This is a genomic window from Streptomyces sp. NPDC006458 (genome assembly GCF_040612135.1).
GTDB lineage: Bacteria > Actinomycetota > Actinomycetes > Streptomycetales > Streptomycetaceae > Streptomyces.
The window spans coordinates 1-57,671 of record NZ_JBEXPR010000013.1; the positions used below are offsets into that span (position 1 = coordinate 1).

45 protein-coding genes, 1 tRNA gene, 1 rRNA gene and 1 pseudogene (1 of these 48 running past the window's edge) are annotated in these 57,671 nt (G+C 71.5%); 31 read left to right on the forward strand and 17 right to left on the reverse strand.

The annotated features are described in order from the left end of the window. The 3 genes from rrf to ABZZ79_RS18945 all read left to right on the forward strand — a co-directional run. Window positions 1–92 (forward strand): 5S ribosomal RNA (rrf, locus tag ABZZ79_RS18935); the annotation flags it as partial. A 113-nt stretch (window positions 93–205) separates the two neighbouring features. Next, window positions 206–868, forward strand: coding sequence for a DegT/DnrJ/EryC1/StrS family aminotransferase (locus ABZZ79_RS18940; RefSeq protein ID WP_356690433.1), 663 nt, complete (start codon window positions 206–208; stop codon window positions 866–868). A gap of 75 nt (window positions 869–943) precedes the next feature. Further along, a tRNA-Thr gene (locus ABZZ79_RS18945) sits at window positions 944–1,016 on the forward strand. Between the two features lie 90 nt (window positions 1,017–1,106). Here ABZZ79_RS18945 and ABZZ79_RS18950 read toward each other — a convergent pair. Further along, window positions 1,107–3,857, reverse strand: a complete 2,751-nt coding sequence (locus ABZZ79_RS18950) for a SpoIIE family protein phosphatase (protein ID WP_356690095.1) — start codon at window positions 3,855–3,857, stop codon at window positions 1,107–1,109. A 467-nt stretch (window positions 3,858–4,324) separates the two neighbouring features. Here ABZZ79_RS18950 and ABZZ79_RS18955 point away from each other — a divergent pair, with 467 nt between their 5' ends. The 9 genes from ABZZ79_RS18955 (at window position 4,325) to ABZZ79_RS18995 (ending at window position 18,683) form a co-directional block, all read left to right on the forward strand. Further along, entirely contained in the window at window positions 4,325–9,694 is a 5,370-nt protein-coding gene (locus tag ABZZ79_RS18955) for a HAMP domain-containing protein (RefSeq protein WP_356690435.1), read from the forward strand. Window positions 9,695–9,995: 301 nt separating this feature from the next. Then, window positions 9,996–10,679: a response regulator gene (locus ABZZ79_RS18960; protein WP_356690097.1), complete on the forward strand. Its 684-nt coding sequence runs from the start codon at window positions 9,996–9,998 to the stop codon at window positions 10,677–10,679. A gap of 117 nt (window positions 10,680–10,796) precedes the next feature. Beyond that, the gene (locus ABZZ79_RS18965; RefSeq protein WP_356690099.1) at window positions 10,797–13,538 is read left to right on the forward strand and encodes a DNA translocase FtsK; all 2,742 of its coding nucleotides are present in this window, start codon (window positions 10,797–10,799) and stop codon (window positions 13,536–13,538) included. Between the two features lie 255 nt (window positions 13,539–13,793). Continuing rightward, window positions 13,794–14,633 carry a helix-turn-helix domain-containing protein gene (locus tag ABZZ79_RS18970; protein WP_356690101.1) on the forward strand — a complete coding sequence of 280 codons (840 nt, stop codon included), beginning with the start codon at window positions 13,794–13,796 and terminating at the stop codon, window positions 14,631–14,633. Between the two features lie 104 nt (window positions 14,634–14,737). Then, window positions 14,738–16,210 (forward strand): 30S ribosomal protein S12 methylthiotransferase RimO, encoded by a 1,473-nt coding sequence (gene rimO / locus ABZZ79_RS18975; protein ID WP_356690103.1) that lies wholly within the window; start codon window positions 14,738–14,740, stop codon window positions 16,208–16,210. Next, window positions 16,207–17,022, forward strand: a complete 816-nt coding sequence (gene pgsA, locus ABZZ79_RS18980) for a CDP-diacylglycerol--glycerol-3-phosphate 3-phosphatidyltransferase (protein ID WP_356690105.1) — start codon at window positions 16,207–16,209, stop codon at window positions 17,020–17,022. The genes rimO and pgsA overlap by 4 nt, the downstream gene beginning before the upstream one ends. After that, the gene (locus tag ABZZ79_RS18985; RefSeq protein ID WP_356690107.1) at window positions 17,019–17,564 is read left to right on the forward strand and encodes a CinA family protein; all 546 of its coding nucleotides are present in this window, start codon (window positions 17,019–17,021) and stop codon (window positions 17,562–17,564) included. Before pgsA ends, ABZZ79_RS18985 begins: the two co-directional genes overlap by 4 nt. A 109-nt stretch (window positions 17,565–17,673) precedes the next feature. Then, a complete protein-coding gene (locus ABZZ79_RS18990) occupies window positions 17,674–18,054 on the forward strand; it encodes a helix-turn-helix transcriptional regulator (RefSeq protein ID WP_356690109.1) in 381 nt (126 codons plus the stop codon). A 353-nt stretch (window positions 18,055–18,407) separates the two neighbouring features. Next, window positions 18,408–18,683, forward strand: a complete 276-nt coding sequence (locus ABZZ79_RS18995; RefSeq protein ID WP_356690111.1) for a hypothetical protein — start codon at window positions 18,408–18,410, stop codon at window positions 18,681–18,683. 234 nt (window positions 18,684–18,917) lie between these two features. Here the strand turns inward: ABZZ79_RS18995 and ABZZ79_RS19000 are convergent, their stop codons facing one another. The 3 genes from ABZZ79_RS19000 to ABZZ79_RS19010 all read right to left on the reverse strand — a co-directional run bounded on the left by ABZZ79_RS19000 (window position 18,918) and on the right by ABZZ79_RS19010 (window position 25,739). Continuing rightward, window positions 18,918–19,682, reverse strand: a complete 765-nt coding sequence (locus tag ABZZ79_RS19000; protein ID WP_356690113.1) for an SDR family NAD(P)-dependent oxidoreductase — start codon at window positions 19,680–19,682, stop codon at window positions 18,918–18,920. Between the two features lie 32 nt (window positions 19,683–19,714). After that, window positions 19,715–20,554 (reverse strand): DNA-formamidopyrimidine glycosylase family protein, encoded by an 840-nt coding sequence (locus tag ABZZ79_RS19005; protein ID WP_356690115.1) that lies wholly within the window; start codon window positions 20,552–20,554, stop codon window positions 19,715–19,717. A gap of 151 nt (window positions 20,555–20,705) precedes the next feature. After that, window positions 20,706–25,739: an ATP-dependent helicase gene (locus ABZZ79_RS19010; RefSeq protein WP_356690117.1), complete on the reverse strand. Its 5,034-nt coding sequence runs from the start codon at window positions 25,737–25,739 to the stop codon at window positions 20,706–20,708. Window positions 25,740–26,163: 424 nt separating this feature from the next. Here ABZZ79_RS19010 and ABZZ79_RS19015 point away from each other — a divergent pair. The 3 genes and pseudogenes from ABZZ79_RS19015 to ABZZ79_RS19025 all read left to right on the forward strand — a co-directional run. Continuing rightward, window positions 26,164–26,913: pseudogene (locus ABZZ79_RS19015) on the forward strand (AraC family transcriptional regulator); the annotation flags it as partial. Window positions 26,914–27,026: 113 nt separating this feature from the next. Further along, on the forward strand, window positions 27,027–27,857 hold the full coding sequence (locus tag ABZZ79_RS19020) for an AzlC family ABC transporter permease (RefSeq protein ID WP_356690119.1): 831 nt from the start codon (window positions 27,027–27,029) through the stop codon (window positions 27,855–27,857). Next, window positions 27,854–28,162, forward strand: a complete 309-nt coding sequence (locus ABZZ79_RS19025) for an AzlD domain-containing protein (protein ID WP_356690121.1) — start codon at window positions 27,854–27,856, stop codon at window positions 28,160–28,162. The genes ABZZ79_RS19020 and ABZZ79_RS19025 overlap by 4 nt, the downstream gene beginning before the upstream one ends. 111 nt (window positions 28,163–28,273) lie before the next feature. Here ABZZ79_RS19025 and ABZZ79_RS19030 read toward each other — a convergent pair whose 3' ends face one another. Next, window positions 28,274–29,218 carry a hypothetical protein gene (locus tag ABZZ79_RS19030; RefSeq protein WP_356690123.1) on the reverse strand — a complete coding sequence of 315 codons (945 nt, stop codon included), beginning with the start codon at window positions 29,216–29,218 and terminating at the stop codon, window positions 28,274–28,276. A 79-nt stretch (window positions 29,219–29,297) separates the two neighbouring features. Here ABZZ79_RS19030 and ABZZ79_RS19035 point away from each other — a divergent pair, with 79 nt between their 5' ends. The 5 genes from ABZZ79_RS19035 to recX all read left to right on the forward strand — a co-directional run bounded on the left by ABZZ79_RS19035 (window position 29,298) and on the right by recX (window position 33,721). Continuing rightward, window positions 29,298–29,492: a DUF3046 domain-containing protein gene (locus ABZZ79_RS19035; protein WP_356690125.1), complete on the forward strand. Its 195-nt coding sequence runs from the start codon at window positions 29,298–29,300 to the stop codon at window positions 29,490–29,492. A 60-nt stretch (window positions 29,493–29,552) separates the two neighbouring features. Next, complete coding sequence (locus tag ABZZ79_RS19040; protein ID WP_356690127.1) at window positions 29,553–30,890, forward strand: AI-2E family transporter; 1,338 nt, start codon at window positions 29,553–29,555, stop codon at window positions 30,888–30,890. A gap of 267 nt (window positions 30,891–31,157) precedes the next feature. Beyond that, the gene (locus tag ABZZ79_RS19045; RefSeq protein ID WP_356690129.1) at window positions 31,158–31,502 is read left to right on the forward strand and encodes a hypothetical protein; all 345 of its coding nucleotides are present in this window, start codon (window positions 31,158–31,160) and stop codon (window positions 31,500–31,502) included. Window positions 31,503–31,815: 313 nt separating this feature from the next. Continuing rightward, window positions 31,816–32,940 (forward strand): recombinase RecA, encoded by a 1,125-nt coding sequence (gene recA, locus ABZZ79_RS19050; RefSeq protein ID WP_356690131.1) that lies wholly within the window; start codon window positions 31,816–31,818, stop codon window positions 32,938–32,940. A gap of 4 nt (window positions 32,941–32,944) precedes the next feature. Further along, window positions 32,945–33,721: a recombination regulator RecX gene (gene recX, locus ABZZ79_RS19055; RefSeq protein WP_356690133.1), complete on the forward strand. Its 777-nt coding sequence runs from the start codon at window positions 32,945–32,947 to the stop codon at window positions 33,719–33,721. Between the two features lie 11 nt (window positions 33,722–33,732). On the opposite strand, the gene ABZZ79_RS19060 is transcribed toward recX, so the two are convergent. The 8 genes from ABZZ79_RS19060 to ABZZ79_RS19095 all read right to left on the reverse strand — a co-directional run bounded on the left by ABZZ79_RS19060 (window position 33,733) and on the right by ABZZ79_RS19095 (window position 40,577). Further along, window positions 33,733–34,134: a rhodanese-like domain-containing protein gene (locus ABZZ79_RS19060; RefSeq protein WP_356690437.1), complete on the reverse strand. Its 402-nt coding sequence runs from the start codon at window positions 34,132–34,134 to the stop codon at window positions 33,733–33,735. Window positions 34,135–34,391: 257 nt separating this feature from the next. Further along, window positions 34,392–34,925 carry a cysteine dioxygenase gene (locus ABZZ79_RS19065; RefSeq protein ID WP_356690135.1) on the reverse strand — a complete coding sequence of 178 codons (534 nt, stop codon included), beginning with the start codon at window positions 34,923–34,925 and terminating at the stop codon, window positions 34,392–34,394. Window positions 34,926–35,006: 81 nt separating this feature from the next. After that, entirely contained in the window at window positions 35,007–35,174 is a 168-nt protein-coding gene (locus ABZZ79_RS19070) for a putative leader peptide (RefSeq protein WP_356690137.1), read from the reverse strand. A gap of 134 nt (window positions 35,175–35,308) precedes the next feature. Then, a complete protein-coding gene (locus ABZZ79_RS19075; protein WP_356690139.1) occupies window positions 35,309–37,018 on the reverse strand; it encodes an FAD-dependent monooxygenase in 1,710 nt (569 codons plus the stop codon). Window positions 37,019–37,198: 180 nt separating this feature from the next. Continuing rightward, complete coding sequence (locus ABZZ79_RS19080) at window positions 37,199–38,134, reverse strand: amino acid ABC transporter permease (protein ID WP_356690141.1); 936 nt, start codon at window positions 38,132–38,134, stop codon at window positions 37,199–37,201. Then, the gene (locus ABZZ79_RS19085; protein WP_356690143.1) at window positions 38,131–38,808 is read right to left on the reverse strand and encodes an amino acid ABC transporter permease; all 678 of its coding nucleotides are present in this window, start codon (window positions 38,806–38,808) and stop codon (window positions 38,131–38,133) included. The genes ABZZ79_RS19080 and ABZZ79_RS19085 overlap by 4 nt, the downstream gene beginning before the upstream one ends. A 75-nt stretch (window positions 38,809–38,883) precedes the next feature. Further along, window positions 38,884–39,726: a glutamate ABC transporter substrate-binding protein gene (locus ABZZ79_RS19090; protein WP_356690145.1), complete on the reverse strand. Its 843-nt coding sequence runs from the start codon at window positions 39,724–39,726 to the stop codon at window positions 38,884–38,886. A gap of 74 nt (window positions 39,727–39,800) precedes the next feature. Then, window positions 39,801–40,577 (reverse strand): amino acid ABC transporter ATP-binding protein, encoded by a 777-nt coding sequence (locus tag ABZZ79_RS19095; RefSeq protein WP_356690147.1) that lies wholly within the window; start codon window positions 40,575–40,577, stop codon window positions 39,801–39,803. A 287-nt stretch (window positions 40,578–40,864) separates the two neighbouring features. On the opposite strand from ABZZ79_RS19095, the gene ABZZ79_RS19100 reads away from it, so the two are divergent. Beyond that, window positions 40,865–41,551, forward strand: coding sequence for a response regulator transcription factor (locus ABZZ79_RS19100; protein ID WP_356690149.1), 687 nt, complete (start codon window positions 40,865–40,867; stop codon window positions 41,549–41,551). A 9-nt stretch (window positions 41,552–41,560) separates the two neighbouring features. Then, on the forward strand, window positions 41,561–42,961 hold the full coding sequence (locus tag ABZZ79_RS19105; RefSeq protein WP_356690151.1) for a HAMP domain-containing sensor histidine kinase: 1,401 nt from the start codon (window positions 41,561–41,563) through the stop codon (window positions 42,959–42,961). Between the two features lie 81 nt (window positions 42,962–43,042). On the opposite strand, the gene ABZZ79_RS19110 is transcribed toward ABZZ79_RS19105, so the two are convergent. After that, window positions 43,043–44,041, reverse strand: a complete 999-nt coding sequence (locus tag ABZZ79_RS19110) for a TAXI family TRAP transporter solute-binding subunit (RefSeq protein ID WP_356690153.1) — start codon at window positions 44,039–44,041, stop codon at window positions 43,043–43,045. A gap of 116 nt (window positions 44,042–44,157) precedes the next feature. Here ABZZ79_RS19110 and ABZZ79_RS19115 point away from each other — a divergent pair, with 116 nt between their 5' ends. The 3 genes from ABZZ79_RS19115 to ABZZ79_RS19125 all read left to right on the forward strand — a co-directional run bounded on the left by ABZZ79_RS19115 (window position 44,158) and on the right by ABZZ79_RS19125 (window position 47,094). Continuing rightward, window positions 44,158–44,565 (forward strand): MazG nucleotide pyrophosphohydrolase domain-containing protein, encoded by a 408-nt coding sequence (locus ABZZ79_RS19115; RefSeq protein WP_356690155.1) that lies wholly within the window; start codon window positions 44,158–44,160, stop codon window positions 44,563–44,565. Between the two features lie 113 nt (window positions 44,566–44,678). After that, window positions 44,679–46,208 (forward strand): tRNA (N6-isopentenyl adenosine(37)-C2)-methylthiotransferase MiaB, encoded by a 1,530-nt coding sequence (gene miaB, locus ABZZ79_RS19120; RefSeq protein WP_356690157.1) that lies wholly within the window; start codon window positions 44,679–44,681, stop codon window positions 46,206–46,208. Window positions 46,209–46,383: 175 nt separating this feature from the next. Continuing rightward, window positions 46,384–47,094: a class III extradiol dioxygenase subunit B-like domain-containing protein gene (locus ABZZ79_RS19125; RefSeq protein WP_356690159.1), complete on the forward strand. Its 711-nt coding sequence runs from the start codon at window positions 46,384–46,386 to the stop codon at window positions 47,092–47,094. Between the two features lie 242 nt (window positions 47,095–47,336). On the opposite strand, the gene ABZZ79_RS19130 is transcribed toward ABZZ79_RS19125, so the two are convergent. Both ABZZ79_RS19130 and ABZZ79_RS19135 read right to left on the reverse strand, forming a co-directional pair. Continuing rightward, a complete protein-coding gene (locus ABZZ79_RS19130; protein WP_356690161.1) occupies window positions 47,337–47,606 on the reverse strand; it encodes an antitoxin in 270 nt (89 codons plus the stop codon). A gap of 23 nt (window positions 47,607–47,629) precedes the next feature. Beyond that, window positions 47,630–47,923: a hypothetical protein gene (locus tag ABZZ79_RS19135; protein ID WP_356690163.1), complete on the reverse strand. Its 294-nt coding sequence runs from the start codon at window positions 47,921–47,923 to the stop codon at window positions 47,630–47,632. 182 nt (window positions 47,924–48,105) lie between these two features. Between ABZZ79_RS19135 and miaA the strand changes: the two genes are divergently transcribed. The 6 genes from miaA (at window position 48,106) to hflX (ending at window position 56,994) form a co-directional block, all read left to right on the forward strand. Continuing rightward, entirely contained in the window at window positions 48,106–49,044 is a 939-nt protein-coding gene (gene miaA, locus ABZZ79_RS19140) for a tRNA (adenosine(37)-N6)-dimethylallyltransferase MiaA (RefSeq protein ID WP_356690165.1), read from the forward strand. Window positions 49,045–49,152: 108 nt separating this feature from the next. Next, on the forward strand, window positions 49,153–49,656 hold the full coding sequence (locus ABZZ79_RS19145; RefSeq protein ID WP_356690439.1) for a hypothetical protein: 504 nt from the start codon (window positions 49,153–49,155) through the stop codon (window positions 49,654–49,656). A gap of 132 nt (window positions 49,657–49,788) precedes the next feature. Next, window positions 49,789–50,658: a diaminopimelate epimerase gene (dapF, locus tag ABZZ79_RS19150; protein WP_356690167.1), complete on the forward strand. Its 870-nt coding sequence runs from the start codon at window positions 49,789–49,791 to the stop codon at window positions 50,656–50,658. A 718-nt stretch (window positions 50,659–51,376) separates the two neighbouring features. After that, window positions 51,377–53,608, forward strand: coding sequence for an HD domain-containing protein (locus tag ABZZ79_RS19155; RefSeq protein ID WP_356690169.1), 2,232 nt, complete (start codon window positions 51,377–51,379; stop codon window positions 53,606–53,608). 93 nt (window positions 53,609–53,701) lie between these two features. Next, complete coding sequence (locus ABZZ79_RS19160) at window positions 53,702–55,231, forward strand: M1 family metallopeptidase (RefSeq protein WP_356690171.1); 1,530 nt, start codon at window positions 53,702–53,704, stop codon at window positions 55,229–55,231. A 269-nt stretch (window positions 55,232–55,500) separates the two neighbouring features. After that, window positions 55,501–56,994: a GTPase HflX gene (gene hflX, locus ABZZ79_RS19165; RefSeq protein WP_356690173.1), complete on the forward strand. Its 1,494-nt coding sequence runs from the start codon at window positions 55,501–55,503 to the stop codon at window positions 56,992–56,994. A gap of 121 nt (window positions 56,995–57,115) precedes the next feature. Here the strand turns inward: hflX and ABZZ79_RS19170 are convergent, their stop codons facing one another. After that, window positions 57,116–57,671, reverse strand: partial view of a hypothetical protein gene (locus tag ABZZ79_RS19170; protein WP_356690175.1) — the end only. 668 nt of this gene lie beyond the right edge of the window; only the last 556 of its 1,224 coding nucleotides appear in the window; the start codon falls outside the window, past its right edge; the stop codon is at window positions 57,116–57,118.

Genomic DNA, 57,671 nt, shown 5'->3' on the forward strand with positions numbered 1-57,671 from the left:
CGCCCGGTTACATTCCGAACCCGGAAGCTAAGCCTTACAGCGCCGATGGTACTGCAGGGGGGACCCTGTGGGAGAGTAGGACGCCGCCGAACAATTATTAAAAGGGTTGGACCTGGAACTTCCGTTCCGGGTCCAACCCTTTTTTGTTGACTGTCACTTGAAGTTCACGTTGCGCGCACAGCATCCAGACATGGGTACTGCTGCAATGCTCAGGGCTGCCGGCGTCGGACTCGGTGACGAGGTCATCGTGCCGGCTTTCGGCAACGTGGAGATCGCCGAGGCCGTGACCCTGGCCGGTGGGCTTCCGGTGTTCGCGGACATAGATCCGGCGACGTACTGTCTCGACCCGATAGCCGTCGAGGGGGCGGTGACCTCGCGTACCGCGGCCGTCGTCGCGGTGCACCGCTTCGGACGGCCCGCCGAGCTCGCGCGGCTGCACGAGACGGGGAAGCGGTACGGGCTGCTGGTCCTTCAGGAGGGCGAGTCCGAGGCGCCGTACGACGAGATCGCCCAGCGTCGGCAGCGGGCCGGCTACCTGGACGGACGGTTGAAGGGCGTGCTCACGCCGGAGAGCAGCGTGGGGCACACCTACCAGCAGTACGTCGTGCGCGTGCCCGGGAACGGGCGGCCCGACCGGGACGCCTTCGCGCGGGCCATACGTGCCAGGGGAGTTGACTGCCGGGTGCCGGTGAAGACGCCTGTGCACCGGCTGCCCGAGTTCCGGCGGTGTGTGTCCCTGCCGGAGACCGAGCGGGCCGCGGACGAGACTCTGGCGCTGCCTGTGGACGCGGCGTTGACGAAGCGGGACATGCAGCGGATCGTCGCTGCCTGCAACGCACTGGGAGGACTGCTTCAAGCGGCCCTCTGAACGAGTTTGGGAATTCGAGTCCGTTCAGGGTACGATCTATTCAGTTGCTGCGAGGGAAACCTCAAAAAGCGACCGGCCCCTATAGCTCAGTCGGCAGAGCGTCTCCATGGTAAGGAGAAGGTCAACGGTTCGATTCCGTTTGGGGGCTCCGATAAGAAGGTCTCCACCCATTCGGGTGGGGGCCTTTTGCTTTGTGTCCGGACGCACCAACTGCCCCGGCGGAACCGGGGCAGTTGACTCAGATGGTGGGCAGGCCCGGGACGCGCATGGCCAGGATCGCCATGTCGTCGGACGGAGCGTCGGAGGCGAAGCGTTCCACGGCGCGCATGATGCGGGCGGCGACCGCGCCGGCCGTGAGGCCCGTACAGGTCGTCAGGACGTCGGCGAGGCCGTCGTCGCCCAACATGCGCGTGCCCTCACGGCGTTCGGTGACGCCGTCCGTGACGCACAGCAGGACGTCGCCCGGGTCGAGGGTGACGGTCTGCTCGTACAGCTCCAGGTCCTCCAGGACGCCCAGCAGCGGCTGGGGTTCGGCCGCCGCCTCCACACTGCCGTCCTGGCGCAGGCGCAGCGGGAGCGGGTGACCGGCGCAGACCACCTTCAACTCGGCACTGCCGTCGGGCTGGGGGCGCATCTCGCCGTACAGGAGGGTGAGGAAGCGGCTGCGGGCTCCCTCGTCCAGGATCGCGGAGTTGAGGCGTTCGAGGACGGCGGGGCCGCTGAGGCCCTCTCGGGCCAACAGGCGCAGGGCGTGGCGGGCGAGGCCGGTGACGGCCGCCGCGTTGGGGCCCGTACCGCAGACGTCTCCGATGGCGAAGCCGTAGGCGCCGTCGGAGATGGGGAAGACGTCGTAGAAGTCGCCGCCGACCTCGTTGCCCTCGCCGGCCGCGCGGTAGATGACCTCGACCTCCACGCCGTCGATCTGGGGGAGTTCGGGCGGCAGGAGGCTGCGCTGAAGGGCCTGGCTGGTGGCCGTGCGCTCGGAGTAGAGACGGGCGTTGTCGAGGGCGAGCGCGGCCCGGCGGCTCAAGTCCTCGGCCAGTTCCAGGATTTCCTGGCGGAAGTGTTCGTCGGTGGGCTTGCCGAGGGTCAGCATGCCGATGACGCGGTTGCGGGCGACCAGCGGCAGGACGACGGTCTCGCCGCCGACCGCGCCGGCCGTGGCGAGGGTGGTGCCGATGCCGGAGCTGACGCTGGCGGGTTCGCCGCGGCCGAGGCTGCGCATGGAGGTGCGCAGGGCGGCCTGGTGGGCGACTTCGGCGGGGGCCGTCCAGACGCGGGCGCCGGGAGTGGGGACCGGGTCGGGCGGGGGCATCTTCGACAGCAGGGACTTGATGCCGTCGATGAGTTCCTCGTCCTCGTGCAGGACGTACGACAGATACGGCTCCGAGGCCTGGTCGGCGATCGTGTAGACGGCGCACCAGGTGGCCAGGGTCGGCACGGTCATCTGGGCCATCAGGGCCAGGGTCTGGTCCCGGTCCAGAGTGCCGGCGAGCAGGTCGGAGGCCTCGACGAGGAAGCTGAGGGAGCCGCGGCGCAGGCGCTCCAGTTCGCCGAGGCGGGCCGATTCCACGGCGAGCGCGATGCGGTCGGCGGCGAACTGCAGACGCAGGGCCTCTTCGTTGGAGTAGCGGCCCGGGGCCTCGGCGGCGACGCCGAGGGAGCCGGTCAGGCGGCCCTCGACCTTGAGAGGCACGGTGACGACCGAGCGCATGCCGGTGCCGCTCAGGAGGGGTACCGCGCCGGGTACCGCGGCGAGGTCGTCGTGGACAGCGGGCATACGGGCGGAGCCGTAGCGGCCGGGGCCGGCCTCCACGGGGACGCGGGCGAACCGCTGGCGGGCGGAGGGCAGTCCGGTGGAGGCGCGCACCTCCAGTTCCGTCTCGTCGTCGGTGGCGAGGAGGAGGAACGCGGAGTCGGCGTCGAGCATGTCGCGTGCGCGTTCGACCGTGCGCTGGAGGAGTCCGTCGAGGTCGTCCGGCGCCGGGGAGCCGATGAAGACCTCGAAGGGGTCGGAGTTCGGCCCGTCGCCCGAGGCGCCGGAGTCGCCGGAGGTGGCGCGCAACGGCGTCTGGAGCACGGCGCGTTCATGGTCGCGGACGAGGAGGCAGACCGTGGAGGGGTCGCCGCCGGTGTCGCGGACCCGGAGGTGGGAGGCGTAGACGGGGACGACTCGGCCGGCCGCGTCGCGGATGCCGTAAGTGCCTTCCCAGCGGGAGAGCTGGAGTGCCTCGGCGACTCCGGTGCCGGTGCCGGGGGTGTGCGGCCAGGCGGCGAGGTCCGTGAGGGGTTTGCCGGTGACCTGGTCGAAGGTGTAGCCGAAGAGGTCCTCGGCGTCCTCGTTCCAGGCGGTGATGGCGCCGGTGCGGTCGATCTGGACGACGGCGACGCGGACGCGGCCGTCGGCGAGGGGCAGCAGATCGGCGGGGAGGGAGGGGCCTGCCGCGCGGGTGCCGACGGGGCGGCCGGGGAGTTCGAGCTGGAACCAGACCTGCTTGTGCGTGGGGGTGTACTCCACGCCCCAGCGGACGGCGAGGGCCGCGCAGAGCTGGAGGCCGCGGCCGCCCTCGCGGTCGGGGCTGCCCATGGTGACGGCGGCGCCCTGGAGGGGGATCTCACGTTCGGGGTAGTGGTCGGCGACCTCGATGCGGACGCCGTCGTCCATGCGCAGGCACAGCAGGTCGGCGGAGGTGCCCGCGTGCACGACGGCGTTGGTCACCAGTTCGCTGGTGAGGACCACGGCGTCGTCGACGATGTCGCCGAAGCCCCAGCCCTGGAGGGTGTCGCGGACGAAGGAGCGGGCGGAGGCGACCGATCGCCCGACGGGCTCGAAGCTGGCAGCCGCGCGCGCGGTGATCACGGAACTCCTCGGCCGGTCGTCGGTGTGCTGGGCTGCCCGGTCCGCGGGGTCGTGGCGCGTCTGTGCGGGCAGAGCGCTGTCGGGCCGGGGTTCCGGGGGCTGTCCCCCCGGGATCAGTCCGGTGGTCATGTGTGCGGCCGCCCCTCCGATGCCCGCTCGTCTTCGTGCCACCGTCCAGGCCGGACGGACCGGCGCGGCTGGACAGCCGCATGCAAGGTTACTTACCTTCCCCGCCCGCGCGGATGCCGGTCGTCGGTGTTTTACGTCAGGAGGGTGTGCGCACGATGTACGAAGCTGCCGAACTGTTATGGCCTGGTTCGGTCGGGGTGAAACACTGGACAGGCTTTGTGTCGGAAGCCCGGGCGGTCAGAGTGACTTCCCCGTTCCGCGGGCAGTGGTCCCTGATGGGCTCCTTCCCTGGCCGGTGACCTTCGGCGACACACGGCATGCGGTACGGAGAGCAACAGCATGTGAGCACAGCAGTGACGGTCGACCCCTGCGGGAGGGACACAGTGGAGTCTGGCGCAGCGACGCGGGAAACACCGCGAGGCACGAAGCCGCGCGATCCGCGCAAGGGGCGCGGTGGAACCACGGTGGTGGACACGGCTGCCCTGAACCGGCTGCTGGCGGCTCTGGTGACGATGCGGGACGGCAACTTCCGCAGGCGGCTCACGGTGTCCGGCGACGGCGTGATGTCGGAGATCGCGGCCGTCTACAACGAGGTCGCCGACCGCAATATGCATCTGACCGGTGAGCTGTCGCGCGTGCGGCGCATGGTGGGGCGGGAGGGCAAGCTCACCGAGCGGCTGGAGGTGGGGGCGAGCGAGGGGTCCTGGGCGGCCGCGATCGACGCCTCCAACGCGCTGGTCGACGATCTCGTATGGCCGGTCTCCGAGGTGGGACGGGTGCTGTCGGCGGTGGCGGAGGGTGATCTGTCGCCGCGGATGGAGCTGCGGACGCAGGCGCCGGACGGGAGCGGGCATCCGCTGCGCGGCGAGTTCCTGAAGGTCGGGCGGACGGTCAACAACCTGGTCGACCAGCTGTCGACGTTCACCGACGAGGTCACGCGGGTGGCCAGCGAGGTGGGCACCGAGGGCAAGCTGGGCGGGCAGGCGCAGGTGCGCGGCATGTCGGGTTCGTGGAAGGACCTGACGGAGTCGGTCAACACGATGGCGGACCGGCTGACCGCGCAGGTTAGGGACATCGCGCTGGTCACGACGGCGGTGGCCAAGGGTGATCTGTCACGCAAGGTGACCGTGCATGTGGCCGGCGAGATGCTGGAGCTGAAGGAGACCGTCAACACGATGGTCGACCGGCTCTCGGCGTTCTCGTCGGAGGTGACCCGGGTGGCCCGTGAGGTCGGCACCGACGGCATTCTTGGCGGTCAGGCCCAGGTGCCCGGCGTGGACGGGGTGTGGAAGGAACTCACCGACTCGGTGAACACCATGGCCGGCAACCTGACGGCCCAGGTGCGGGGGATCGCGGAGGTGACCACGGCGGTCGCCAACGGTGATCTGTCGCGGAAGGTGACCGTCCCGGCGCGTGGCGAGGTCGCACAGCTCGCCGAGACGATCAACCAGATGACCGAGACGCTGCGGATCTTCGCGGACGAGGTCACGCGGGTGGCCAACGAGGTCGGCTCCGAGGGGCGGCTGGGCGGCCAGGCGAACGTGCCGGGTGCCGCAGGCACGTGGAAGGACCTGACGGACTCGGTCAACACCGTGTTCCGAAACCTGACGACGCAGGTGCGGGACATCGCCGCGGTGACGACGGCGGTGGCCAACGGTGATCTGTCGCAGAAGGTCACGGTGGACGTGGCCGGCGAGATGCTGGAGCTGAAGAACACCGTCAACGGCATGGTGGACCAGCTGTCGGCGTTCGGTTCCGAGGTGACGCGGGTCGCGCGCGAGATCGGCTTCGAGGGCGAGCTGGGCGGCCAGGCGCAGGTGCCGGGGGCCGCCGGTACGTGGAAGGACCTCACCGACAGCGTCAACACGGCGTTCCGCAACCTCACCGGACAGGTGAGGAACATCGCCCAGGTGACGACGGCGGTGGCCAACGGTGATCTGTCGCAGAAGGTCACCGTGGACGTCTCCGGCGAGATGCTCCAGCTGAAGAACACCGTGAACACGATGGTGGACCAGCTGTCGTCGTTCGCCGACCAGGTCACGCGGATCGGCCGGGAGGTCGGCACGGAGGGCCGGCTCGGCGGACAGGCGCGGGTGGACGGCGTGTCCGGCACCTGGAAGGAGCTGACCGACTCCGTCAACTCCATCACCGGCAATCTGACCGCTCAGGTGCGGCAGATCGCGCAGGTGACGACCGCGGTGGCGCGGGGTGACCTGTCGCAGAAGATCACCGTCGACGCGCGCGGCGAGATCCTGGAGCTGAAGAACACCATCAACACGATGGTCGACCAGCTCTCGGCCTTCGCCGACCAGGTGACCGGGGTGGCCCGTGAGGTGGGTACCGAGGGCCGGCTGGGCGGTCAGGCGCAGGTGCCGGGTGTGGCCGGTGTGTGGCGTGACCTGACCGACTCGGTGAACGGCATGGCCGGGAACCTGACGGCTCAGGTGCGGCAGATCGCGCAGGTCGCCACGGCGGTGGCGCGGGGTGACCTGTCGCAGAAGATCACCGTCGACGCGCGCGGCGAGATCCTGGAGCTGAAGAACACCCTGAACACCATGGTCGACCAGCTGTCCTCCTTCGCGGAGGAGGTCACCAGGGTCGCCCGTGAGGTGGGTACCGAGGGCAAGCTGGGCGGTCAGGCCGAGGTGCAGGGCGTGTCCGGCACCTGGAAGGACCTGACCCAGTCGGTGAACTTCATGGCGAACAACCTCACCGTGCAGGTGCGCAGCATCGCCGACGTGACCACCGCGGTCGCCAAGGGCGATCTGTCGAAGAAGATCACTGTTGACGCCAAGGGTGAGATTCTTGAGCTGGTCACGACGGTCAACACCATGGTTGATCAGCTGTCCAGTTTCGCCGAGCAGGTCACCAGGGTGGCTCGTGAGGTGGGCACCGAGGGCATCCTGGGCGGTCAGGCGCATGTGCAGGGCGTGACGGGCATCTGGAAGGACCTGAGCGACAACGTCAACCTGATGGCCAAGAACCTGACCATGCAGGTGCGCAACATCTCCCAGGTCGCGGCGGCGGTCGCCAACGGTGACCTGACCCGTACGGTGACGATCGAGGCGGCCGGTGAGGTCGCGCAGCTCGCGGACACGTTCAACACGATGGTGAAGACGCTGAGTTCGTTCGCCGACCAGGTCACCAAGGTGGCTCGCGAGGTGGGCACGGACGGCATCCTGGGCGGTCAGGCGCATGTGCCGGGTGTGGCCGGCACCTGGAAGGACCTCACCGAGTCGGTGAACCAGATGGCGTCCAACCTGACCGGCCAGGTGCGCAACATCGCGATGGTCACGACGGCCATCGCGAAGGGTGACTTGACCAAGAAGATCGACATTGACGCTCGTGGCGAGATTCTCGAGCTCAAGACGACGATCAACACGATGGTTGATCAGCTGTCCAGTTTCGCCGAGGAGGTCACCCGAGTCGCCCGTGAGGTGGGCACCGAGGGACAGCTCGGCGGGCAGGCACGCGTGCGTGACGTGGACGGCACCTGGCGGGACCTGACGGAGTCCGTGAACGAGATGGCCGGGAACCTGACCCGGCAGGTGCGCGCCATCGCGCGCGTGGCGACCGCGGTGACCCGCGGCGACCTGAACCTGAAGATCGACGTGGACGCGTCCGGGGAGATCCAGGAGCTTCAGGACTACATCAACAAGATGATCGCCAACCTGCGCGACACCACGATCGCCAACAAGGAGCAGGACTGGCTCAAGGGCAACCTCGCCCGTATCTCCGCGCTGATGCAGGGCCGCCGCGACCTCGACGACGTCGCCTCGCTGATCATGAGCGAGCTGACCCCCGTGGTCTCCGCGCAGCACGGGGCGTTCTTCCTGGCGATGCCGCTGATGGACGAGCAGGACCTGGCCGCGGACAGCGAGGACCAGTACGAGCTGCGGATGCTCGGCGGCTACGGCTACTCGATGGGCTCGATGCCGACCTCGTTCCGGCCCGGTGAGGCCCTGGTGGGCACGGCGGCCCTGGAGAAGCGCACGATCCTGGTGGATCACGCGCCCAGCGGCTATCTGAAGATCTCCTCCGGGCTCGGGGAGGCCCCGCCCGCGCAGGTGATCGTGCTGCCGGTGCTGTTCGAGGGCAAGATCCTCGGTGTGATCGAGCTGGCGTCGTTCACGCCGTTCACGCACATCCAGAAGGACTTCCTGAACCAGATCGCCGAGATGATCGCGACGAGCGTGAACACCATCTCCGTCAACACCAAGACCGAGGTGCTGCTGAAGCAGTCGCAGGAGCTGACCGAGCAACTCCAGGAGCGGTCGGCCGAGTTGGAGAACCGGCAGAAGGCGCTCCAGGCGTCCAACGCCGAGCTGGAGGAGAAGGCGGAGCTGCTGGCCCGGCAGAACCGCGACATCGAGGTGAAGAACACCGAGATCGAGGAGGCGCGGCAGGTCCTGGAGGAGCGTGCCGAGCAGCTGGCCGTCTCCATGCGCTACAAGAGCGAGTTCCTGGCCAACATGTCGCACGAGTTGCGTACGCCGCTGAACTCGCTGCTGATTCTGGCCAAGCTGCTCGCCGACAACGCCGAGGGCAACCTCACTCCGAAGCAGGTCGAGTTCGCCGAGACGATCCATGGGGCAGGCTCCGACCTGCTCCAGCTGATCAACGACATCCTCGACCTGTCGAAGGTCGAGGCGGGCAAGATGGACGTCTCCCCGACGCGTATCGCGCTCGTCCAGCTCGTCGACTACGTGGAGGCCACCTTCCGGCCGCTGACCGCGGAGAAGGGGCTCGACCTGTCGGTGCGGATCTCACCGGAGCTGCCGGCCACGCTGCACACCGACGAGCAGCGGCTGTTGCAGGTGCTGCGCAACCTGCTGTCGAACGCGGTGAAGTTCACCGACTCCGGTTCCGTCGAGCTGGTCATCCGGCCGGCGAGCGGTGATGTGCCGGTGGCGATCAGGGAGCAGTTGCTGGAGTCGGGGTCGCTGACCGACCCGGACGCGCCGCTCATCGCGTTCTCGGTGACCGACACCGGCATCGGGATCGCGGCGGGCAAGATGCGGGTGATCTTCGAGGCGTTCAAGCAGGCGGACGGCACGACCAGCCGCAAGTACGGCGGCACCGGCCTGGGGCTGTCCATCTCGCGGGAGATCGCGCAGCTGCTCGGCGGTGAGATCCACGCGCAGAGCGAGCCGGGCCGCGGCTCCACGTTCACGTTGTATCTGCCGCTGCACCCCGGCGAGCTGCAGTCGCACGGCTACCAGCAGCCCGCGCTGCCCGCGGGGGAGGCCGCCCTGGGTGAGCCGGAGCTGCTGCTGTCCGAGCCGGCGATCGAGACGCCGGCGGAGGTGAAGTCGTACATCGAGACGCAGAACGGCGCCGCGGCGCTGTTCCGGCGCCGTCGCCGGGCCGCGGCCGCGGAAGGGCACAGCGGTGAGCGGGTGGAGCGGTGGACCGCCGGGGAGCAGGAGCCCGCGCCGCAGCCCCGCGCCGGCATCCGGTTCGCAGGCGAGAAGGTGCTGATCGTCGACGACGACATCCGCAACGTCTTCGCGCTGACGAGCGTCCTGGAGCAGCACGGCCTGTCGGTGCTGTACGCCGAGAACGGCCGGGAGGGCATCGAGGTGCTGGAGCAGCACGACGACGTGGCGGTCGTGCTGATGGACATCATGATGCCGGAGATGGACGGCTACGCGACGACGACGGCGATCCGCAGGATGCCGCAGTTCGCCGGGCTGCCGATCGTGGCGCTGACCGCGAAGGCGATGAAGGGCGACCGGGAGAAGGCGATCGAGTCGGGCGCCTCCGACTACGTGACCAAGCCGGTCGACCCCGACCATCTGCTGTCGGTGATGGAGCAGTGGATGCGAGGGGAGTGAAGAACCCCTGGTGGGGGCGGGTCGTGGGGCCGCGGTGTGTTCACGCGGAGTTGCTGATGGAATGTGCCCGACGCCGTGTAGAAGTAGGGGAATCGGGGAACCTTCTGGTCTCATGCTGCGTTTCCGCTATGTGCACAGTGACATCGCGGTGACAGGGTGTGGCGACGAGCGGGGTGCGGCTACCATGACCGGCACGAGGACGGGCGGCGCAAGGGAGTCGTCCCCTGGGGCGGCATCCGGTGATGTCCCCCCGAGTCCTGAGGACAGGGGAGGCCCCAAGCCGGGGCGAGGAGGGCGGGCCATGGTGCAGAAGGCCAAGATCCTCCTGGTCGATGACCGGCCGGAGAATCTGCTGGCGCTGGAGGCGATCCTCTCGGCGCTCGATCAGACGCTGGTCCGGGCATCGTCCGGGGAGGAAGCGCTCAAAGCGCTGCTCACGGACGACTTCGCGGTCATTCTGCTGGATGTCCAGATGCCGGGCATGGACGGCTTCGAGACGGCCGCGCACATCAAGCGCCGCGAGCGCACCAGGGACATCCCGATCATCTTTCTCACGGCGATCAACCACGGCCCGCACCACACGTTCCGCGGCTATGCCGCGGGTGCGGTCGACTACATCTCCAAGCCGTTCGACCCGTGGGTGCTGCGGGCGAAGGTGTCGGTGTTCGTCGAGCTGTACATGAAGAACTGCCAGCTGCGTGAGCAGGCGGCTCTGCTGCGGCTTCAGTTGGAGGGCGGCAACAAGGGCGGTTCGGTCGGCCCCGGCAAGGAGTCGGCCGGTCTGCTGGCCGAGCTGTCGGCGCGCCTCGCGGCCGTCGAGGAGCAGGCCGAGGCGCTGTCCAAGCAGCTCGACGACGACTCCGCCGACGCCGCCGCGGTGGCCACGGCCGCGCATCTGGAGCGCAAACTCACCGGGCTGCGGCGGGCGCTGGACGCCCTGGAGCCGGGTACCGGCGGACCGCCCACGCTGCCCTCGCAGAACTGACGCCCGCCGAGGCCCTCTTGGCCCGGCGTCAGTTCCGCGTGTCCACAAAGGCGACACGAACGGGTGAAGCAGCGGGCACACGTGTCCGCCGACGTCTCCACAGGTAACCTCACACCTATGGCCTCACGTCCCTCCGCAGCCAAGAAGCAGCCCGCCAAGAAGGCGGCCGCTCCCGCGAAGGCTCCGGCGAAGAAGGCCGCCGCGAAAAAGGCCGCCGCGAAGAAGGCGCCCGCCGGGAAGGCCGCGGCGAAGAAGGCGGCGCCGCCGCCGGCTCCGAGCCCGACCGGAGGCATCTACCGGCTGGTGCGGGCGGTCTGGCTCGGCCTCGCGCATGCGGTCGGCGCCGTGTTCCGCGGCATAGGGCAGGGCGCCAAGAACCTCGACCCGGCCCACCGCAAGGACGGTGTCGCCCTGCTGCTGCTCGGCCTCGCGCTGATCGTGGCCGCGGGCACCTGGTCGAACCTGCGCGGGCCCGTCGGCGACCTGGTCGAGATGCTGGTGACCGGCGCCTTCGGGCGGCTGGACCTGCTGGTGCCGATCCTGCTCGCGGTGATCGCCGTCCGCTTCATCCGGCACCCGGAGCAGCCGGACGCCAACGGGCGGATCGTGATCGGACTGTCCGCGCTGGTGATCGGCGTGCTCGGGCAGGTGCACATCGCCTGCGGCTCGCCCGCCCGCGAGAACGGCATGCAGGCGATAAGGGACGCCGGCGGTCTGATCGGCTGGGCCGCGGCCACCCCGCTGACGTTCACCATGACCGAGGTGCTCGCCGTACCGCTGCTGGTGCTGCTGACCGTCTTCGGGCTGCTGGTGGTCACCGCCACGCCGGTCAACGCCATCCCGCAGCGGCTGCGTCAGCTGGGCGTGCGGCTGGGCGTGCTGCGCGATCCGGAGCGGGACGAGTTCACCGAGGACGAGGAGCGCTACGACGACCAGTGGCGCGACGCGCTGCCCGCACGACCGCGCCGGCGCGGCCCCGCGCCCGAGGGGTACCAGCCGGAGGCCGCGGAGGAGGAGGCGCTCTCCCGGCGCCGTGGCCGCCCCCGGCGCTCCGCCGTGCCGCACCACGCGACGGACCGGCAGATGGACGCCGTGGACTTCGCCGCGGCCGCCGCGGCGGACCTGGACGGGGCCGTCCTGCACGGCATGCCGCCCTCGCCGATCGTCGCCGACCTCACCCAGGGCGTCAGCGTGTCCGACCGTGAGGACACCATGCCGACGCCGGTTCCGGCCCCGGCGGGACGGCCCCGGCAGGACAAGCTCCGACAGGAGAGGTCCCGGCCCAAGGAGCCGCGGCCCGGGGTGGTGCCCGACCTCACCAAGGCGCCTCCGGAGTCGATGCGCGACCTGCCGCCGCGCGCCGAGCAGCTCCAGCTCTCCGGGGACATCACCTACTCGCTGCCCTCGCTGGACCTCCTCACCCGTGGCGGCCCCGGCAAGGCGCGCAGCGCGGCGAACGACGCCGTGGTCGCCTCGCTGACCAACGTCTTCACCGAGTTCAAGGTCGACGCCGCCGTCACCGGCTTCACCCGGGGGCCGACGGTCACCCGCTACGAGGTCGAGCTGGGCCCGGCCGTGAAGGTCGAGCGGATCACCGCGCTGACGAAGAACATCGCCTACGCCGTCGCCAGCCCGGACGTGCGGATCATCAGCCCGATCCCCGGCAAGTCGGCGGTCGGCATCGAGATCCCCAACACCGACCGGGAGATGGTCAACCTCGGCGACGTGCTGCGGCTCGCGGAGTCCGCCGAGGACGACGATCCGATGCTGGTCGCCTTCGGCAAGGACGTCGAGGGCGGCTATGTCATGCACTCGCTGGCGAAGATGCCGCACATGCTGGTGGCCGGCGCCACCGGCTCCGGCAAGTCGTCCTGCATCAACTGTCTGATCACCTCGGTCATGATTCGGGCGACCCCCGAGGACGTCCGCATGATCCTGGTCGATCCCAAGCGGGTCGAGCTGACCGCCTACGAGGGCATCCCGCACCTGATCACGCCGATCATCACCAACCCCAAGCGGGCCGCCGAGGCGCTCCAGTGGGTCGTGCGCGAGATGGACCTCAGGTACGACGACCTGGCCGCGTACGGGTACCGGCACATCGACGACTTCAACAAGGCCGTGCGCGAGGGCACCGTCAAGCCGCCCGAGGGCAGCGAGCGCGAGCTCCAGCCGTATCCGTACCTGCTGGTGATCGTGGACGAGCTGGCCGACCTGATGATGGTGGCGCCGCGGGACGTCGAGGACTCGATCGTGCGCATCACGCAGCTCGCGCGCGCGGCAGGCATCCATCTGGTCCTGGCGACCCAGCGGCCCTCGGTCGATGTCGTCACGGGTCTGATCAAGGCGAACGTGCCCTCGCGGCTGGCGTTCGCCACCTCCTCGCTCGCCGACAGCCGCGTCATCCTCGACCAGCCGGGTGCCGAGAAGCTGATCGGCAAGGGCGACGGCCTGTTCCTGCCGATGGGGGCCAACAAGCCCACCCGTATGCAGGGCGCGTTCGTCACCGAGGCCGAGGTCGCGGCGGTCGTGCAGCACTGCAAGGACCAGATGGCGCCGGTTTTCCGGGACGACGTCACCGTGGGCACCAAGCAGAAGAAGGAGATCGACGAGGACATCGGCGACGACCTCGATCTGCTGTGCCAGGCGGCCGAGCTGGTGGTCTCGACGCAGTTCGGTTCGACGTCCATGCTCCAGCGCAAGCTGCGGGTGGGCTTCGCCAAGGCCGGGCGGCTGATGGACCTCATGGAGTCGCGGAACATCGTCGGCCCGAGCGAGGGGTCCAAGGCACGTGACGTTCTTGTGAAGCCCGACGAGCTCGACGGTGTGATCGCGGTGATTCGTGGGGAGTCGGACGGGTAGCGGAACGGGGCCCGCGTGAGAGGCTCCGCGACGGGCCGGTTGTCCGATCGTGACTCACCCGTAAGGGATCATTGAGCAACCGTTTCCCTTCGGCGTACGTCAAGTTGAGCGAAGCGACAAAGAGGTACCCCACCATCGGCATGACCGGCCATTCCGATGGCGTACAGATTCCCACCGCCCGGTTGCCCCACCCCATTTGCACCCCCCTAGACTGAACCTCCAGCACAGGCGGCTACACGCTCGAAAGGCGCCCCCGTGTCCATCGGCAACTCCCCTGAAGACGAGCGTCCGTTCGAAGACGTTTCCGAGGAAGCCCGCCCCTCCATCGGCCGTGCGCTGCGCGACGCGCGTGTCGCGGCCGGGATGACTGTCGACGACGTCAGTACCGCCACCCGGGTCCGGATCGCCATCGTGCAGGCGATCGAGGCTGACGACTTCGCACCCTGTGGCGGCGACGTGTACGCCCGCGGCCACCTCAAGACGCTGGCCCGAGCCGTCCATCTCGATCCGGCGCCGCTGCTAGCCCAGTACGACGACGAGCACGGCGGCCGCCCGGCCCCCACCCCCGCCGCACCCCTGTTCGAGGCGGAACGCATCCGTCCCGAGCGGCGCGGTCCGAACTGGACCGCGGCGATGGTCGCCGCGATCGTCGCGGTGATCGGCTTCGTCGGGTTCACCGTGGTCAAGGGCGACTCCGACAACGGTGCGAAGAACGAGGTCGCCGGAGGCCCCTCGCCCACCACCAAGAAGACCGCCTCGCCCTCGGCGGGCGGCAAGAAGCCGACCGGCCCCAAGCCGGACCCCACCGAGAGCGCCATCGCGGCCGCGCCCCAGGACAAGGTCACCGTCCAGGTCAGCGCCACGGACGGGCGCAGCTGGGTCGCGGCCAAGGACCACAACGGCCGGCTGCTGTTCGACGGACTGCTCAAGCAGGGCCAGTCCAAGACCTTCCAGGACAGCTCCAAGATCAACCTGGTCCTCGGTGACGCCGGAGCCATCCAGCTCTACGTCAACGGCAAGAAGATCGACGACGACTTCCAGCCCGGCGCGGTGGAGCGTCTGACCTACACCAAGGGCGACCCTCAGGTCGGCTGAGGCCGGGCCTTCGGGCCCACAGCAGGTGCATGCGGACGAGGTTGGCCAAGATCGGCCAACCCCGTCGACGTGGGGTGTCGGTGGGACGAAGTAGTCTTGAGCCCATGCCTGAACGCCGTACCGTCGCACTCGTCACACTTGGCTGCGCCCGTAACGAGGTGGACTCGGAGGAGCTCGCAGGCCGCTTGGAGGCGGACGGCTGGCACCTCGTGGAGGACGCCGAGGACGCCGACGTCGCCGTGGTCAACACCTGCGGTTTCGTCGACGCCGCCAAGAAGGACTCCGTCGACGCCCTGCTGGAGGCCAACGACCTCAAGGGGCACGGCCGCACCCAGGCCGTCGTCGCGGTCGGCTGCATGGCCGAGCGGTACGGCAAGGAACTCGCCGAGGCGCTCCCGGAGGCTGACGGCGTGCTCGGCTTCGACGACTACTCCGACATCTCCGACCGCCTGCAGACCATCCTGTCCGGCGGCATCCACGCCGCCCACACCCCGCGCGACCGGCGCAAGCTGCTGCCGATCAGCCCGGCCGAGCGGCAGGAGTCGGCCGCCGAGGTCGCCCTGCCCGGACACGGCCCCACCGACCTCCCGGACGGTCTCGCGCCCGCCTCCGGCCCCCGCGCGCCCCTGCGCCGCCGACTGGACGGCGCCCCGGTCGCCTCGGTGAAGCTGGCCTCCGGCTGCGACCGGCGCTGCACCTTCTGCGCCATCCCGTCCTTCCGCGGCTCCTTCATCTCCCGCCGCCCCTCGGACGTCCTGAACGAGACGCGCTGGCTGGCCGAGCAGGGCGTCAAGGAGATCATGCTGGTCTCCGAGAACAACACCTCGTACGGCAAGGACCTGGGCGACATCCGCCTGCTGGAGTCGCTGCTGCCCGAGCTCGCCGAGGTCGACGGCATCGAGCGGGTGCGGGTGAGCTACCTCCAGCCCGCCGAGATGCGCCCCGGCCTCATCGACGTGCTCACCGGCACGCCGAAGATCGCGCCGTACTTCGATCTGTCCTTCCAGCACTCCGCGCCCGGCGTGCTGCGCGCGATGCGACGCTTCGGCGACACCGACCGGTTCCTGGAACTGCTCGACACGATCCGCGCCAAGGCGCCCCAGGCGGGCGTGCGCTCCAACTTCATCGTGGGCTTCCCCGGTGAGACCGAGGCCGACCTGGCCGAGCTGGAGCGCTTTCTGACCGGGGCGAGACTCGACGCCATCGGCGTCTTCGGCTACTCCGACGAGGAGGGCACCGAGGCCGCCACCTACGACAACAAGCTCGACGAGGACGTCGTCGCCGAGCGCCTCGCGCACATCTCCCGGCTCGCCGAGGAGCTCGTCTCGCAGCGCGCCGAGGAGCGGATGGGCGAGACCGTGCGCGTGCTCGTGGAGTCCGTGGACGAGGAAGAGGGCGTGTACGGCCGCGCGGCCCACCAGGCGCCCGAGACGGACGGCCAGGTCCTGCTCACGAGCGGCGAGGGTCTGAGTGTCGGCCGTATGGTCGAGGCGAAGGTGGTCGGCACGGAAGGTGTCGACCTGGTGGCCGAGCCGCTGGCGGGCTCGCACGGGTGTAGCGAGGAGGCGGGCAGATGACCGGAGTACCGGCATCCGCCGCGGGCGGCTCCTCCAAGGCGGGTTCCTCCGCGAGCGGTGTGTCCCCGGCCGGCGCGTCGGCCCTGAGCCGGTCCAAGAACCAGGCGTTCAGGTCCGGTGCGTCCGCCGCGGGCGGGGTCGACGACGGCGCCTCCTCGCCGGTCGGAGTCGACGGCGACGCGCGCACTCCTCGTGGCGGCAAGCTGGCCGCCGCGGCCGTCAACCAGGCGAGCGTCTGGAACATCGCCAACCTCCTGACGATGCTCCGGCTGCTCCTGGTGCCCGCCTTCGTCGCGCTGATGCTGGCCGACGGCGGCTATGACCCGGCCTGGCGCTCGTTCGCCTGGGCGGCCTTCGCCATCGCCATGATCACCGATCTGTTCGACGGGCATCTGGCGCGCACGTACAACCTGGTCACCGACTTCGGGAAGATCGCCGACCCCATCGCCGACAAGGCGATCATGGGTGCGGCGCTGATCTGTCTTTCCGGTCTCGGCGATCTGCCGTGGTGGGTGACCGGACTGATTCTCGGCCGGGAACTCGGGATCACGCTCATGCGTTTTCTCGTCATCCGGTACGGCGTCATCCCCGCGAGCCGCGGGGGCAAGCTCAAGACCCTCACCCAGGGCGTGGCCGTCGGGATGTACATCCTGGCGCTGACGGGGTGGCTGGCCACCCTGCGATGGTGGGTGATGGCCGGGGCCGTGGTGCTGACGGTCGCGACCGGGCTGGATTACGTAAGACAGGCCATAGTCCTGCGCCGACAGGGAATGGCCGAACGCGAGCGGGCGTCGGAGGAGACGGAAGCGTGAGTTCCACCGCCGCCGACGTGCTGCGACTACTGATGGTGAGGGGCGAGACGGTCGCCGTCGCCGAGTCGCTGACCGGCGGATTGGTGGCCTCGGCGCTGACCGCGGTCCCCGGGGCGTCCAATGCCTTCCGGGGGTCGGTCACGGCGTACGCCACGCCCCTCAAGCACGAACTGCTCGGCGTCGACGCCGCCCTGCTGGAGGAGCGCGGAGCGGTCGATCCGCAGGTGGCGGCCCAGATGGCGGCCGGCGTACGCGAGGCGCTGGGCGCCGACTGGGGCATCGCGACGACGGGCGTGGCAGGGCCCGACCCCCAGGACGGCCGGCCCGTGGGGACCGTCTTCATCGCTGTGGAGGGCCCCCGGGGGCCGCATTCCGTTTCCGCCGGTGGCGGAAAAGTGGAGTCGCTGCGGTTGAACGGCGACCGTGCGGAAATTCGTATGGAGAGTGTACAGAGCGTGCTCGCCCTGCTCCGGAGGGAGCTTTCGGGCGAACAGGCTGGGAATGAGCGGGCACAGGATACGGAACAGAACGGGGGGTTTTGATGTTTGCAGCCCTGAGTGAACACGACATCGCTCCCCGCACGGCCGCGGCGCGAGGCGGTACGGTGGGGCGTGAAGGATGCGGCTACGCGGTCCGAGGAGGGAGCCACCGATGATTCTGCTCCGTCGCCTGCTGGGTGACGTGCTGCGTCGGCAGCGCCAGCGCCAGGGCCGTACTCTGCGCGAAGTCTCCTCGTCCGCCCGAGTCTCACTCGGCTATCTCTCCGAGGTGGAGCGGGGGCAGAAGGAGGCTTCCTCTGAGCTGCTCTCCGCCATCTGCGACGCGCTGGACGTACGGATGTCCGAGCTCATGCGCGAAGTGAGCGACGAGCTCGCTCTCGCCGAGCTGGCCCAGTCCGCAGCGGCCACCCCCAGCGAACCCGTGCCCTCGCCGGTGCGACCCATGCTGGGTTCCGTCTCGGTGGCTGGTGTGCCACCGGAACGGGTGACGATCAAGGCGCCCGCCGAAGCGGTGGACGTCGTCGCCGCCTGACGGTCGTGCCCATGGGCGCGTGAACCGACGCGAAGGCATTGTGTGAGGCCCTGGCCAGGGCTTCTCCGGGTAACCGGAGGGGTCGGCCGGGGCCTTCGCTTGTGTGCGGGCGGTGTGTAATGCGCCACAGAATGACCGTCTTGCTCCGTTTGCCGGTGCAGGGCGGGGCGGGCATGGTGGATGAGCGTGTTCCGCCGCGACCCACGGAGATCCGCCCGTACGTCGTGCGGGGCGCACTGCATCCGTGTGCCCGGGGTGCGCCCTGGTGATGTGAGTGAGGCGTGCTTAGCGTCGTTCGTCGGGCGACGGCCTGCTGAGGCGGTGGCCGACGGTATCGGGCTGGAGGTGGCGCCATGGTGGGGCGGATAGCGCGCTGGGGGGCCGGCCTGGGATTCGGGGCGTTGTGGTGGTGGGCCGTCGTGCGGCTCGCGCTCACGCCGGACGCGGGGGTGCTGGAGGGTGCTGTGGCGGCCGGGGGATGGGGGCTGAGCCTGCTGCCGGTGCACTGCGTGCCCAAGGGCCGGGCGGTGGGGGCGCTCGGTGCGGGGCGGTGGGGGCGGGCCTGGCGGATGGGTGAGGCGGGGTTGGGGAGCGACCTCGGGGGCCGGGGAAGCGCGTGCCAGGACTGAACTCGCCGCTCGGGCGGGTGAGGGACCGGAGGTTCGCTCGACGACTGGTCGAGACGGGGTCGTGACGGACAGGGGATCGAGGGAGGGCGAGGGCGGGGCGGAGTGGGGGTCGGGGCGGAGTGGGGAGTGTGGCGGGGCGGGGGTCGGGGCTGAGCGGGGTTGGTGGCCGTGCGCGTTCAGTGACAGGGCGGGGGTCGTGGCGGTGCTCACGCGTGGTGCTCTCACGCGTGGTGCTCACCACGGCATGGTGACGCCGCCGTTCGGGCGGAGTATCTGGCCCGTCGTGAAAGCGGAGGCGTCCGAGGCCAGGTGGAGGACGGTGTGGGCCACGTCCTCGGGCTCGCCCACTCGGCCCAGCGGCGATCTGCGGGCCATGAGCGCCTCGGTGTCGGCCTGCGCCCCGGCCTCGTGCCGGTCGGTCATGGGCGTCCGGATCCAGCCCGGGGCCACGGCGTTGACGCGGATGCCGTGCCGGCCGACCTCGTTCGCGAGGGTCTTGGTCAACTGCACGACGGCCGCCTTTGCCGCGCCGTAGCACAGCAGGCCCGGCCCGCCCGTGTCGACGGCGCCGGAGGCCATGGTGACGATGGTGCACCCGGTGTCGCGGGCGAGCATCAGCCGGGCGGCCTCCTGGCAGGCGTACAGCACGCCCTTGAAGTTGACGTTCAGTACCCGGTCGAGGTCCTCGTCGCGCGTCTCCAGGACCGGGCTGCTGTGCATGATCCCGGGTTCGGCCGCCATCACGTGCAGCCGCTCGCAGGAGGCGATGGCCTGCCGCATCCGTGCGCGGTCGGTGACGTCGAGGTGGTGGGTGACGGCCGTGCCGCCTTCGGCCTTGATCAGTGCGGCCGTCTCGTCGAGACCGGATGCGTCGAGGTCGGCGCAGTGCACATGGGCGCCGGCGCGCGCGAGCAGAACCGCGCTGGCCCGGCCGATGCCCCCGGCGGCGCCGGTGACGAAGGCGGTGCGTCCGGTGAGGTCGTACGCGTCGACGGCCATACCGGGACCGTACGAGCGTTTCTGACGGGTCGTCAACTGGCGGGGTGGCGGCTTCTGCGGGCGGCCGGGGAGCCCGGGGCCGGAGCCGGGCCCGGCTGGCAGGTCGGGCACCAGTAGGTGGGGCGTTCGCGGGAGCCGTCGCCCTGGTCGGCGAGGCGGACGGGGGTGCCGCAGCGCAGGCAGGGCCGGGACGCCCGGCCGTACACGAACACGTCCTGTCCGCGGCGGGCCGTCGTGGTGCGCACGGGGCGTTCGCGGTTGGCCTCCAGGAGCCGCTTGGCGAGTACGGGCAGCGCGGCCGTGCGGTCGGCGGGGAGGGCGCCGACGGGGAGCCACGGGGTGACGCCGAGGAGGAAGCAGAGCTCGCTCTTGTACACATTGCCGATCCCGGCGAGGTTGCGCTGGTCGAGCAGGGCTTCGCCGAGGGGGCGGGCGGGGTCCGCGAGGAGGTTGGCCAGGGCGCGCTCCGGGTCCCAGTCGGGGCCCAGCAGGTCGGGGCCGAGGTGGCCGATGACGCGTTCCTCCTCGGTGGTGCGCAGCAGTTCCAGGACGGGGAGGCGGTAGCCGACCGCGGTGTGGGCCGGAGTGCCCAGGACGGCCCGGATCTGATGGGCGGGGCCGCCGCTCCAGCGCTGGTCCGGCGTGAACACCTTCCAGGAGCCGTCCATCCTGAGGTGCGAATGCAGGGTGATGCCGCCCTCGAAGCGGGTGAGCAGGTGCTTGCCGCGCGGGGTGACGTCCAGGACCGAGCGGCCGGTGAGGTCGGCCGTGGCGTACTTCGGCACCCTGAGGTCGCAGCGGGTCAGCACCTGGCCCGCGAGGGCGGTGTGCAGCCTCTTCGCGGTCTGCCAGACGGTATCGCCTTCGGGCATGGGTCAAGGGTGGCACGGGGGCGGGGTGCGGTGCGTCGGGTGGCGCCGGGGCAGGGTGGCGCCTGGTGGCGTGCGGTTTGGGTGGCATGCGCTGGGCGGCATGGAGTGGGGGCGGCGTGTGCCGGGTTCCTCGGGCGCGTGGGCGCGCCTGTCATGCCCTCAGCCGCAGGCCGCGCGGTGTCGCGATGAAGCCGGCTCCTTCCAGGACGGTGCCGATGGGGGAGGTCAGGGCCGGGGCGCCGTTGATGCGCTCCACCGTGACGGTGCCGAGGGAGCCCGCGCGGGCGGCCGCCGCGAGCGCCTCGGCGGCCTCGTGCAGACGCGGGTCGTCGGCGGGTGAGCCGCTCGCGCCGTCCGGGTCGGCGAGCCAGGCCAGCAGGGTCTTGCCGCCGCGCTCCATGTAGAGGGTCAGCTCGCCGTCGACGAGGACCACGAGCGAGCCCGCCTTGCGGCCCGGCTTGTGCCCGGCGCCGGTCGGCGGCTCCGGCCAGGACAGGGCGGCTCCGTAGGCGTTGGCCGGGTCGGCGGCGGCGAGGACGACCGCGCGGGAGGCGGGGGTGGGGCGCCTGCCGAGGCCTGGGGCGTAGGCGGCCGGGCCGCCTCCTCGCCAGGGGGCGTTCTGGCCCTGTCGGCCGTTCGGGGTGTAAGGGTCGTTCGGGTTGTACGGGCCGTTCGGGTTGTGCGACGCGGCGAGGTCGCGCGGGGAGACGTAGTCGCCGGGGGCGGACCGGTTGTCGGGGTTGCGGTACCCGCCCGGCGGGGTCGGGTCGTCCGGGAAAGTGAACTCCCCGGGCGGGACGGGGTCGTTCGGGAAGGAGAAGTCGCCGGGCGATGCCGGGCCGTCAGGGAAGGCGAAGGCCTCGTCCGTGAAGGGCGCGTTCGTGCCGAAGGCGGCCGCCGCGGGGTTCTGTCCCTGGGCGTCGGCGAAACCCGGGACGGGCAGGCCCTCGCGGGCGTTGGACACCGCGCGCAGACGGTCCACCGCCCCGTCCATCGCGAACTGGGCGGCGCCCAGCCCCTCCACGACATAGCCGCGGCGGGCCTGTCCGCTCTCCTCGAAGACGGACAGCACGCGGTACACCGCTGAAAATCCTCCCTCGACGCCTTCGGACGACACCGCCCCCCGGGTCACCACACCGTGCCGGTCGAGGAGGACGCGGGCGAGCGCGTGGGCCCGGACCGTGGGGTCGCCGTCGCGCTCAGGGAGCAGCGACCAGCGGCCGGCGACCGTCGGGGGGCCGGTGCGGGAGGCCGGGCGGGCGGCGGCGGTCAGGGAGCCGTAACGCCCGCGCGGGATCGTGCGCTTGGCGCGGTGGGCCGTGGAGCCCGCGGTACGGCCGGAGCCCAGCAGGGCGCGCATCGGCGCCAGCGTGTCGTTGGTGAGGCGGCCGGACCAGGCCAGGTCCCAGATCGCGTCGGCCAGTTGGGGATCGGTGGCGTCCGGGTGCGTCGTGGCCCGGACCTGGTCGGCGATCTGACGGAAGAACAGGCCGTAGCCACCGGACAGGGTGTCCAGGACGGACTGGTGCAGGGCCGTCAGCTCCAGAGGGTGCGGCGGAGGCAGGAGCAGCGGGGCGGCGTCGGCCATGTACAGCGAGACCCAGCCGTCCTTGCCGGGCAGTGAGCCCGCCCCGGCCCACACCACCTCGCCGGACGCGGTGAGTTCGTCGAGCAGGGCCGGGGTGAAGTCCGAGACCCGGGAGGGCAGGACGAGCTTCTCCACGGCGGACGCGGGCACGGACGCGCCCTGCAACTGCTCGATGGCCCGCACGAGACCGTCGATGCCGCGCAGCCCGTGCCCCCGGCCGATGTGCTGCCACTGCGGGAGGAACTGGGCGAGCGCGGGCGGCGGCACCGGCTCCAGCTCGTGCCGCAGGGCGGCGAGCGAACGGCGGCGCAGGCGGCGCAGGACCGCCGCGTCGCACCACTCCTGGCCGATCCCGGCCGGATGGAACTCGCCCTGTACGACCCGGCCGGCCGCCGCCAGCCGCTGCAGGGCGCCGTCGGTGACCGCGACACCGAGCCCGAAGCGGGCCGCCGCCGTGGCGGAGGTGAACGGGCCGTGGGTGCGGGCGTAGCGCGCGAGGAGGTCGCCCAGAGGGTCCTTCACGGGCTCGGTGAAGGCCTCCGGCACACCGACAGGCAGGGCCGTGCCGAGTGCGTCGCGCAGGCGGCCCGCGTCCTCGACGGCGGCCCAGTGGTCGGTGCCCGCGATGCGGACCCGGATGGCGCGGCGGGCCGCGGCCAGCTCATGGGCCCAATGCGGTTCGGCGCCGCGCCCGGCCAGATCGGCGTCGGTGAGCGGGCCCAGCATCCGGAGCAGGTCGGCGACGCCCTCGACGTCCTTGACCCGCCGGTCCTCGGTGAGCCACTGCAGCTCCCGCTCCAGCTCGGTGAGCACCTCGGCGTCGAGCAGCTCGCGCAGTTCCGCCTGGCCGAGCAGCTCGGCCAGCAGGCGTGAGTCCAGCGACAGCGCGGCCGCCCGGCGTTCGGCGAGCGGTGAGTCGCCCTCGTACAGGAACTGGGCGACGTATCCGAAGAGGAGGGAGCGCGCGAAGGGGGACGGCTCGGGGGTGGTGACCTCGACGAGGCGGACCTTGCGGGACTCCAGGTCGCCCATCAGCTCGACCAGGCCGGGGACGTCGAAGACGTCCTGGAGGCATTCGCGAACCGCCTCCAGGACGATCGGGAACGAGCCGAACTCGCTCGCCACCTGCAGCAGTTGGGCGGCGCGCTGGCGCTGCTGCCAGAGCGGGGTGCGCTTGCCGGGGCTGCGGCGCGGGAGCAGCAGCGCGCGGGCGGCGCACTCCCGGAAGCGGGAGGCGAACAGGGCGGAGCCGCCGACCTGGTCGGTGACGACCTGGTCGACCTCGCCCTTGTCGAAGACGACGTCCGCCGCGCCGACGGGCGCCTGCTCCGTGTCGTACTCCGTGCCGGTCTTCATGGGCTCCTGGTCGAGCAGGTCCAGGCTCATCAGGTCGGCGTCGGGCAGCCGCAGCACGATGCCGTCGTCGGCGTGCATGACCTGGGCGTCCATGCCGTACCGCTCGGCCAGGCGGGCGCCGAGGGCGAGGGCCCAGGGGGCGTGCACCTGGGCGCCGAAGGGGGAGTGGACGACGACGCGCCAGTCGCCCAGCTCGTCACGGAAGCGCTCGACGACGATCGTGCGGTCGTCCGGGACATGACCGCAGGCCTGGCGCTGCTCGTCCAGATAGGACAGCACGTTGTCCGCGGCCCAGGCGTCCAGGCCCGCGGCGAGCAGGCGCAGCCGGGCGTCGTCCTTGCTCAGGGAGCCCACCTCGCGCAGGAACGCGCCCACCGCGCGGCCCAGTTCGAGCGGGCGGCCCAGCTGGTCGCCCTTCCAGAACGGCAGCCGGCCCGGCACGCCCGGCGCCGGGGAGACCAGGACGCGGTCGCGGGTGATGTCCTCGATGCGCCATGAACTGGTGCCCAGTGTGAAGACGTCGCCCACGCGGGACTCGTAGACCATCTCCTCGTCCAGCTCGCCGACCCGGCCGCCGCCCTTCTTCGGGTCGGACCCGGCGAGGAAGACGCCGAACAGGCCGCGGTCGGGGATCGTGCCGCCCGAGGTCACGGCGAGGCGCTGCGCTCCGGGTCGGCCGGTCACCGTGCCGGCCACCCGGTCCCACACCACGCGCGGGCGCAGTTCCGCGAAGGCGTCCGACGGGTAGCGGCCGGCGAGCATGTCGAGGACGGCGGTGAAGGCGGACTCGGGCAGCGAGGCGAAGGGCGCCGCGCGCCGGACCGCGGCGAGCAGGTCGTCGACCTGCCAGGTGTCCATGGACGTCATCGCCACCAGCTGCTGCGCCAGTACGTCCAGGGGGTTGGCCGGGACCTTCAGCGACTCGATGGAGCCGGTGCGCATGCGCTCGGTGACCACGGCCGCCTGCACGAGGTCGCCCCGGTACTTCGGGAACACCACTCCCGTGGAGACCGCGCCCACCTGGTGTCCGGCGCGGCCCACGCGCTGGAGCCCGGAGGCCACGGACGGCGGGGACTCCACCTGGACGACGAGATCGACCGCGCCCATGTCGATGCCCAGTTCGAGGCTGGAGGTGGCGACCACCGCGGGCAGGCGGCCCGCCTTGAGGTCCTCCTCGACCAGCGCGCGCTGCTCCTTGGAGACCGAGCCGTGGTGGGCGCGCGCGATGACGGGCGGGGCGCCCATCGCCGCGCCCGAGCCGCCCATCAGCTGGGCGGGGCTGTGCTGTTCCTCCAGGGGCTCGCCGGTGGCGCGCTCGTAGGCGATCTCGTTCAGCCGGTTGCACAGGCGCTCGGCCAGGCGGCGCGAGTTGGCGAAGACGATCGTGGAGCGGTGCGACTGGACCAGGTCGGCGATGCGCTCCTCGACATGCGGCCAGATCGAGGGGCGCTCGGCACCGGAGTCGCCGTCGACGGCCGGGGCGGCGCCCAGCTCGCCGAGGTCCTCGACCGGGACGACGACCGAGAGGTCGAACTCCTTGCCGGACTCGGGCTGGACGATCTCCACCTTGCCGCGTGGCGAGAGATAGCGGGCCACCTCGTCGACCGGGCGCACGGTCGCCGAAAGGCCGATGCGGCGGGCCGGCTTCGGCAGTAGCTCGTCCAGGCGCTCCAGGGTCAGGGCGAGGTGTGCGCCGCGCTTGGTGCCGGCCACCGCGTGCACCTCGTCGAGGATCACCGTCTCGATGCCGGTCAGCGCGTCGCGCGTGGCCGAGGTCAGCATCAGGAACAGCGACTCCGGGGTGGTGATCAGGATGTCCGGCGGGCGCGTGGACAGCGCGCGGCGCTCCGCGGGCGGGGTGTCGCCGGAGCGGATGCCCACCTTCACCTCCGGCTCGGGCAGGCCGAGCCGTACGGACTCCTGACGGATGCCGGTCAGCGGACTGCGGAGGTTGCGCTCTACGTCCACGGCCAGGGCCTTCAGCGGCGACACGTACAGGACGCGGCAGCGCTTCTTGGGGTCCGCGGGCGGGGGAGTCGCGGTGAGCTGGTCCAGCGCGGCGAGGAAGGCGGCCAGCGTCTTGCCGGACCCGGTCGGGGCGACCACCAGCACGTCCGAGCCCTCCCGGATGGCCTGCCACGCGCCCGCCTGGGCCGCGGTGGGCGCGGAGAAGGCCCCCGTGAACCAGCCGCGGGTCGCGGGGGAGAAGCCGTCGAGGGCCCGGTGGGCGGAGCTGACCATGCGTCCATCCTGCACCCACACACTGACAACGGCGCTGAGCTGCGGGTTTCGGGGCGGGGCGGCTTGCGGGGGTGGCCGCCCCGACCCCCGGGGCAGGGCGGGCGGGCCGGCCTGCGGGCCGCGGCGGCGGCGGTGGGCGGTTCCGGCGGGCGGGTCGGCGGGGGCAGCGGTGGGCGTTTCCGGCGGGCGGGGCGGCGGTGGCGGCGGTGGGCGGTTCCGGCGGGCGGGTCGGCGGGGCGGGGGTGGGCGTTTACGGCCTGGGGTCGGCCGGGGCAGCGTGGGCGGTTCCGGCGGGCGGGTCGCTGCGGCGGGGGCGGGCGTTTCCGGCCCTCGTGGGCAGCGCGGCACGGACGGGTCCCGGCGGGCCCGCCGAGCCGCATCGGGCGGTTTTCGCGCGGAGATCCGACTGGCCGACAATGGGCGCATGGCGGCTTCCGGGGAGCGGGCACGGCACTGGCAGTACGCGGAGCTGCCCGGTGTCGATCTGCTGCGGGCCCGGTACATCCGCAAGACGTTCGTCCGGCACACCCACGAGCACTTCGTGATCGCGGCCATCGCCGACGGGGTCGAGATCTTCCACCACGGCAGCGGCGACCAGTACGCGGGCGCCGGTGCGCTGGCCCTGGTCAACCCGGACACCCCGCACACCGGGCGGGCCGGAGTGCCCGAGGGCTGGCGGTACGGGGCGGTCTACCCGTCCCCGGACGTCGTGTCCGCCATCGCCGCCGAGACGACCACGATCCGCGGCACCCCAGGCTTCGTCCGCCCCGTGCTCGACGACCCCTACACCGTCGCCCTGGTCCACAAGGTGCTGCGCGCCGCCGACGAGGGCAACGCCCTGGCCGCCGACACGCTGCTGCGCGTGGCCGTGACCCGGCTGCTCCGGCTGAACGGCGGGCCTCTGCCGCAGCGGCCGGTCCGGACGGCGGGTGCGGGCGTCGCCGCACGCGCGCGTGCCGTGCTGGAGGACCGGATGACCGCCCCGCCGACCCTGGAGCGGCTCGCCGCGGACCTCGGCACCAGCCCCTTCGCCCTGCTGCGGGCGTTCCGCGACGCCTACGGGATGCCGCCGCACGCCTGGCTCACCGACGCGCGGGTACGGCGGGCACGGGCACTGCTGGACGCGGGCACGGCACCGGCGGAGGCGGCCCTGGCGGTGGGTTTCACCGACCAGCCGCATCTGAACCGGCACTTCAGCCGCATCGTGGGCGTGCCGCCGGGCGCGTACCAGCGGGAGCGCAAGAACGTACAAGACGACCCGCGCGGGCTCCTCGTACCGTCCGAGACGTGGCAGAACAGACAGCGTGCACAGCAGGCACACGGGCCGACGGGCCGGGAAGGCCGGACACCGGCGGTTCGGCAGGACCGGACACCGGCGCTCGGGGAAAGCCGGACGCGGCCGTCGTCCGGGACGCCCTCGGAGTCGGGGTCGCCGTAGGGCTGTCCGGCTTCGCCTTCGGGGTGACGTCGGCGGGCGGCGGGCTGACACTGCTGCAGACCTGTGCGCTGAGCCTGCTGGTCTTCACCGGGGCCTCCCAGTTCGCGCTGGTGGGAGCTCTGGCCGCAGGAGGGAACCCGTTCACGGCGGCCGCCGGCGCCTTCTTCCTGGGCGTGCGCAACGCGTTCTACGGGCTGCGTCTGTCGCAGTTGCTGGCGCTCCCGCGCGCGGTGCGTCCCTTCGCCGCCCAGTGGGTCATCGACGAGACCACGGCCGTGGCGCTGGCGCAGCCCACACGCCGTGCCGCGCGGATCGGCTTCACGGTGACGGGGCTCAGCCTGTACCTGCTGTGGAACCTCACCACGCTGCTCGGCGCGCTGGGCGCCGAGGCCCTCGGCGACACGGACGCGTGGGGCCTGGACGCCGCGGGCCCCGCCGTCTTCCTGGCCCTGCTCGCGCCCATGCTCACCAGCGCCACCGAACGGGCCGTCGCCGGTCTCGCCGTGGTCCTGGGGCTCGTTCTGCTGCCGGTCCTGCCCGCGGGCGTGCCGGTGCTGCTGGCCGCGCTGGCGGCTCCCGCCGTGCTGTGGGTGCAGGGACGCCGCCGGGGCGCCGGGCCGCGGCGGCCGGGGCCGGTCGCGAGTTCCGGGAGTGACGAGAGCGCGGAGGACGGACGATGAACTTCTGGATCGCGATCGCGGTCACCGCGGTCGGCTGCTACGCCGTCAAGCTCGCCGGGCTGCTCGTCCCCACGGGCGCGCTGGAACGGCCCCTGGTCAGACGGCTCGCCGCGTTGCTCCCGGTGGCGCTGCTCGCCGCCCTCACGGCGCAGCAGACCTTCGCCGACGGACAGACGCTGGTGCTGGACGCGCGGGCGGCCGGGCTCGCCGCGGCCGCCGTGGCGCTGGTGCTGCGCGCTCCCTTCCTGGTCGTCGTGGCGGCCGCGGTGGTGGTGACGGCGGGGGTGCGGGCGGTGGGCGGGTGAGCGGTCGGTCGCCGGGGCGGGCGGGCGAGGCAGGACAGAGCAGCGCCTCAGCGCCTCGGTACGTCAGTGCCTGAGTGCCTCCCTGCCTCCCTGCCTCAGCGCCTCAATGCCTCAGCCGATGAAGCGGCCGTGGGCCCGCAGCGTGCGCAGGGCCTCGATCGTCACCATGGGACGTGCCTCCAGGGCGGTGCCGGGCGCCCACTGACGCCAGCGGACGGGCCAGCCGCCGTCCTCCTCCTGCTCGGCCGCGAGGAAGTCCAGGGAGCGCGACATCTCCTCGTCGGTGAACCACGCGCGCGCGAGAGACTGCGGTGTCCTGGCGAAGTCGTGCGGGAAGTGATGCTCGCCCGGCCCGTATCCCGGAGCCACCGGGTAGGCGTCGAGGTCGGCCGGGTCGAGCGCCGCGAGCCGCTGCTCGCGCACGAGGCGGCCCAGCCGGTCGGCGGCCGCCTGGGCGCGTGAGCGGTCGGGCGCCGAGTCCAGGAAGGCCACCGCGGCATGGATCTCGTAGGGGTGCGAACTCTTCAGCGAATCGACCGCCTGCCAGCAGAAGTCGGTGGCCCGGAACAGCCACGCGTGCCACACCTGGTTGCGGTGCAGCACTCCCACCACCGGCCCGGTGGCCAGGAGCTCGCCGGGCGGGTCGTCCACGATCGGCACGAACGGGGCCGCCGGATAGCCGCGTTGGCTGGGATGAACCGCCGGAAGGGCGCCTTCCGGCGTGGAGACGAGGGTCAGATAACGGCATACGCGTTCCACGCGCTGCCCGCCGCAGCGCCCGACGGAGTCCAGTACACGCAGCGCGTGCGCGGTGTGCAACGGCTGGCTGACGGGGCCGCGCAGATCGGGCTCCAGGGCGTGCCCGTACCCGCCGTCCTCGTTGCGGTAGGCGTCCAGCGCGGTCTCCACCGGATCGGCGGCACCGTCGAGGAAGTGGTACGCGAAGCGCCGCTGCTCCAGCACGCGCGCGGTGAGCCACACGAAATGCTCGGCGCGGAAGAGCGGGGAGTGCGCCGGGGGCGTTGCGGAGAGTGGGGATGCTCCTGTTTCGGCCATGGTCAGACCGTAGGGCCGAAAGCGGTTCCGGAGAGCCGCCCCGGCCCCCGCCCACTCTCAGGGGCGGGATACTGATGTCATGCGGTTGACGGTCTTCTGGGAACGGATGGCGGAGCACTTCGGTGCGGGGTACGCCGAAACCTTCGCGCGCGATCACGTGATGTCGGATCTCGGCGGGCGCACGGTGGTCGAGGCGCTGGACTCCGGCTGGGAGGCCAAGGACGTGTGGCGAGTGGTCTGCGCGGTGATGAACGTCCCGCAGGAAAGGCACTGACGGGGCACGAGATCACGGGGCCGCCGTACGAGTGTCGGTGGTGTGGGCGAGACTTTGTCCGTGGCACCCACTGACGAGACGGGGCAGGCGGCCCCGCAGGCATCCGCGATCGGCACGACACCGCCCGCACAGCCCCCCGCCGGCGGCGCCGGGGCTCCGGGCGCCCGCATGCCGCGCTGGCTGCCGCGCGCCATGGTGCTCGCCCTCGCCCTCTTCGCCTGCTTCCAACTCGGCAGCTGGGCCTTCCACCAGCTCACCGGGCTGCTGATCAACATCGTGATCGCGTTCTTCCTGGCGCTCGCCATAGAGCCCGCGGTGAGCTGGATGGCCTCCCGGGGGATGCGCCGGGGCCTGGCCACCGGTCTGGTCTTCCTCCTGGTGATCATCCTGTCCGCGGGCTTCGTGATCGCCCTGGGCTCCTTGCTCGCCGGTCAGATCGTCAAGATCGTCGAGGGTTTCCCGCAGTATCTCGACTCCGTCATCAACTGGATCAACACCCACTTCAACACCGACCTGCAGCGGGTGGACGTCCAGGAGGGCGTGCTCCGCTCCGACTGGCTGCGCAACTACGTCGAGAACAGCGCCACCGGGGTGCTGGCCATCTCCGCACAGGTGCTGGGCGGACTCTTCCGGCTGCTGACAATCGTCCTGTTCGCGTTCTACTTCGCCGCAGACGGGCCGCGGCTGCGCCGCGCGCTGTGCTCCGTGCTGCCGCCCGCCAAGCAGGCCGAGGTGCTGCGCGCGTGGGAGATCGCCGTGGACAAGACCGGCGGCTATCTGTACTCGCGCGGTCTGATGGCGCTGATCTCGGGCATCGCCCACTACGTCCTGCTCCAGGCGCTGGGCGTGCCCTACGCGCCCGTGCTCGCGGTGTGGGTGGGCCTGGTGTCGCAGTTCATCCCGACCATCGGCACATACCTCGCGGGCGCCCTGCCAATGCTGATCGCCTTCACCGTGGATCCCTGGTACGCGCTCTGGGTGCTGGTCTTCGTCGTGATCTACCAGCAGTTCGAGAACTACGTGCTCCAACCCAAGCTGACCTCCAAGACCGTCGACATCCATCCCGCGGTCGCCTTCGGCTCGGTCGTCGCGGGCACCGCGCTGCTCAACGCGGTCGGTGCCCTGATCGCCATCCCGGCGGTCGCCACGCTCCAGGCCTTCCTGGGCGCCTACGTGAAGCGCTACGCCGTCACCGACGACCCACGCGTGCACGGCCACCGGGCCCGCGGGGAGAACCAGGACTCCGGCCCGCTCGCCCGCGGACGCCGCCTGCTGGACCGGCTGCGGCAGGACAGCCCCGGGGACGGCCCGGATGACCGACCCGAGGAAGGCCCGGAGGATCGCCCGGAGAACCGCCCGGACGGGGACGCGCCACCGAAGGGGCCGGAGTCGGACTGACGGTCCGCGACTCCCTCCTACGCGACTCCTCCTGCGCGACTCCCTCATGCGTGGCGCGCGAAACGCGGTCCCGGGGCCGGCCTTGGGCGCCGCGCGGCTCGTGCCTCTCCGCGCGTGCCGCGTGCCCCCGGAAAGGCGGCCTGTCCGGGTCGGTCCCTCTCCTCTGCGACGTTGAGCATCCGCGCAGGCGGCGCTGAGTACGCGTACTCAGGGATCGACGACGGCCGGTGACGAGACTGGGGGCACACCGACCGACTGGAGACGATCATGTCCAAGCCCCGCAGCGCTCACCGGCCCGCCATCGCGATGCGCCCCGGCCGGCTTCCCGCCGTCGCCGCCGTCCTCGTGGGCGCGGCGGCCGTGGCGGGGCTCACCGGTTGCTCGGCCCTGGAGATCCGGGAGGAGATGTGCATGAGCACGCACTACCCGGTCCTGGCGGTGAACAGCGGCGGTTCGGACTGTGTCCCGAAGGGCGAGGAGCCCGGGGAGGGATACGCGCGGTACCCGGAGGGCAAGGTGCCGGAGGTGGTCGGCGACAAGTGGGACGTGTACTGGTACACCCACACCCTCGACGAGGACGGCGACATCATCGAGTTGCCCGCCGGCGAGTGACCGGACGGCACCTGGGCCGAGGCGGGAGCCTGCCGTGCCGCCTGGCGGCAAGGGGCCGGCGTCCCCCTTGCGGCAGGGCGTCGCCCGTTCCCGGAGACATGGCTCCGCCGCCGCGTGGTGTGCTTGACACTAAAATCGAACATCCATTCTTATGGAGGTTCCGGCGGGGTTCTCCGTGGGTGTTTTGGTGTAGTTCACACGGAGAAATGCCCGAGTTATCCACAGGCCGGACCAGCGTCGGGGCGCATTGTCAGTGGCAGGCGTTAGCGTCTTTGACGTGAAGCGATCGACTCAAGCAAACCGGGTGGAACCCATGGCAGGAACCGACCGCGAGAAGGCCCTGGACGCCGCGCTCGCACAGATTGAACGACAATTCGGCAAGGGCGCGGTCATGCGCATGGGCGAGCGGTCCAGGGAGCCCATCGAGGTCATCCCGACCGGGTCGACCGCGCTCGACGTGGCCCTGGGCGTCGGCGGCCTGCCGCGCGGCCGTGTCGTCGAGATCTACGGACCGGAGTCGTCCGGTAAGACCACGCTGACCCTGCACGCGGTGGCGAACGCGCAGAAGGCCGGCGGCCAGGTCGCGTTCGTGGACGCCGAGCACGCCCTCGACCCCGAGTACGCGCGCAAGCTCGGCGTCGACATCGACAACCTGATCCTCTCCCAGCCGGACAACGGCGAGCAGGCCCTGGAGATCGTGGACATGCTGGTCCGCTCCGGCGCCCTCGACCTCATCGTCATCGACTCCGTCGCCGCGCTCGTCCCGCGCGCGGAGATCGAGGGCGAGATGGGCGACAGCCACGTCGGTCTGCAGGCCCGCCTCATGAGCCAGGCCCTGCGGAAGATCACCAGCGCGCTCAACCAGTCCAAGACCACGGCCATCTTCATCAACCAGCTCCGCGAGAAGATCGGCGTGATGTTCGGCTCCCCGGAGACCACTACCGGTGGCCGGGCGTTGAAGTTCTACGCCTCGGTGCGCATCGACATCCGTCGCATCGAGACCCTGAAGGACGGCACGGAGGCGGTCGGTAACCGCACCCGCTGCAAGGTCGTCAAGAACAAGGTCGCGCCGCCCTTCAAGCAGGCCGAGTTCGACATCCTCTACGGCCAGGGCATCAGCCGTGAGGGCGGACTGATCGACATGGGCGTGGAGCACGGCTTCGTCCGCAAGGCCGGTGCCTGGTACACGTACGAGGGCGACCAGCTCGGCCAGGGCAAGGAGAACGCGCGCAACTTCCTCAAGGACAACCCCGACCTGGCCAACGAGATCGAGAAGAAGATCAAGGAGAAGCTCGGCGTCGGCGTGCGCCCTGAGGAGCCCGCCGCCGAACCGGGCACGGACGCCGCGGCCTCCGCGCCCGCGGACGACGCGAAGTCGGTGCCGGCCCCGGCTGCGGCCAAGACCGCCAAGCCCAAGGCCGCGGCTGCCAAGAGCTGACGGCGTGACACGGCGAACCGACTGGGCCGAGTACGCCCACCCCGGCACTCCCCGGGAGCCGGGGCGGCAGGGCGACACGGGCTTCGCCGGGGACGGTGACGACTGGCCGGACGGCCCCACGCGCTCCGATGACGACGGAGGCCGCCGCGGTGGGAGCGGCCGGCCCGGCGAGGGTGGCTCACGCACGGGGCGTGGGCGCCGTCGGCGGGGCGGGGCGGAGCCGTTCGGCGAGGACGGGGGCTCCCCTGCCTCGTCGAGGGCCGAGACAGGGGAGCCCCCAGGGGACCCGGTGGAGCGGGCACGGGCGATCTGCCTGCGCCTGCTCACCGGGACCCCGCGCACCCGCAAGCAGCTCGCGGACGCCCTGCGCAAGCGGGAGATCCCGGACGAGGTCGCCGAGGAGGTGCTCTCCCGGTTCGAGGAGGTCGGCCTGATCGACGACGGCGCCTTCGCGGACGCGTGGGTGGAGTCCCGGCACCACGGCCGGGGCCTGGCCCGCCGCGCGCTCGCCCAGGAGCTGCGCACCAAGGGCGTCGACTCCTCACTGATCGACTCGGCCGTCTCCCAGCTCGATTCCGAGCAGGAGGAGGCGACCGCGCGCGAGCTGATCGCCCGCAAGCTCCGCGCCACCCGCGGCCTGGACCGCGACAAGCGACTGCGCCGGCTCGCGGGCATGCTCGCCCGCAAGGGCTACTCCGAGGGCATGGCCCTGCGCCTCGTCCGGCAGGCGCTGGAGGAGGAGGGCGAGGAGACGGACCAGCTGGGCGACGAGGGGTTCTGAACCCCGGGCTCCTAGGAGTTCTGGACAGCCACCCGAGGCCCGGCCTCCGTCACCGGAAGCCCGGCCGCCTTCCACGCCTGGAAGCCGCCCACCAGGTCCGTGGCCCGGTGGAGGCCCAGGCGGTGCAGGGATTCGGCGGCCAGACTGGAGGCGTAGCCCTCGTTGCAGATCACCACGACACGGAGGTCATGCCCGGTGGCCTCGGGGAGGCGGTGGCTGCCCAGGGGGTCGAGGCGCCACTCAAGTTCGTTGCGCTCGACGACGAGGGCGCCCGGGATCAGTCCGTCGCGCTCACGCAGGGCGGCGTAGCGGATGTCGACCAGCAGCGCCTCTCCGGCGAGCGCGGCGGCGTGGGCCTCGGCGGGGCCGACCCGCTCGTAGCCGGAGCGCACCCGTTCCAGCAACTCGTCGATACCGACCGGCTGCCGGCCCTCGGCACCGGCCGCACGACCTTGATCACTCCGGGCGTGATCACTCCGGGCGTGCGCGGTCCGGCCGTCCTGGTGGACCGAGGCGTGCGCGGCCCGGCCCTCGTGAACCCCGGCCTGCGCCGCACGACCCGGCTGATCCACCGTAGTACTCACCACAGCTCCTTTGTCCCTGTCGTCGACCCCGCGCTCGCGCCCCGTGGATCCCCGAAGCGCGTCACCACCACTTCTCGTAGCGATGCTCACTGCCAGTCCTCCGGACGCTCGACCTGCTCCAGTCGCAACACCTGGCCGGTGCGGCTGAAGCGGCGGATGCGGGGCAGCGGCGGGTAGTAGGCGTGGACGGAGATCGCGTGGTGCTCGGCGGACTCGTTGAGGACCTCGTGCACGTGGTGCTGCCCGAACGCGCGGCCCTCACCGGCCGGCAGCCGGCGTTCGCGGTCCACGCCCTCGGTCAGTTCCAGGGTCTTCCAGCCGTCGGTGGGCAGCCGGGTGGCGAGCGAGTACTCCGTCAGCTCGCCGCGGGCGGTGAGAAAGGCGCCTACCGAGTCGGCGTGATCGTGCCAGCCGGTACCCGTGCCGGGCGGCCAGCCGATCAGCCACGCCTCACTGCCGCCGGGACCCTCCAGCCGGACCCAGGTACGGCCCTCGGGGTCGAGCGGCAGCGAGGCGATCAGCTCGGCGTCGGCGGCCGTGCGCCGTACGAAGTCGAGAAGGTCCGCCTGAGTCGGGACCCGGGCGGGCGCGGACACAGCGGGGGTGGGGGAAGCAGACAACGGACACCGTCCTGAAGAAATCGCGTGAGCGCGCGCGGCGGCGAAAGGCGGCGGTACGCGCGGAAGGAAAGGGATGCGAGTTCAGCAGGACGGACGACACACGCAGCCTGCGTAGCGGACCAGGTCCATATGGACCCTCCGCCACAGGCGCACATCGGTGTCGGTCACGATCCGGAGTACACCACGCCGGTCCGGACGGGTCAACTCACTGTCTCCATGCGGACGCAGGGTGACGTCGGGAACGGGCACGCACGGGGGTCGCCGAGGGCGTCAGGCAGGGACGGAGACGGGTCGCCGAGGGCGTCAGGCAACGACGGGCACGGGTCGCCGAGCGCGTCAGGCACGGACGGAGACGGGGGGCCACCGAGCGGCGGCCCCCACGCTCACTTCCGGGCAGACGCAGACGCCTCCGCGGCCCCGGAGGCGGACGCGGAGCCCGAAGCCGACGCCGCCGCGGGCTCCTCCGCACCCTCCGCACGCTCCGTCTCCCGCTCCGCAGGCCCCCCGATCGCCGCCTCGGCGGCCGCGTACAGGTCGGCCGGACGGACGCCGTTCAGCGCCGTGACGAGATGGCCGTCGGGACGTACGAGGAGAACGGTGTGGGCGGCCGCGCCCGGGTAGCTCTCGGCGACGAGCAGCTCGGCGGGGTGCGGCAGTGCCGTCACCGCGGCCGCCAGGCGGGGCATGAGCCCGGCCGACACCCAGTGCCTGCGCTCCCACACCCCGGTGCCCGGCGCGATCAGCACCACCAGCAGCGCGCCGCGGCCGAGCCGGTCCCGCAGTCGTACGAAGGTGCCGTCCTCGGCGGTGACCCGTACGTCGGTGACCGGCGCGCCCGCAGGTGTGTCGACCGGGACCTCCGCCTCGATGTGCCGCGGTGCGAGCGGGGAGTCGGCGTAGGTGCCCGGAGCGCCCACCGGGCCCTGCCCCAGGTGGCCGTCCGTGAGCAGCACATCATGGCCGCGCCCGGCGCCCGGGACGTAGGCGCGCAGGCCCTTCCCGCCGCGCAGCAGCGGCAGCACCTGGTCGGCGGCGCGCAGCCGGGCGGCGACGGCGGCGCGCCGCTCGGCCTGGTAGCTGTCGAGCAGCGTCCGGTGCGGCCCGTGGTGCCAGGCGAGCGCCAGCTTCCAGGCGAGGTTGTCGGCGTCCCGCAGCCCCTCGTCGAGCCCCTGGGTGCCGAGCGTGCCGAGCAGGTGGGCCGCGTCCCCGGCGAGAAAGACGCGGCCCACCCGCCAGCGGCGGGCCAGCCGGTGGTGCACGGTGTGCACGCCCGTGTCCAGCAGTTCGTACGGCGGTGTGGCGCCGTCGGTCCAGCCCGTCAGGGTCTCCCGGACGCGGGCGAGCAGCAGCTCGGGGGTGACCAGGTCCTTGCCCGGCGGCAGCAGCCAGTCCAGCCGCCAGACGCCGTCCGGCAGCGGGCGTGCGGTCACCTCCCCGGCCGAGGGGCCCGACGTCCGCCACGGCGGTGTCCGATGGAGCAACGCGCGACCGGGCCACGGAAGTTCCGCGCGCAGGGCGGCCACGGCGTGTCGCTCCACCGCCGTACGACCCGGGAAGCGGATGCCCTGGAGTTTGCGCACGGTGGAGCGGGGGCCGTCGCAGCCGACCAGGTAGCTGCCGCGCCACCAGGTCCCCTTGGAGCCGCGGGTGCGCGCGGTGACGCCGGAGGGTTCCTGCTCCAGCGTGTCGAGCCTGCTGTCCACGGCGACGCGGACGAGCCGTTCACCGGCCAGTGCCGCGCGCAGCGCGCCGGTCAGCACGTGCTGGGCGATGTGCAGGGGCGCGGAGACCGGCGTGGCCTCGGGGTCGCTCTCCGGGGCGGCGGGGCCGGCGAAGTCGATCTCGCGCATGACCTGCCTGCGCCGCACCGACCGCCAGCCGGACCACTGGACACCGGCCTTGTCGAGCGGCAGTCCGGTCAGCCGCTCCATGAGCGCGGCGGTGTCCTCGCGAAGTACGACCGTCCGGGCGAGGCGCGGTTCATCCTTGCCGGGTCCCTCGTCCAGCACGACGGACGGCACTTCCTGGCGGGCCAGCGCCAGGGCGAGCGTGAGCCCGACGGGCCCCGCTCCGACGATGATCACCGGGTCCACGGCGCGGCGCTCCCTGCTCGTGGCGGTGTCTCAGGAGAGGTGTGTGAACAGGAGGTTTGAGCAGGGTGCACGATCACAGAACGTATGCAACCCATTGCCGGTGCTTGCGTCAAGTGACGAAGGCAGTGGCGTCCCCGCCACTGCCTTCGCGCCGTTCATGTCGCCTGACTGTGTCTCAGGTCAACTGCGGGGCGGAAAGGTGAGTCCGCTCGGGCCGCCGCCCTCGCCTCCGGTCCCGAAGGTGCCGCCCACCCCGGCCGGGTTCACTTCCTCGTCCTCGGCGGAGAGCACCGCACCCGTGCTCCGCTTGCTGCGCCGCAGCCTGCCCTCCAGCCAGCTCGCGAAGCTGGTCAGGATGAAGTTGAGGATGATGTAGATGATCGCGACGACGATGAAGCTCGGGATGACGTTGGCGTAGAACGCCGCGAGCGTGCCGCGGGCGTTGAGCAGTTCGGTGAAGCCGATCATCGCACCGCCGAGCGCGGTGTCCTTCACGATGACGACGAGCTGGCTGACGATGGCCGGCAGCATGGCCGTGACCGCCTGCGGGAGCAGGATGCTGGTCATCGTCTGGCTCTTGCGCAGACCGATCGCCTCGGCGGCCTCCGTCTGGCCCTTGGGCAGGGCAAGGATGCCGGCGCGAACGACCTCGGCGAGGACCGAGGCGTTGTAGAGCACCAGGCCCGTGACGACCGCGTACAGCGGCCGGTCCGCACTGGAGACGTCGGTGGAGCGGGCGTAGAACTCGTTGGCGAACAGCATCAGCAGCAGCACCGGGATGGCCCGGAAGAACTCGACCACGACGCTGGCCGGGATGCGGACCCAGCGGTGGTCGGACATGCGTGCGATGCCGAAGACGGCGCCCAGCGGCAGGGCGATGACCATCGCGAGCGCGGCGGCCTTGAGGGTGTCGGCGAGTCCGGGCAGCAGATACGTCGTCCAGGCCTCGGACTCGGTGAACGGCTTCCAGAGCTTCCACTCCAGCTGGCCCTTGTCGTCCATGACCTGCCACACCCACCACAGGACCAGGGCGAGCAGGGCGAAGAAGACGATGGACAGCAGCAGGTTGCGCCGTTTGGCCTTGGGGCCGGGGGCGTCATAGAGGACCGAACTCATCGCTTCACCGCCAGTCGCTTGCTGAGCCAGCCGAGGAACAGGCCGGTGGGCAGGGTCAGAACCACGAACCCGAAGGCGAAGACGGCGCCGATGAGCAGCGTCTGTGCCTCGTTCTCGATCATTTCCTTCATCAGGGAGGCCGCTTCGGCGACACCGATCGCGGCCGCCACGGTGGTGTTCTTGGTCAGCGCGATCAGGACATTGGCGAGCGGGCCGATGACCGCGCGGAACGCCTGCGGCAGCACGATCAGCCGCAGCACCTGGCTGAAGCTCAGCCCCAGCGCGCGGGCGGCCTCGGCCTGGCCCACGGGCACCGTGTTGATGCCGGAGCGCAGCGACTCGCAGACGAACGCGGCGGTGTAGGCGACGAGGCCGAGGATCGCCAGACGGAAGCCCTGGAGTTCGAAGTCGTCCGGCGCGCCCATGGTCACACCGAAGATGTCGGCGAGGCCGAGCGAGGTGAAGACGATGATGACCGTCAGAGGGATGTTCCGGACGATGTTCACGTACGAGGTGCCGAAGCCGCGCATCAGCGGGACCGGGCTGACCCGCATCGCGGCCAGCAGGGTGCCCCAGACGAGTGAACCGATGCCGGAGAAGACGGTGAGCTGCACCGTGACCCAGAACGCGCCCAACAGGCTCGGGTCGTTGTAGTCAGATAGAAAATCGAACACAGTTTCCCGCGCTTCCGGGGGTAGGGGTGTGCGGGTGCGCCGCCCCTAGGGGCGGCGCACCACCAGGCCGGGGCCTCAGCTCACGATGACGCCGATCTTCGGGGCGGGCTCGTTCTGGTATCCGGCCGGACCGAAGTTGTCCTTCACGGCCTTGTCCCAGGCGCCGTCGCTGACCATCTTCTCGAGGGCCTTGTTGATCTTGTCGACGGTCGCGGCGTCACCCTTCTTCACGCCGACGCCGTAGTTCTCGTTGCTCAGCTTCAGACCGGCGAGCTTGAACTGACCCTTGTACTGCTCCTGCGCGGCGAAGCCGGCCAGGATCGAGTCGTCGGTGGTCACCGCGTCGACGGCACCGCTCTGCAGACCCGCGATGCACTCGGAGTACGTGCCGTACTCCTTGAGCTGGGCGTCCGGGGCGATGTCGTTCTTGACGTTCTGCGCCGAGGTCGAGCCGGTCACCGAGCACAGCTTCTTGCCGTTGAGGTCGGTGCCCTTGGTGATGTCGGAGTCCGACTTGATCAGCAGGTCCTGGTGGGCCAGCAGGTACGGGCCGGCGAAGTCGACCTTCTGCTTGCGCTCGTCGGTGATCGAGTAGGTCGCGGTGATGAACTTGACGTCGCCGCGGGCCAGCGCGTTCTCGCGGTCGGCGCTCTTGGTCTCGACGAACTCGATCTGGTCGGGCTCGTAGCCGAGCTCCTTGGCCACGTACGTGGCCACGTCCACGTCGAAGCCGGAGAACTTGTCGCCGGGCTCCTTCAGGCCGAGACCGGGCTGGTCGTACTTGATGCCGACCTTGATCGTTTCGCCGCCGCTGGAGCCCGAGCCGCTGTCCTTCTCGTCGTCGCCCCCACAGGCCGTCGCGGTGAGGGACAGGACGAGCGCAGCCGCGGCCGCGGCGGAGACCTTGCGGAGCTTCATGGTGAACATCCTTCGTGTGGTGAGGAGATGCCGTGTTGCCGGATGACGCTTTACATCGCGGGAGCGACGAAACGTCAGTGGTGCAGGATCTTCGACAGGAAGTCCTTGGCGCGGTCGCTGCGCGGGTTGCTGAAGAACTGGTCTGGCGCAGCCTCTTCGACGATCCGGCCGTCCGCCATGAACACCACGCGGTTTGCCGCCGATCGTGCGAATCCCATCTCATGGGTGACGACGACCATGGTCATGCCGTCGCGGGCCAGCTGCTGCATGACCTCCAGGACCTCGTTGATCATCTCCGGGTCGAGAGCCGACGTCGGCTCGTCGAAGAGCATGACCTTGGGGCCCATGGCCAGGGCGCGGGCGATGGCGACACGCTGTTGCTGGCCGCCGGAGAGCTGGGCGGGGTACTTGTCCGCCTGGCTGGCCACGCCGACCCGGTCCAGCAGGGCGCGGGCCTTCTCCTCGGCCTGCTTCTTGTCCGCCCTGCGGACCTTGAGCTGGCCGAGGATGACGTTCTCGAGCACTGTCTTGTGCGCGAAGAGGTTGAAGGACTGGAACACCATGCCGACATCCGCGCGCAGCCGCGCGAGGGCCTTGCCCTCGGCGGGAAGCGGCCTGCCGTCGATGGTGATGGTGCCGGAGTCGACCGACTCCAGCCGGTTGATGGTGCGGCACAGGGTGGACTTGCCGGACCCGGAGGGCCCGATGACCACGACGACCTCGCCGCGCGCGATCGTGAGATCGATGTCCTGCAGGACGTGCAACGCGCCGAAGTGCTTGTTGACGCTCTTCAGGACGACCAGTTCGCCATTCGCGGCCGTGTCTTCCTTGGCCACCGATACTTCGGTCATCGCTCTCTGGCTCCGTCCTCCTCGGTTTCGGAGGACAGTAATAACCCTACGCGACCAGCGTCATTACATCTGAGGGGAATCTGAGCATCACGATCCGATAGCAATCGGACACGTGTTGTAGCACTTGTGACCTGGGCGCGTATCGGCCGGATAACGGAAGCCGCGCGCACCCGGAACCCTCTTGACGTCGTCCTCGTCCATCGGCGTGACTGCCATGATGCACGCGCACGCGTGCACACGCTTGCAGACGACGAGACCGTACGCGCCATGAAGCGAAGGAGGCCGGGATGAGACTGCTTCTCGTCGAGGACGACAACCATGTCGCCGCCGCCCTGTCCGCGGTACTGGCGCGGCACGGCTTCGACGTCACCCATGCCCGCAGCGGCGAGGAGGCCCTGCAGGCCCTCGTCCCCGAGGGGGCGGGCTTCGGCGTCGTCCTGCTCGACCTCGGCCTGCCCGACCAGGACGGCTACGAGGTCTGCGGGAAGATCCGCAAGCGCACCAGCACCCCGGTCATCATGGTCACCGCGCGTTCCGACGTCCGCTCCCGCATCCATGGCCTCAACCTGGGGGCGGACGACTACGTCGTCAAGCCGTACGACACCGGAGAACTGCTCGCGCGCATCCACGCGGTCAGCAGGCGCACCGTGCCGGAGGACGCCGCGGGCGGCGGCGACGCCGTGCTGCGCCTGGGAACCGTGCACATCGAACTGCCCACGCGCAGGGTCAGTGTGGACGGTTCGGTCGTCCAACTGACCCGCAAGGAGTTCGATCTCCTCGCCCTGCTGGCGCAGCGGCCCGGGGTCGTCTTCCGTCGGGAACAGATCATCAGCGAGGTGTGGCGCACGAGTTGGGAGGGGACGGGGCGCACTCTTGAGGTGCATGTGGCGTCCCTGCGCGCCAAGCTGCGGATGCCCGCGCTGATCGAGACCGTGCGCGGCGTCGGCTACCGGCTCGTCGCCCCCGCCGCCTAGCGGGCCAGGGTGCGCACTCGACTCCTGCCGCTGCTCACCGTCCTGCTGGCGGCCGTCCTGCTGGCACTCGGCGTGCCGCTCGCCGTCAGCGTGGCCGCCGGGGAGCAGCAGAGCGTGATCGTCGACCGGATCGACGACACGGCCCGCTTCGCCGCGCTCGCCCAGTACGTCACACCCACGACGACCGGCCCCGGCGCCACCTCCCCGGACCAGCGCACCCTCAGCCGCGAACTGGCCAGTTACTACGAGGTCTACGGCATTCGTGCCGGAGTCTTCTATCGCAACGGCTCCCCGATGGCTCAGGCGCCCACCGACTGGCTGCTCCCAGACGAGGGGGAGGTGCGCCGGGCGTTCGCCGAGGCGCTGCTCAGCCGGCGCAGCCAGGACCCCAAGCAGATATGGCCCTGGCAGCGCCGCAGCATGGTCGTCGCCTCACCCGTCATCCGGGACGGCGACGTCGTCGCGGTCGTCGTCACCGACTCGCCCACCGGCGCGATGCGCTCCCGCATCCTGAACGGCTGGCTGCTCGTGGCCGCGGGCGAGTTCGCCGCGATGCTGCTGGCCGTCGGCGCGGCCCTGCGGCTGACCGGCTGGGTGCTGCGGCCCGTACGCATCCTGGACGCGACCACCCACGCCATAGCGAGCGGCCGGCTGAAGTCCCGGGTCGCGGTCGCGAGCGGCCCGCCGGAACTCAGACGGCTGGCCCGGTCGTTCAACGAGATGGCGGACAACGTCGAGGACGTGCTGGAGCAGCAGCGCGCCTTCGTCGCCGACGCCTCGCACCAGTTGCGCAACCCCCTCGCCGCGCTGCTGCTGCGCATCGAACTGCTCGCCCTCGAACTGCCCGAGGGCAACGAGGAGATCGCCTCGGTCCAGACCGAGGGCCGCCGTCTTGCCCAGGTCCTGGACGATCTGCTCGACCTGGCGCTGGCCGAGCACGCCCAGGCCGACCTGAGCCTGACCGACATCGGCGCGCTCACCGCCGAGCGGGTCGCGGCCTGGTCCCCGACGGCCGAGGCGAAGGGCGTACGGTTCGTGGGGGACTGCCCGCCGACCACCGCCTGGGCGGACCCGGTCGCGCTGTCCAGCGCCCTGGACGCGGTGATCGACAACGCGGTGAAGTTCACCCCCGAGGACGAGTGCGTGGAGGTCGCGGTCGCCTCGAACGGCGACATGTCGACCATCGTGGTCGCCGACCGGGGGCCGGGGCTCACCGAGGAGGAACTCACCCGCGTCGGCGATCGTTTCTGGCGTAGCGGGCAGCACCAGAACATCAAGGGCTCCGGGCTGGGACTGTCCATCTCCAGGGTCCTGCTGGAGGCGGGCGGCGGTTCCATCGCGTACGACCACCGTGAGCCGCACGGGCTGCGGGTGACGGTGTCGGTGCCGCGGTCGGGGCCTGTGCGGTAGGGGCCTGTGGGGTAGAGGCTGCGGTGGATGCTTGTGCCGTCGGGGCCTGCGGTCCGAAGGACCTGATGACCCCGCGGCGGGCTACGGCTTGACCGAGCGGTAGTAGCGCCGTGCCCCTTCGTGCAGGGGCACCGGGTCGGTGTAGATGGCCGTGCGCAGGTCGACGAGCTGGGCCGAGTGGACATCGGCACCGATCTTGTCCCGGCTCCTGATCACGGTCCGGGTCAGCCACTCGGTGAGCTTCGGGTCCACGTCCGAGCGTGTGACGAGGAGATTGGACACCGCCATCGTCGGCACGGGCGTGCCGTGCTGGACGGCCGGATAGGCCGACTCCGGCATGGTGGTGGCCCGGTAGTAGCGGGCGGCGCCGCCCTGGCTCTGCAGCCTGGTCACGAAGTCGGCGTCCAGCGGGACGAACCGGAAGGCGAAATCGTCGGCGAGCTCCGTCAGACCGTCCGTGGGCAGTCCGCCGGACCAGAAGAACGCGTCGATCCGGCCGCTCTTGAGGCCCTCGGGACCGGTGGCGATGCCGTCGGAGAGCGGGGTGATGCCGGTCCGCGGGTCGATACCGGCGGTCCTCAGCACCTGGGTGGCGATCAGCCGGACTCCGGAGTCCGGCAGTCCGATGGCCACCCGCTTGCCCTTGAGGTCCTCGACCGACTCCACGTCCGAGCTGCTCGGCACGACCAGATGCACATAGTCGTCGTACAGCCGTGCGACACCGCGCAGCTGCTCGGCCCCCGGGCCCGCGTCCTCGCGGTACGTCTCCACGGCGTCGGCTGCGGCGATGGTGAAATCGGCCGTGCCTGCGGCCACCCGGGCCACGTTCTTCTGCGACCCGTCGCTGAGCTGGAGCCGCACGTCCAGGTCCGGCATGTCCCGCTTCAGCGCGTTGCGCAGCAGGCTGCCGTACTTCTGGTAGACGCCGTGCGGCGAACCCGTGCTGAACGTGATGTTCCCGCTCGGCGGCTCGTCCCCGAGCGGCAGCAGCCACCACAGCAGCAGCCCGACCGCCATGAACGCGGCGCCCGCCCCCTGGAGGGCACGCCGCCTGCCGACTCGGGGGAACGCCTTGAACATGGGCGCGATCCTGCCAGGCCGGGCGGGGTGCTGACCAGGGGCGCAGGGGGAGCGGAGCCGACGAGGGCCCCGGCCGGGCCCGGGGGACTGTCAGTGGCGGCCGTTAGAGTCGGCGCATGAATCCCTCGCCCGCCGATCTCATCCGTGAGTTCCACCACGCCTTCGGTCTGGCCGCACGCACCACGCCCACCGAGGTCGCCCCGGAGCTCGCGGCGCACCGCGGGGAACTGCTCGCGGAGGAGGCGGCGGAGGTCGCGGAGGTGTCGGTGTCCGGCCCGCTGGACCGGCTCGCGCACGAGCTGGCGGACGTCGTGTACGTCGCCTACGGCACCGCCCTCGTGCACGGCATCGACCTGGACGCCGTGCTCGCCGAGATCCACCGCTCCAACATGACCAAGCTGGGGCCCCACGGCCAGATCGCCCGCCGCGCCGACGGCAAGGTCCTCAAGGGCGAGCACTACGAGGCCCCGGACGTCTCGGCCGTCCTGCGACGCCAGGGCTGGACACCCGGCACGCAGGCCTGACCGGGCCCGGCCGCGCCCCGGGAGCCCCCACCCGGGCAGCGGGACCCCGCTGCCGAACGGGTGGCCGTAAAGCCCGGGACAAGGCCCTCCCCGGACCGCCTACCCTTGAACGCATGACCAGCAGCAGCGACCGGAGCCCGGCAGTGGACGTTCAAGGGACCAAGACGTACGAAGTGCGCACCTACGGGTGCCAGATGAACGTCCACGACTCCGAGCGGTTGTCCGGACTGCTCGAGGACGCCGGATACGTCCGCGCCCCCGCGGGAGCGGACGGCGACGCCGACGTCGTGGTCTTCAACACCTGCGCCGTGCGCGAGAACGCCGACAACCGGCTCTACGGCAACCTCGGCCACCTCGCGCCGAAGAAGGCCCAGCGTCCGGGCATGCAGATCGCCGTCGGCGGCTGCCTGGCCCAGAAGGACCGCGACACCATCGTGAAGCGGGCGCCCTGGGTGGACGTCGTCTTCGGCACGCACAACATCGGCAAGCTCCCGGTGCTGCTGGAGCGCGCGCGGGTGCAGCAGGAGGCGCAGGTCGAGATCGCCGAGTCGCTGGAGGCGTTCCCGTCCACGCTGCCGACCCGCCGCGAGAGCGCGTACGCCGCCTGGGTCTCCATCTCCGTCGGCTGCAACAACACCTGTACGTTCTGCATCGTCCCGGCGCTGCGCGGCAAGGAGAAGGACCGCCGCCCCGGCGACATCCTCGCCGAGGTCGAGGCCCTGGTCTCCGAGGGCGTCTCCGAGATCACGCTGCTCGGCCAGAACGTCAACGCGTACGGCAGCGACATCGGCGACCGTGAGGCCTTCAGCAAGCTGCTGCGCGCCTGCGGGAACATCGAGGGGCTGGAGCGGGTCCGTTTCACCTCCCCGCACCCGCGTGACTTCACCGACGACGTGATCGCCGCGATGGCCGAGACGCCGAACGTGATGCCGCAGCTGCACATGCCGCTGCAGTCGGGCTCGGACACCGTCCTGAAGGCGATGCGCCGCTCCTACCGTCAGGAGCGCTACCTGGGGATCATCGACAAGGTCCGCGCCGCCATCCCGCACGCCGCGATCACCACCGACATCATCGTCGGCTTCCCCGGCGAGACCGAGGAGGACTTCGAGCAGACGCTGCACGTCGTCCGCGAGGCCCGCTTCGCCCAGGCGTTCACCTTCCAGTACTCCAAGCGGCCCGGCACCCCGGCCGCGACCATGGACGGCCAGATCCCCAAGGAGGTCGTCCAGGCGCGCTACGAGCGGCTGGTCGCCCTCCAGGAGGAGATCTCCTGGGACGAGAACAAGAAGCAGGTCGGCCGCACCCTGGAACTGATGGTCGCCGAGGGCGAGGGCCGCAAGGACGGCGCCACCCACCGCCTGTCCGGCCGTGCCCCCGACAACCGCCTGGTCCACTTCACCAAGCCGGAGCAGGCGGTCCGCCCCGGTGACGTCGTCACCGTCGAGGTGACCTACGCCGCCCCGCACCACCTCCTCGCCGAGGGCCAGGTGCTGGAGGTGCGCCGTACGCGCGCGGGCGACGCCTGGGAGCAGCGCACCGCCCAGGAACAGGAGAAGAAGCAGGGCGTCATGCTCGGCCTGCCCAAGGTGGGCGTCCCGGCGCCGCTGCCGGTGGCCGCGGGCAGCGGCTGCGGCTGCGACTGAGGGATGTGCTGACCGAGGGGTGACGGCGGGGGCGGCCTCGCCGGGCCGGCCGCGCGGCCGCCGGTGACGGTTGGGGACGCTCTTCGACCCGGAGGGCGTCCCGTCCCGGCGGCGGCACGCGCGTACGCGCCGGTCGCCCGCCCCCCGCGCACGTGCGCGGGTTACGCTGCCGATCATGCTTGTCGCCGCCGCAGTCTGCCCCTGCCCCCCACTGCTGGTCCCCGAAGTCGCCGCGGGTGCCGCGCCCGAACTGGATGCCGCCCGTGCCGCGTGCGCGGACGCCCTGGGTCTGCTCGCCGCAGCCCGGCCCGATCTGCTGGTGGTCGTGGGGCCGGACGCGGAGACGGGGCCGACGGCGTACGCGCAGGGGACACCCGGCTCGTTCCGGGGCTTCGGCGTCGAGCGTGACGTGACGCTGGGGCAGACGCGGGACGGCGCCGCCGGAACCCTCCCTCCGTCCCTCGCCGTCGCCGGATGGCTGCTGGAGCCGACCGGCTGGGCGGATGCCCCGATCGAGGGACTCGGCGTGGGGGAACCGCTCGCGGTCGAGCGGTGTATCGAAATCGGAAGCGAAATCGCCGTCCGGGCGGAACGGGTGGCACTGCTGGTGATGGGCGACGCCAGCGCGTGCCGCACACTCAAGGCCCCCGGCTACCTCGACGAACGGGCCGAGCCGTTCGACGCGGACGCCGCGCGGGCACTGGGGTCGGCGGACCTCGCGGCCCTCAAGGGTCTGGACACCGAACTGGCCCGTGAGCTGAAGGTCTCCGGCCGGGCGCCCTGGCAGGTCCTCGCGGGTGCGGCCGACGGCGCCGCCCTGCGAGGCGCCCTGCTGTACGAGGACGCGCCCTACGGGGTGGGATACCTGGTCGCGGCCTGGTCGTAGGGCCAAGGGCGCACGGCAGGGACGGGACCCGGCAGGGACGGGACCCTGCAGGGTCCAGGAGGCGTGGGGACGGCCTTGCACGTACGGCAGTACCACGCAGATGCGCGGGACCTGCCCGCCCCAGCGGCCCGGGACGCACGGAGAACGGCGGGCGGCCGGGAGGCTGGGCTCCCCCGCCGCGCACCGAAATGGCGGGCGGCCGGGAGACTGGCTCCCCGGCCGTCCGCCGGTCGGTACGTCGCTCAGGAGGCCGGCGGCGGGGAGTCCGGCGGTGCGGCGGGGCGGTCGGCGGCCCCGGTGCCCTCCTTGTGCGCGAGGCGGTTCATGGCCTCCTTGGCCTTGCCCGTGCCCGTGTGGATCTTGCCGCTGTACTTGCCCTTGGTCTTTTCGTCGACGACCTTCGCCGCCTTGTCCAGACCGTGATGGATCTTGTCCCCGTGTTGCTGCGCGAGGCCGGAGACCTTGTCCTTGGCCGGGGAGAGCTTGCCCTTCAGGTTGTGCAGGAGACCCATGGTCCACCTTCCGTAGCGGCGGGTTATCTGCGGGCGCCCTCGCCGGCCTCGTTGTCGGCCGCCTCCTCGGCGGACTGCTGCTTGGGGATGCCGACTCCGTCACCCGCGGTGTCCGCGGCGGACTCCTCGCCCGGCCCCTCAACCGGCACCTCGGTCACCGTCCCGGCCGTGGCCTCGGCCGGCTCCCGCGTCGTCCCGGTAGCGTCCGTCGCCTCACCCGCGTCGGCCCCGGTCGCCGACGCGGCGGCCTGTGCCTCGGCGGTCGACGTCTTCTCCGTGGCCCTGGACCTTCGGAGAAGTCGCGCAAAAACGCCCATATCCACTCCATACGTTACTCGTGCGGGGGAAATCCCGCGTTGCCCGGTGCGTCCGATTGCGTCGCCCGGGTCACCGCCTCCGTGCGCGGGCGGCGAGAACCTCGCTTCGGGGAACGACACCGGACCGCCGCCGTCACGTAACTCGTTCGGGGCCACCCCTTGAGGTTTGGGAGACTGGTGCGGTGAGCAGCGCAGCCCCCGCCCCCCGAGTCATCGCCGTCGTCGGACCCACCGCGGCCGGAAAGTCAGATCTGGGCGTCTTCCTCGCCCGGCAACTCGGCGGTGAGGTCGTCAACGCCGACTCCATGCAGCTGTACCGGGGGATGGACATCGGTACCGCGAAACTGACGCCCGAGGAACGCGGCGGCATCCCACACCACCTGCTCGACATCTGGGACGTCACGGTCACGGCGTCCGTCGCCGAGTACCAGCGGCTCGCGCGTGGGCGCATCGACGCCCTGCTGGCCGAGGGGCGCTGGCCGATCCTGGTCGGCGGCTCGGGCCTCTACGTCCGCGGTGCCGTCGACAACCTGGAGTTCCCCGGCACCGACCCCGAGGTCAGGGCCCGGCTGGAGGAGGAGCTCGCGCTGCGCGGCTCCGGGGCCCTGCACGCGCGCCTCGCCGCCGCCGATCCGGAGGCCGCGCGGGCGATCCTGCCCAGCAACGGACGCCGGATCGTGCGCGCGCTGGAGGTGATCGAGATCACCGGCCGGCCGTTCACCGCCAACCTGCCCGGCCACGACTCGGTCTACGACACCGTCCAGATCGGCGTCGACGTGGCGCGCCCCGAGCTGGACGAGCGCATCGCGCGCCGGGTCGACCGGATGTGGGAGTCCGGTCTGGTGGAGGAGGTGCGGGAGCTGGAGGCGCAGGGACTGCGTGAGGGGCGTACGGCCGCGCGGGCGCTCGGTTACCAGCAGGTTCTCGCCGCGTTGTCGGAGGAATGCACGATGGACCAGGCGCGTGACGAGACCGTTCGTGCCACCAAGCGCTTCGCGCGCCGTCAGGATTCGTGGTTCAGGCGGGACCCGCGGGTGCACTGGCTGAGTGGGGCTGCGGCGGATCTCACAGAACTTCCGCACCGCGCACTGGCGTTGATCGAACGACCGGTTACAGCCTGATCACGTCATGGCATCGGGACGCTCCGGCCGTCATCCGGGCCTCCGGTGCCGTGCCATCATCGAGCTTCGATCGACCAAGTGGAGTCCGAGTTGGGAGGGCGCGTGGCGATGGAGGCCGGCCCTCGCGACACCGCACAAGACACCGAACCCGTCACCGCCGACAGCGGGGCGACGGAGCTGGACGAGCAGCGTCTGAGCTCCGACGGGCCCGACGAGACGCCGGACGGGGTGACCGACGACGGCCCCGAGCCGGAGGAGATGTTCGCGGGCGGTCCCGAGGTCGAGGTCGAGCTGCGCCCCCAGCGCAGGCTGCGGATCTGGCAGCTCGCGCCCATCGTGGGCCTCGCCGCGCTCGGCTCCCTGATGTTCGCCTTCCCGCTGGCCTTCGACTTCGGTGACAGCGGCGCCGTGATCGCCATGCTGGGCCTGCTGATCTCCTCCTGCGCCGCGGGCTGGGGCATGATGGCCGCCCGCCGCGTCGGCCACACCTGGCCCGGCCTCCCGCAGCGCGGCTCCGGCCGGCGGCCCGACTGGCGGGTCGTGATCGCCTACGTCGTCGTGGTCCTGGCCGTCGTGGTGCTGGCGGTGTGGCGGGTCGCGCGGCTGCGCTGACGCCGGACCGCGCCGAGGCCGGCTTAGGCCGCTGTGCCGCCGCCGGTGCAGGCCATCAGGTGATGCCACCGGTGCCGGCCATCAGGTGATACGGCACGTCGGGGTGTCGTACCCACGCCGTACGATCGAGGAATGAGCACGCGGATCGCCTTCCTCAAGGGTCACGGCACCGAGAACGACTTCGTGATCGTCCCGGACCCCGAGAACGCCATCGACCTGCCCCCGGCCGCCGTGGCCGCCCTGTGCGACCGTCGCGCGGGCATCGGCGGTGACGGACTGCTGCACGTGGTGCGCTCCGCCGCGCATCCCGAGGCGCGCGGGATGGCCGCGGAGGCGGAGTGGTTCATGGACTACCGCAACAGCGACGGCTCGATCGCAGAGATGTGCGGCAATGGCGTGCGGGTGTTCGCGCGCTACCTCCAGCACGCCGGGCTGGTCGCCGAGGGAGACCTCACCGTCGCCACGCGCGGGGGCGTGAAGAGCGTGCACCTCGCCAAGGACGGTGACGTCACCGTCGGCATGGGCAAGGCCCGCCTGCCCGAGTCGGACGTCACGGTCGCCGTCGGCGATCACAGCTGGCCCGCGCGCAATGTGAACATGGGCAACCCGCACGCGGTCGCCTTCGTCGACGACCTCGCCGACGCGGGGGCGCTGCACGAGGCGCCGCCGTTCAGCCCGGCCTCCGCCTACCCGGACGGGGTGAACGTCGAGTTCGTCGTCGACCGCGGCCCCCGGCACGTGGCGATGCGCGTGCACGAGCGCGGCTCCGGCGAGACCCGCTCCTGCGGCACGGGCGCCTGCGCGGTCGCCGTCGCCACCGCCCGCCGCGACGGCGCCGACCCCGCGGTGACCGGCACTCCCGTCACCTACACCGTCGACGTTCTCGGTGGCCGCCTGCTGATCACGGAGCACCCCGACGGCACCGTCGAGATGACCGGCCCGGCCGTGATCGTCGCCGAGGGCGAACTGGACGCGGAGTGGCTGGAGAGCGCCAGAGGCTGAACCCGACCAGGCCGTCCGGTCTCGGCCCTTTCCGCCCGGGGGCTGGTCGTGCGGAGGCCCGTCCCGGCGTCGAGTACCGGCCAGGTCGTCCCGCCTCGGCCCGTCCGCTCCGGCGCTGGCACGAAGGACTGCCCCGGTATCGAGCACCGGCCGGGTGGTCCCGCCTCGGCCCGTCCCGCCCTGGGACTGGGATCGTGGAGGACACGCCCCGGCATCGAGCACCGGGGCCCGGCCGTCCCGTCTCGGCCGCTCCGCTCCGGGACTGGTCGTGCGGAGGCCCGTCCCGGTATCGAGCACCGGCCGGGTGGTCCCGCCTTGGCCCTTCCCGCCCCGGGAGTGGTCGTGCAGAGGTCCGTCCCGGCGTCGAGTACCGGCCAGGTCGTCCAGCCTCGGCCCTTTCCGCCCCGGCCGTTCCCCCCGGCACTTCCCGCCCTTCCCGCCCCGGGACTGGGCGCGCGGAGGACAGGCCCCGCCCCGGGGGAGTGGCCGGACTTCGGTTCGACCGCGGGGCGCCCCACCTCACGCGGATCGCAAACCGTAAACCTCCTTCGCATCCCTCGAATGGGTGATCCGTTTCACGCTCGGCGAGAGGCGGTCAGCCGGGCGTGATGGGCTCGGTAGCATCAAGCACCGGCCCGGACGGGGGATGGTCGCCATCCCCTGAGCCGTGTCCGCCATGGGGCACCCCGTCCGCCGGTCCACGCAGCCGGAGGTGCCCATGAGTGCGGAGGCCACGAACCCCGCGACGCCAGGCCCGGTGACGGGCGCCCTGTCAGGGCTGCCGACCACCCCGACCAGCCCGGTGTCCGTGTCCCGCAAGCGCGCCCGCGCGCGCATCGACCTGCGCCGACTGGGCCGGGCCGCGCTGCTCGGCCCCACCGCCCGCGACCGGCTGCCCGACGCCATCAGCCACCTCGTCGACGCGCACCGCGCCCACCACCCCGACGCCGACCTGGACCCGCTGCGCCGCGCGTACGTCCTCGCGGAGTCCTCGCACCGCGGCCAGATGCGCAAGAGCGGCGAGCCGTACATCACGCATCCGCTCGCCGTGACCCTGATCCTCGCCGAACTCGGCGCGGAGACAACGACGTTGACCGCCTCACTCCTCCACGACACCGTCGAGGACACGGATGTGACGCTCGATCAGGTCGGCGAGCAGTTCGGCGCGGAGGTGCGCTATCTCGTCGACGGCGTGACCAAGTTGGAGAAGGTCGACTACGGCGCCGCCGCAGAGCCCGAGACGTTCCGCAAGATGCTCGTCGCGACGGGCAGCGACGTCCGCGTGATGTCGATCAAGCTCGCCGACCGCCTGCACAACATGCGCACCCTCGGCGTGATGCGCCCCGAGAAACAGGCGCGCATCGCCAAAGTGACCCGCGACGTACTGATCCCGCTCGCCGAACGCCTCGGTGTCCAGGCGCTCAAGACGGAACTGGAAGACCTGGTCTTCGCGATTCTGCACCCGGAGGAGTACGAGCACACGCGCGAGCTGATCGTCGGGAACACCGCCCGCGCGGACGACCCCCTCGCGGAGATCGCCGAGGAGATGCGGGCCGTGCTGCGCGAGGCCGACATCGCCGCCGAAGTCCTCATCAGACCAAGGCACTTCGTCTCCGTGCACCGGGTGTCCCGCAAGCGCGGACAGCTGCGCGGCGCCGACTTCGGCCGGCTGCTGGTGCTCGTGAACGAGGACGCCGACTGTTACGGCGTACTCGGTGAACTGCACACCTGTATGACGCCCGTGGTCTCGGAGTTCAAGGACTTCATCGCCGTACCGAAGTTCAACCTCTACCAGTCGTTGCACACGGCGGTGGCCCGCGCCGACGGCCAGGTCGCCGAAGTCCTCATCCGTACCCATCAGATGCACAAGGTCGCCGAGGCGGGTGTGGTCGCGCTCGGCAATCCGTACGCGCCCGCCGCCGACGACCCCGCCGACGGCGAGCGCGTCGACCCCACCCGTCCCGGCTGGCTGAGCCGTCTCCTCGACTGGCAGGAGGCCGCCGCGGACCCGGACACGTTCTGGTCCACGCTGCGCGAGGACCTCGCCCAGGACCGCGAGATCACCGTCTTCCGCCCCGACGGCGGCACCCTGGGCCTGCCCGAGGGCGCCACGTGCGTGGACGCGGCCTACGCGCAGTACGGCGAGGACGCGCACGCCTGCATCGGCGCCCGCGTGAACGGACGCCTGGCGACCTTGAGCACGATCCTGCGGGACGGCGACAGCGTGCAGCTCCTCATGGGCCAGGACCCCGCCTCGGAGCCGTCCAGGGAGTGGCTGGACCACGCGCACACGCCCGCGGCCCGGATCGCCATCATGCGCTGGATCGCCACCCATCCGACGCCCGCCGAGGAGCCGGGCGAGCCCCTGGCCGACGAACCGGGCGAGGCCGCCGTTCAGGGCGTACGCGTACCGGCGCCGGAACGGCGCTACCGGCCGTCCCCCGCGGCCGCCGGCGCGGAAGGGGCCGTGAAGGCCCCGGCGGAGCCCGCGGGCTCAGGTGCCGTCGTCGTCGACCGCCCCCGCGCGGTCGCGCGCCTGGCAGGCTGCTGTACGCCCGTACCGCTGGACGAGGTCACCGGCTTCGCCGTGCGTGGCGGCGTGGTGACCGTGCACCGTGTCGCCTGCCCGGCGGTGGCGCGTATGACGGACGCGGGGCGCGCGGAGGTCGCCGTGCGCTGGGGGGAGGGCGTCGAGTGCCGGGTGACGCTCTTCGCGGAATCGTTCGTGCGCCCGCATCTGCTGGCCGACCTCACCGAGGCCATGGCGCTGGAAGGCGCGGAGATCGTCTCGGCGACCGTGGAACCGCCGAGCCAACAGCGCGTCCGGCACACCTACACCGTCACCCTGCCCGATGCCGGCCGCCTGCCCGAGCTGATGCGCGCCATGCGCAATGTGCCCGGTGTGTACGACGTCAACCGCGCGCAGGCCGGCGACGCTCCCGAGGTGTGACGCCTCGTCACACCGCTGTGCGGAGGCCCCCGTTCGGGTGGGTCCGGCGCGCGTCGGCACGGCCCGGCACGCGCGCGCTGGTAGCCGTGGTGCATGCTGCTCACTTCCCGTGTCACCCCGCGCGCGGCCTCCCCCGTCGCGCCACGCGCGCGTGCCGTCCGTCCCGGCACCCGCGCACGGCGCCTGAAGGCCGCCCTGCTGGCCTCCGCCGTCTCCTTCTGCCTCGTCGCCGCGAGCGCGCCGCCCGCCGCGCTCGGCGTCGGTGACCGCCTCTTCCCGACCCTGGGAAACCCCGGCTACGACGTGGCCACCTACGACCTGTCCTTCGCCTACGGCGGCTCCAACAGCAAGCCGCTCCAGGCCGTCACCACGATCGACGCCTGGACCACCGCCGCACTGGACCGCGTGAACCTGGACTTCGCCCACGGAAAGGTCGACTCGGTCGAGATCAACGGCGAGCCCGCCGACTTCGCCACCGCCGGCGAGGACCTCGTGATCACCCCGCAGGAGCCGCTCGCCCAGGGCAACTGGATGCGGATCACCGTGCGGCACACCAGCGATCCGGTCTCCCCCGAGGGCCGTGACGGCGGCTGGGTCCGCACCTCGGACGGCCTCGCCATGGCCAACCAGGCCGACGCCGCCCACCTGGTGTTCCCGTGCAACGACCACCCCTCCGACAAAGCCGTGTTCACCATCCGCGTCTCCGCCCCCGAGGGCTACACAGCCGTCGCCAACGGTCTGCGGACCGGCGTGGACAGCGCGGGCGGCACGACGACGTGGACGTACCGGACCCGCCACCCCATGGCGACCGAGCTGGCCCAGGTCTCCATCGGACGCTCCACCGTGGTGCATCGCACCGGCCCGCACGCCCTGCCCCTGCGGGACGTCGTCCCCACCGAGCACCGGGAGGCGCTCGAACCCTGGCTGGCGAAGACGCCCGAGCAGATCTCCTGGATGGAGGACAAGGTCGGGCGCTACCCCTTCGAGACGTACGGCGTGCTGATGGCCGACGCGTCGACGGGCTTCGAACTGGAGACGCAGACGCTCTCCCTCTTCGAGCGGGACCTGTTCACCGAGCCCGCGTACCCGAAGTGGTACGTCGAGTCGATCATGGTGCATGAGCTGGCGCACCAGTGGTTCGGCGACAGCGTCACCCCGCGCTCCTGGTCCGACCTGTGGCTCAACGAGGGGCACGCCACCTGGTACGAGGCCCTGTACGCGGAGGAGAAGGCCGACCGTCCGCTCCAGGACCGGATGAAGGCCGCCTACAGCGCCTCCGACCGCTGGCGCGCCGCCGGCGGACCCCCTGCGGCGCCCAAGGTGCCCCGACCGGGCAGCAAGATCGGCATCTTCCGCCCGAACGTGTACGACGGGGCCGCGCTCGTCCTCTACGCCCTCCGCGAGGAGATCGGCCGCCCCGCCTTCGAGCGCCTGGAACGCGCCTGGGTGACCCGCTACGACGACGCCACCGCCGGCACCGCCGACTTCACGGCCCTCGCCGAGGAGCTGTCCGGACACGACCTCGGAGCCTTCTTCCAGGCCTGGCTCTACGGCGAGAAGACGCCGCCCATGCCCGGCCACCCGGACTGGAAGGCCGCGGTACCCACCGGGACCCGGAAGTAGGGCGGTAGGGAGCGACAGGCCGCGGTGTGGCCGGGGCCCGGAAATGTGGCGGCCCGGACCGGTAGGCCGCCGCAGTGCCACCGGGGCCCGGAAACGAGGCGGCGTGGAGCGGTAGGCCGCAGTGCCCCCGGGGGCGCGGAAATAAGGCAGTGACGAGACGTGGCGTTCCGTGCGACCATCTTCAGACGGACACGGCGCCGGGCCGGGAATCTCCCGGGGTGCTCGTACGTTGTGACCAGTGACGGAATCCCTATCTACGTAAGGAACCGATGACCTCCTCTTCTTCCCCTTCCCAGGACAACAAGCGCCTCGCGAAGAGCTACCCCGAAGGTCTTCGGGCCGATGCCCTGATGGAAGAGGACGTCGCCTGGAGCCACGAGATCGACGGAGAGCGGGACGGCGAGCAGTTCGACCGCTCCGAGCGCGCGGCTCTGCGCCGCGTGGTCGGCCTCTCCACCGAGCTCGAGGACGTCACCGAGGTCGAGTACCGACAGCTCCGTCTGGAGCGGGTCGTCCTCGTCGGCGTCTGGACCTCGGGGACCCTGCAGGACGCGGAGAACTCCCTCGCGGAGCTCGCCGCGCTGGCCGAGACGGCCGGTGCCCTCGTCCTCGACGGTGTCCACCAGCGCCGCGACAAGCCGGACCCGGCCACCTTCATCGGGTCGGGCAAGGCACTGGAGCTGCGCGACATCGTCATCGAGTGCGGCGCGGACACGGTCATCTGCGACGGTGAGCTCAGCCCCGGCCAGCTCATCGCCCTGGAGGACGTGGTCAAGGTCAAGGTCGTCGACCGTACGGCCCTGATCCTCGACATCTTCGCCCAGCACGCCAAGTCCCGAGAGGGCAAGGCGCAGGTCGCGCTCGCGCAGATGCAGTACATGCTGCCGAGGCTGCGAGGCTGGGGTCAGTCGCTGTCCCGGCAGATGGGCGGCGGCAAGGGCGGCGGCCTCGCCACCCGTGGTCCCGGTGAGACCAAGATCGAGACGGACCGGCGACGGATCCGCGAGAAGATGGCGAAGATGCGCCGGGAGATCGCGGACATGAAGACCGGCCGCGACATCAAGCGCCAGGAGCGCCGGCGCAACAAGGTGCCGTCCGTCGCCATCGCGGGCTACACCAACGCCGGCAAGTCCTCCCTGCTCAACCGCCTCACCGGCGCGGGCGTCCTGGTCGAGAACGCGCTGTTCGCGACCCTGGACCCGACCGTGCGCCGGGCCGAGACCCCGAGCGGCCGGCTCTACACGCTGGCCGACACCGTCGGCTTCGTCCGGCACCTGCCCCACCACCTGGTCGAGGCGTTCCGCTCCACCATGGAGGAGGTCGGCGACGCCGATCTGATCCTGCACGTGGTCGACGGTTCCCACCCGGTCCCGGAGGAGCAGCTGGCGGCCGTGCGCGAAGTGATCAGGGACGTCGGTGCCAACGCCGTACCCGAGATCGTCGTGATCAACAAGGCCGACGCGGCCGACCCGCTGGTGCTCCAGCGGCTGATGCGGAACGAGAAGCGCTCCATCGCCATCTCGGCCCGCACCGGCCAGGGCATCACCGAGCTGCTCGCGCTGATCGACAACGAGTTGCCCCGGCCCTCGGTCGAGGTCGAGGCGCTCGTGCCGTACACCCATGGCAAGCTGGTCGCCCGTGCGCACGACGAGGGCGAGGTGATCTCCGAGGAGCACACCGCGGAGGGCACCCTGCTCAAGGTGCGGGTGCACGAGGAACTCGCGGCGGATCTCGCGCCGTACGTTCCGGCGACGCTCAACTGACCGGCGCGGAACACGAAGAAGGCCCGCCCCCTCTCCGGGGGCGGGCCTTCCGCGTACTCAGCGGGTCGTCACTGAACGGTGTACCCGCGGGTCGTCACCGACCGGTGTGCTCGGTAGACCGTCACTGGCCCGCGTACTTGTCGCTCACCTTGTTGAACACGCCCTCGGCGACGTCGCCCAGCCGCGGGCCGGCCAGCCAGCCGCCGGTGATCGGGCCGATGGAGGTGTTGGAGACCAGCGCGGGCTTGCCGTCGGAGCCGGCGGCCACCCAGCCGCCACCGGAGGAACCGCCGGTCATGGTGCACCCGATCCGGTACATCGTCGGGTCGGTGTCGCTCAGCGACAGCCGGCCCGGCTTGTCCTCGCACTGGTGCATCGACTGGCCGTCGAACGGCGCCGCCGCCGGGTAACCCGTCGCGGTGATGCTGTCCACCTCCGGCACGGCCGGGGCGTCGAAGTCGACCGGCAGAGCCGAACCGACCGTCTCCTCCAGGGACTTGCCGGAACCGCCCTCCTCCGGCGTCACATGGATGACCGCGAAGTCGTAGGAGGCGCCGTCACCACCGGTCGCACCGCCCTGCTCGATCCACTGGTCGGAGGTCTGCACCCAGTCGCCCCACCAGACACCGTACGGAGCGACCTGCTCCTTGGTGGCGGTCTCCAGCTCCTTCGCCGAC

Coding starts and splice junctions, on each gene's coding strand:
- ABZZ79_RS18940 (WP_356690433.1), top strand. CDS start 206: ATGCTCAGGGCTGCCGGCGTCGGACTCGGTGACGAGGTCATCGTGCCG.
- ABZZ79_RS18950 (WP_356690095.1), bottom strand. CDS start 3,857: ATGACCACCGGACTGATCCCGGGGGGACAGCCCCCGGAACCCCGGCCC.
- ABZZ79_RS18960 (WP_356690097.1), top strand. CDS start 9,996: ATGGTGCAGAAGGCCAAGATCCTCCTGGTCGATGACCGGCCGGAGAAT.
- ABZZ79_RS18965 (WP_356690099.1), top strand. CDS start 10,797: ATGGCCTCACGTCCCTCCGCAGCCAAGAAGCAGCCCGCCAAGAAGGCG.
- rimO (WP_356690103.1), top strand. CDS start 14,738: ATGCCTGAACGCCGTACCGTCGCACTCGTCACACTTGGCTGCGCCCGT.
- pgsA (WP_356690105.1), top strand. CDS start 16,207: ATGACCGGAGTACCGGCATCCGCCGCGGGCGGCTCCTCCAAGGCGGGT.
- ABZZ79_RS18990 (WP_356690109.1), top strand. CDS start 17,674: ATGATTCTGCTCCGTCGCCTGCTGGGTGACGTGCTGCGTCGGCAGCGC.
- ABZZ79_RS18995 (WP_356690111.1), top strand. CDS start 18,408: ATGGTGGGGCGGATAGCGCGCTGGGGGGCCGGCCTGGGATTCGGGGCG.
- ABZZ79_RS19000 (WP_356690113.1), bottom strand. CDS start 19,682: ATGGCCGTCGACGCGTACGACCTCACCGGACGCACCGCCTTCGTCACC.
- ABZZ79_RS19005 (WP_356690115.1), bottom strand. CDS start 20,554: ATGCCCGAAGGCGATACCGTCTGGCAGACCGCGAAGAGGCTGCACACC.
- ABZZ79_RS19010 (WP_356690117.1), bottom strand. CDS start 25,739: ATGGTCAGCTCCGCCCACCGGGCCCTCGACGGCTTCTCCCCCGCGACC.
- ABZZ79_RS19025 (WP_356690121.1), top strand. CDS start 27,854: ATGAACTTCTGGATCGCGATCGCGGTCACCGCGGTCGGCTGCTACGCC.
- ABZZ79_RS19030 (WP_356690123.1), bottom strand. CDS start 29,218: ATGGCCGAAACAGGAGCATCCCCACTCTCCGCAACGCCCCCGGCGCAC.
- ABZZ79_RS19035 (WP_356690125.1), top strand. CDS start 29,298: ATGCGGTTGACGGTCTTCTGGGAACGGATGGCGGAGCACTTCGGTGCG.
- ABZZ79_RS19045 (WP_356690129.1), top strand. CDS start 31,158: ATGTCCAAGCCCCGCAGCGCTCACCGGCCCGCCATCGCGATGCGCCCC.
- recA (WP_356690131.1), top strand. CDS start 31,816: ATGGCAGGAACCGACCGCGAGAAGGCCCTGGACGCCGCGCTCGCACAG.
- ABZZ79_RS19080 (WP_356690141.1), bottom strand. CDS start 38,134: ATGAGTTCGGTCCTCTATGACGCCCCCGGCCCCAAGGCCAAACGGCGC.
- ABZZ79_RS19090 (WP_356690145.1), bottom strand. CDS start 39,726: ATGAAGCTCCGCAAGGTCTCCGCCGCGGCCGCGGCTGCGCTCGTCCTG.
- ABZZ79_RS19095 (WP_356690147.1), bottom strand. CDS start 40,577: ATGACCGAAGTATCGGTGGCCAAGGAAGACACGGCCGCGAATGGCGAA.
- ABZZ79_RS19100 (WP_356690149.1), top strand. CDS start 40,865: ATGAGACTGCTTCTCGTCGAGGACGACAACCATGTCGCCGCCGCCCTG.
- ABZZ79_RS19110 (WP_356690153.1), bottom strand. CDS start 44,041: ATGTTCAAGGCGTTCCCCCGAGTCGGCAGGCGGCGTGCCCTCCAGGGG.
- ABZZ79_RS19115 (WP_356690155.1), top strand. CDS start 44,158: ATGAATCCCTCGCCCGCCGATCTCATCCGTGAGTTCCACCACGCCTTC.
- miaB (WP_356690157.1), top strand. CDS start 44,679: ATGACCAGCAGCAGCGACCGGAGCCCGGCAGTGGACGTTCAAGGGACC.
- ABZZ79_RS19125 (WP_356690159.1), top strand. CDS start 46,384: ATGCTTGTCGCCGCCGCAGTCTGCCCCTGCCCCCCACTGCTGGTCCCC.
- ABZZ79_RS19130 (WP_356690161.1), bottom strand. CDS start 47,606: ATGGGTCTCCTGCACAACCTGAAGGGCAAGCTCTCCCCGGCCAAGGAC.
- ABZZ79_RS19135 (WP_356690163.1), bottom strand. CDS start 47,923: ATGGGCGTTTTTGCGCGACTTCTCCGAAGGTCCAGGGCCACGGAGAAG.
- ABZZ79_RS19145 (WP_356690439.1), top strand. CDS start 49,153: ATGGAGGCCGGCCCTCGCGACACCGCACAAGACACCGAACCCGTCACC.
- dapF (WP_356690167.1), top strand. CDS start 49,789: ATGAGCACGCGGATCGCCTTCCTCAAGGGTCACGGCACCGAGAACGAC.
- ABZZ79_RS19155 (WP_356690169.1), top strand. CDS start 51,377: ATGAGTGCGGAGGCCACGAACCCCGCGACGCCAGGCCCGGTGACGGGC.
- ABZZ79_RS19160 (WP_356690171.1), top strand. CDS start 53,702: ATGCTGCTCACTTCCCGTGTCACCCCGCGCGCGGCCTCCCCCGTCGCG.
- hflX (WP_356690173.1), top strand. CDS start 55,501: ATGACCTCCTCTTCTTCCCCTTCCCAGGACAACAAGCGCCTCGCGAAG.